This is a genomic window from Devosia indica (assembly GCF_003056405.1).
Lineage (GTDB): Bacteria > Pseudomonadota > Alphaproteobacteria > Rhizobiales > Devosiaceae > Devosia > Devosia indica.
Genome location: NZ_PYVZ01000002.1, coordinates 171,531 through 228,140 on the forward strand (window position 1 = coordinate 171,531; position 56,610 = coordinate 228,140).

The window sequence follows — 56,610 nt, forward strand, 5'->3', positions numbered from 1 at the left end:
GGATACGGTGGCGTTCCTGGGGCTTTAGTTTTCTTCCTCCCCGGTGGGCGGGATGTATTCAACTTCCTTGCCCACCAGGGTATCGCCTTCGATCTCAAGGCTGATCACGGCGCTGCCGCCGCTGGGGCAGCAATTGCCGTCGTCGGGGCGCCAAAGCCCGCTGCGGGCGACATAGCCTGACCAGGGATTGGAGAAATCGAAGGCGACGCCCTTCCAGATTTCCAGGTCCTCCGGGAGTTCCACGCCCACCAGCCAGTTGTCCATGTCGATGGGTGTCCAGGTGGTGCCGTCGTCTTCCAGCTTGAACAGGCGGTCGGTGTTGAAGGCGCCGGTGCCCTGGCTGTAACCGGGCAGGTGCAGCACATTCTCGTCATTGAGGCTGGGCATCTGGAAATAGCCGTCAAAGCCCTTGTCGAGCACCGCCCAGCCGTCGCCATCGTGCCGGAACAGCACGAAGCCGCCCATGACGCCATATTCGCTGATGCCGGCCTGGGTTTGCCAGGCAATCAGGGGGGCACCTTCGTCGTCCCCGTAATCGGCGCGGTTGAAATAGCCTGCCGTCAGCACCTTGCAGTCGTCGAGTTCGGTTTCGAGGCAGGTGTCGCCGATGGATTTGAGGGATATCTGAGCGATGGCAGGGGTCGCCAAGGCAAGGGAGACAGGCAGAAATATTGCTAGTCGCAGCAGCATGGGAACCCTCCATTGAGGGCACCATATTGCCCTCTTGCCCGGCTCCTGTCAGCCCTCGCGATAGATGTCGAAGGGTCCAATGGCCTGGGTGGTTGCCATGAGCTGGATCTTGTTGACATTGACGTGCTCGGGGAGCGAGGTGGCCCAGAAGATGGACTCGGCGATGTCCTCGGCAGTCATGGCCCTGGTGTTGGCATAGACATTGCCCGCCTTGTCCGCGTCGCCCTTGAAGCGGACCACGGAAAACTCGGTTTCGGTCAGCCCCGGCTCGATATCGGTGACGCGCACATTCTTGCCCTGCAGGTCCGAGCGGATGGCGAGCGCGAAGTGCTTCACGAAGGCCTTGGAGGCGGCATAGACCGAGCCGCCGGGATAGGCATATTCGCCGGCCACCGATCCCAGGGTCACCACATGGCCGCCGCCGCGCGCAATCAGGCCGGGCAGCAACAGGCGTACGGTATAGACCACACCCTTGATATTGGTGTCGATCATGGTCTCCCAGTCATTCAGATCCGTCTCGGCGGCCGGCTGCAGGCCCAGGGCCAGCCCGGCATTGGCAAGCACGATATTGATCGCATCGAAGGGTGCGGGAATGGCGGCAATGGCCGCTTCCATGGCGGCGCGGTCGCGCACATCGAGGGGAATGATGTGGCAGTTGTCATGGCCAAGCTCGTCGCGCAGGGCCAGCAGGCGGTCCTCGCGGCGGCCGGTTGCAATCACCTTGCCGCCGGCAGCGACATAGCGGCGGGCGGCCGCGGCGCCGAAACCGGAGGTGGCGCCGGTGATGAAGACAACAAAGCGGCTGGGATCGAGCAGCGAATACATGATGGGTCCTGGAGGGAAGTGGTCAACAGTTTGCGCGCAGGGTGGACCGCGCCTCCTGCCCGCGTCAACATTTCCAAAGTTTAATGCGTCTTACCCAGTGCTAACGTGAATTCGCCACCCATTGGGCGTATGGGAAAAGCATACTGAATCCAATTGGGCCATTCCGAGCCATGAAGCGTTTTGTCAATTTCCTGCTTGTTCTGATCCTCCTGGGCGGTGGTGCTGCGGCGGGCTGGTGGTATTTTCTGGCCCCGACACAGGCCAGCACCACGCCCGATACGGTGACGGTCGGGCGCGGCGATATCGAGACCACCGTGCTCGCCTCGGGTGTGCTGGAGGCGAGTGCGCTGGTCAGCGTGGGCGCGGAAGTCTCAGGCAGCATAAAGGCGGTGCATGTGGCACTGGGCGATGACGTGTTGAAGGGCGATCTGATCGCCGAGATTGACAGTCTCAACCAGGAAAACGCGGTGAAATCGGCTGAAGCGGCGCTGGCGGGCATTCAGGCGCAACGACGCAATCAGGAGGCCATTCTGGCCCAGGCAGAGACGGCGCTGACGCGGCAGCAGCAATTGAACGCCAACAGCCTGGTCTCGCAGACGGCGCTGGAAACAGCGCAGGCCGCCGTAGAACAGGCCAGGGCGCAGATTGACCAGCTTGACGCGCAGATTGCTCAGGCGGAACTGACGGTGGAGTCCGCCGAACTCGATCTGGCGCGCACCCAGATCGTGGCCCCGGCCGATGGCACCGTGGTCGCGTTGCTGGTCGAGGAAGGCCAGACGCTCAACGCCAATTCGACGACGCCGACGATTGCCAAGATCGCCAATCTGGACACCATGGTCATCAAGGCCGAGATATCGGAAGCCGACGTGATCAAGGTCAGCGCAGGCCAGAAGGTCTATTTCACCATTCTGGGCGAACCTGACCAACGCATCGAGGCGACATTGCGCGAGATCGAACCGGCGCCGACCTCGATTGCCGATGATACGTCCAGTTCGGGCAGTGCGGTCTATTACAATGGATTGTTCGAGGTGCCCAATCCCGATCATCGCCTGCGCATTTCGATGACGGCATCGGTGACCATCGTTCTGGCGGAGGCGCGTAATGTGCTGTCCCTACCTTCCAGCTTGGTCACCAGGCAGGGGCCGGACGGCGGCGCCATGGTGACGGTCTATGATCCGGCCAGTGAGGAGATGCGCCCGGTGCGCGTCGAGGTGGGACTCAACAACAACATCAATGCCGAAATCGTTTCTGGCCTCGAAGAAGGAGACCTGGTCGTCAACGCGACCGGGGCGCGCCTGAACTCCAGTTCGGGCGGCCCGGGTGGACCGGGTGGCTTTGGCGGGCCGATGATGATGCGGCGCGGAGGCTAGAGGGGCCATGAATCGCCCCCTCAGCAACACCGACAGGCTCGGCGCCAGGCCAGTCGACGCAGGAACGCCGATCATTGCAATTAAGGGTCTGGTCCGGCGCTTCCAGGCCGGCCCGGAAGCGGTGGCGGTGCTCAAGGGCGTGGACCTCGACATTCATCGTGGCGAAATGGTCGCCATCATCGGCCAGTCCGGTTCGGGCAAGTCGACATTGATGAACATCCTTGGTTGCCTGGATCGTGCGAGCGAAGGCTCCTACCATTTTGCCGGCAAGGATGTGAGCAAGCTCGATGCCGATGCGCTGGCCGCGCTCCGGCGAGAACATTTCGGCTTCATCTTCCAGCGCTACCAGCTTTTGCCCGATCTGGACGCTGTGGAAAATGTCGAGGTGCCTGCGGTTTATGCCGGTGTTGACGCTGCGGCGCGGCGCGAACGGGCCGTTGCCCTTCTGACCCGGCTGGGTCTGGGCGAGCGACTTGACCATCGTCCCAATGCGCTTTCGGGCGGACAGCAACAGCGTGTCAGCGTGGCGCGGGCGCTGATGAATGGTGGCGAAGTCATTCTGGCGGACGAGCCAACCGGCGCGCTCGACTCGCGCTCGGGCAAGGAATTGATGGCCCTGCTCAAGGAGCTGCATGCCGACGGGCACACCATCATCCTGGTTACGCACGACCCGCAGATTGCTGCGCAGGCCGAACGGGTGATCGAGATTGCCGATGGCGAGATCATTGCCGATCGCCATAATGTCGAGCCGCGCCGGGTGGAAAAGGCCGAGACAGAGATGAAGGCCGCGGCAAGCTGGCGGCGCGGGCTGGACCGCATGGGTGAAGCCCTGCGTATGGCCTTGCGGGCCATGGGCGCGCACAAGCTCAGGACGTTCCTGACCATGCTTGGCATCATCATCGGCATTGCCTCTGTGGTGGCCGTTGTCGCGCTGGGGCAGGGGAGCCAGCAGACTGTGTTGGAGAATATTTCCTCGATTGGCACCAACACCATCAATGTCTATCCCGGCTCCGGCTTTGGCGACATGCGCTCGGGGCGGGTGCGAACGCTGCGGCCGACCGATGCCGAGGCGCTGGCGGAACAGGCCTTTGCCGACAGCGTGACGCCACAGGTCAGCGCCAATGCCACCGCACTTTATCGCAACACCGCAACAAATGCCTCGGTGACGGGGGTTGGCGCGGATTATTTCCAAGTCAATGGCCGCAGCTTCACCGCCGGTTCCGGCTTTGGCGAGGACAGTGTCACGGCCATGGCCCAGGAAGCGGTGATCGACCAGAATGCGGTCGATTCCATCTTCACCAATGGCGAGGATCCGATCGGCGAAGTCATCATGCTGGGCAAGGTGCCGGTGCGGGTCATTGGTGTGGTGGAAGCCAGCTCGGGCTTCGGGCGCGGCGGGGACAATGCCAATGTCTATGTGCCCTACACCTCGGCCATGAGCCGCATTTTGGGCCAGAGCTATCTCAATTCCATCGCCGTGCGGATTGCCGACGATTACGATATGGCGCAGGCCGAGGCGGAAATCACCGAACTGCTGACGCGGCTGCATGGCGGGACACAGGATTTCTTCCTGCAGAACACCGACACGATCCGCGAGACCATCCAGTCGACTTCGGCGACCCTGTCCATTCTGATCTCCACCATCGCAGTGATTTCGCTGGTGGTGGGCGGGATCGGGGTGATGAACATCATGCTGGTCTCGGTTTCCGAGCGCACCAAGGAGATCGGCATCCGCATGGCCGTGGGCGCGCGCCGCAGCGACATCATGCGGCAATTCCTGATCGAGGCGATCCTGGTGTGCTTTGCTGGCGGCGCTGCAGGGGTGGCGCTGAGCTTTGCCCTGGGCCAGGGGCTGACTGCGATCGTTTCGGGCGCCCGGCTGGCCTACTCCACCGAGTCGATCATACTGGCGATCATCTCGGCCAGTGTGATCGGGGTGGTGTTCGGCTTCATGCCGGCCCGCTCGGCAGCGCGGCTCGACCCGGTCGAGGCGTTGGCGCGGGAGTAGGGCTTGGTACCTCGATATCGAGCCAATAGAGCATAGCTCTCATGGCCTTCTCGCCTCCAATCATGCCACTGGCATGCTCGGCCCTGCGGCACAGCTCGAAGCGTTGCGCCATTGCCACGCCCCGGCGATCAAAATCGAACAAATTCAATGCAAAGGCTGTTCGCTGGACGCTGCTGGCCCTAAACTCGCCACGAAATCTTCGCCTTTTGGGCGGAGGCGGAAGAGGGCGGGGAAGGATTAACGCAATCTTTCCGTCCATGCGGCAATCTTGGTTTCAGCCCGGTTTGGTTGAAGCGTAAAAGGGCGGGATAGACCACTGCAAAGCGCGCGTCTGGTAACGAGTATTGGCGCCTTGTGCATCGCCATGGCCCTGTCGGCCGCGGCGGCGATGCCTGCTGTGGGTTTCGAACTTTTTGGCATCACGTTCTTTGAAGACCAGTCCGAGACCGACGCCGAAGCGGTCCTCGTTGATCCTCAACCCTATTTTGTGACCTTCACCTCCAGCGAGGGCGGCGCTGTCGAAGCGGCGCTGCGCAATGCCTCGGCCTTGCTGGCTGACGAGGCGGAGCCGGCTTCTGGCGCGGCCGGGCTGATTGCCAAGGCGCGCGGTGACTATCGGCGCCTGCTGGCCGCGCTTTATGGCGAAGGCCATTATGGTGGCGCCGTCAGCATTCGCATTGGCGGCCGCGAAGCGTCCAGCCTGGCACCTGACACCAGCTTGCCGGACCCGGTCGATGTCACCATCGCAGTGACGGCCGGGCCTCAGTTCCGCTTTGGCGATGTGGTGATTGTCAATCAGGCCCCGCCGACACTGGACCCCTATGACCAGGTGGATATGCCAGCGCTGCGCGGCTTTGGCGTCGGCGAAGTGGCCCGTTCTGCTGTCATTCTCAGGGCCGAGCAATTGGCGCTGGAGGCCTGGCGGCAGCAGGGCTATGCCAAGGCCGAAATCGTGTCGCGCGACGTGGTTGCCGACCATGCCACCAATACGGTGGCGGCAACGATCACTGTCAATCCAGGCCGCCTGGCGGCCTTCGGCCCGGTGCGCGTCACCGGCACGACGAATATGAACCCCGAATTCGTGGCCCAGCAGACAGGTCTGGCCGTGGGCCAGGAATATGACCCGGACGACCTGGACCGCGCGCAGAAGCGCCTGGACCGGCTTGAAGTGTTCCGCGCGGCGCGGCTGGAAGCGGCCGAGAGCATCGGCAGTGACGGCCTGCTGCCCTATGACCTGATCGTGGAAGAATTGCCGGGTCGGCGGTTTGGCCTGGGCGCGACCTTCTCGACCGTCGACGGGTTGGGGCTCGAGGGCTATCACCTCTGGCGCAATCTGTTCGGGCAGGCCGAGAGGCTGCGGCTCGATGCGCGCGTGGCCAGCATTGCCTGGCCGCTCGACACCGCCCAGTTCGACTATTTCATCGGTGGCACCTTCACCAAGCCGGGCTTTTATCACCCCGATGTCGATCTGGTGGCCACGGTGTCTGCCGAGCGGACCATCTATCCGAAATATACGGAAACCTCGGCGGGCGGCAAAGTCGGGCTGAGCTGGTTCTTTTCCGACGAGCTGACCTTCGAGGGCGGCGCCAGCTTCGAAATCGCCCGGTTTGACGACAGTTTCGGCACCCGCGATTTCCAGACCGCGGGGCTCTATGCCGGCTTGGTCTATGATGGCCGAGACAGTAGCGTCGATCCCACCGAAGGCTGGTATGCCTCGGCCAATATAGAGCCCTTCTTCGATCTTCTGGGCGGCACGCCGGGCGGGCGGCTCCTTGTCGAAGGCCGCACCTATTTCGGCTTTGGCGAGAATGATCCCTTCGTGCTGGCCGGGCGGCTCAAGGCCGGAGCGGTGGTCGGCCCGGCACTCGTCGACATCCCGCCCGACAAGCTGTTCTTTGCCGGGGGCGGCGGATCGGTGCGCGGTTATGGCTTCAAGTCCATTGGCGTCGACGACGGGATGGGGAACATTACCGGTGGCCGCTACCTGCTAGAAGGCTCGCTCGAAGCGCGGGCCAAGGTCACCGACGATATTGGCGTGGTCGGCTTTGTCGATGGCGGCTATGTGGCGGCCGATACCTTCCCGGGCCTTGATGATCTGCGGATCGGGGCGGGCGTCGGCGTGCGCTATTACACGGGTCTGGGGCCCTTGCGGCTCGACGTGGCGGTGCCGCTCAATCGCAAGGCGGGCGATCCGGACTATGCGATCTATGCTGGCATCGGGCAGGCGTTCTGATGGCCAAGCTTTCCGCAACCAACCGCCGCCGCCTGATGATCGCTGCGCTGCTGCTGGCCCCGGCGGCCGTCCCGGTGGCGCTGGTGGCGCAGGACATGAACAATGAGGAGCAGAAGGATTTCCTGACCGGCTTTGTCGAAGGCCAGCTTTCGACGCCGGAGCGGCAAATCCGCCTGTCCAATATTGATGGCATCCTGGGTTCGGATGTCTCGATCCGCGAGATCACCATTTCCGATGCAGAAGGGGTCTGGCTGCGCGTCAACAATGCCAGCCTGAACTGGAACCAGGCGGCCTTGTTCGGCGGGCGGCTCGAGGTCAATTCGCTGCGCGCCGAGTCCATCGACTACATTCGCAATGCCATTCCGGTCGAAGGCGCGGTGGATCTGCCGCCGCCCGAGGCTGGTTCGCTGGAAATCCCGGAGTTTCCCGTCGCCATCCAGATCGGCGAATTGGCGGTGCCCAGCGTGACCTTCGGAGAAGGCGTGTTCGGACTGGGTTCCGAGATCGCGCTTAATGGGTCGATGACGCTGGAAGGCGGCAATCTGGATGCGGTGCTCGATATCGAGCGGCTCGACGGACCGGGCGGCACGCTTGATCTCGATGTGGTCTATCGGCGCGAGGGTGCGACCATCGATCTGGGCCTGTCGCTGGTCGAGCCGCCCAATGGCGTGCTGGCGAACCTGCTGAATATCCAGGATCGCCCGGCCATGACACTGACGCTGGACGGGGAGGGTCCGGTTGCCGATCTGACCACGCAGATGCAATTGCTCGCCAATGACCAGACCGCACTGGCCGGTACGGCCACCATTGCGCAGCAGGCCGATGGCTTTGCCATCAACGCCAATCTGGGCGGGCCACTTTCCACCCTGGTGGCGTTGCCTTACCGCGACTTTTTCGGTGCCGAGACCCGGCTGACGACCAGCGCGCTGGTCAAGAGCGCCGGCGGCATCGAGATTTCCAATCTGACGCTGAGTGGCGGGCAATTGGGGCTGACGGCCCGCGCCCGGACCATGGCGGACAATTTTGTCAGCCTGCTCGACCTGACCGCGACCATTGCCGACCCCGACGGGGACAAGGTGATCCTGCCGGTGCCCGGCAGTTCGACCCTTGTGCAGGGCGGACAGCTTCGGGTGGCCTTCGGCACCGAGGCCAGCGACCAGTGGCAGGCGCGGATCGATGTCGAGGGGCTGGAGACCGACGGTTTTGATGCGCAGACCTTCGGACTGGGCATAGGCGGGGTGGCGCGCAATCTCGACGATCCGGCCAGCCGCATGGTCACGTTCAATGGCGATGGCGCCTTGTCCGGTATTGACGCCGATCCGGGCGTCGAGGCGGCGCTGGGCACTTCGGTCGGGTTGGGCATTGCCGGGCTGTGGAATGCGGGCGAACCGATTGAGCTGGCCGAATTGCGGGTGGTGGGCCAGGCGCTGACCGCGGCCATGGCCGGTGAGATCGATGGCACCGATTTCGACGGACAGGTCCGGCTGGCGACGGACAGCATAGCGCCCTTTTCTGCGCTGGCCGGGCGCTCGCTTTCCGGCGGCCTTGAGCTGACGGCGGACGGACAGATTTTTCCGCTTACCGGTGGGTTTGACCTGGTGTTCGATGGCACGGGCACGGATTTGCGGATCGATGACGCCGCCGCCGACGCGCTGCTCGCGGGTCGGGTCGACCTGTCGGGCCGGTTGGCGCGTACTGAGGCCGGCATTTCGGCCGATGACTTCCTGATTGCCAATGATCAAGTGAAGTTCAGCGCCGATGGCGTTTATGCCAGTGACGCCGCCGATTTTAACATCGCGCTCGATTTGACCGATCTTGCGCTGATCTCCGAGGAGGCCAGCGGCGCGCTGGCGGTACGGGGCTCGGCACGACTGACCGCGCCGGAAGATCCGCTGGTATTGGTGCTGGACGGACAGGTGCCGAGCGGCACATTGGGCGACTATACCCTGCGCGACGCCAAGCTCGGTGTGGCCGCAACCCTGCTCGATGGCGCGATCAATGGTGACGTCACGGGCGCTGCCATGCTGGATGGCTATCGCGCCACGCTGGATACCAATTTCGAGACCGATGCGGAACTGCAGAGACTGTCGGGCATCGCATTCGAGATCGCAGGCACGCGGATTTCCGGCGATCTGACGCGCATGGTCGAGTCTGGTCTTGTCGATGGGCGGCTGGACGTTGCCGCCAATGATGTTTCGCTGGCCGCTGCACTGCTGCTGACCGATGCGTCGGGCGCGGTGAATGCCGCCATTGAACTGAGCCCGCAGGATGGCGAGCAGGGGGCCGGCGTGACGGCGAATATCGCCGGTCTGCGGATCAATGACATCTCTGTCGGCCGGGCCGATATTACCGCCGGCATTTCGGACCTGTTCGGTGTGCCGGTGGTCAATGGTACCGCCACGGCAGGCAATGTCGTCGCCGGTGGGGTTGTGGTCGATACGCTGAGTGCGCGCGCCAGACAGTCGGGTGACACCACGAGCTTTGATGCGCAGGCGAACCTTGCTACCGGCACCGCTCTTGATCTTGCCGGGGCGCTGAGCCCGGTGGATGGCGGATACCGCCTGGCGCTGGATCGCGCCAATCTGGAACAGGGGAGCCTGGCGGCGCGCCTTGCCAATCCGGCGGTGCTGATGGTGCAGGGCGAAAGCGTCTCGCTCGATGCGCTGCGCTTCAATGTCGGCTCGGGCAGCATCACGGCGACCGGTACGGCCGGGCAGGTGCTGGACATGGTGGTGGATATTGCCGAACTGCCGCTTTCAATCGCCAATGCCGTGGCGCCCGACCTGGGGCTGTCCGGCACGCTCAATGGGCGGGCCGTTGTGTCGGGGCCGGCCGATGATCCGCAGGTGTCCTTCGAGGTGCGCGGCGGCGGCATCGGCGCCAGCGCCATCGCGCCTTTCGGCATTGCGCCGCTGACCTTCAACGCTTCGGGCAGCTTTGCCGACCAGGTGGTGACGCTCGACGGTATCAGCGCCAATGGCAGCGGCGGGCTGGCCGTTTCCGGATCAGGCCGGGTGCCGCTGACCGGCAACGGCCTTTCCGTGGCGCTCAATGGCTCCGCGCCGCTCTCGCTGGCCAATCGCTTCGTGGCTGATCGCGGTGCGCGCGTGTCTGGAACGGTCAATTTCGACGCGCGAGTGGGCGGCAGTCTCACCAGCCCGCAAATCACCGGCAGCGCCTCCACGAGCGGGGCCGAATATGTCGATCCCGAGCTCAATCTGCGCCTTACCGGCATTGCCGGGCGGGTGGCGCTGTCGGGCACCAATGCCAATATCGAGAGCCTGACGGCCAATCTGGCGACCGGTGGCAATGTGTCTGCATCGGGCACGGTCGGCCTGACGCCAGCTCTGCCGGTCAATCTGGCAGTGCAGATCAATTCGGCCCGCTATGCCGATGGCGATCTGTTCGTCGCCACCCTGTCCGGCGGTCTCAACCTGACCGGCAATCTGACCGGCGCGCCCCTGCTGGCGGGCAATGTGCTGATCGAGCAGGCCAATATCACCGTGCCTGAGGGCCTGGGCGGCGGTGCGCAATTGATCGATGTCGAGCACAGGCGCGCCCCCGCCGATGTGCAGCAAACGCTGGATCGGGCCCGTATCAATGAGCGCACGGGCGCTGCGGCAGGCGGTGGCGGGCCGCAATTGCAGCTCGATATCAATGTCAATGCGCCCAATCAGATCTTCATCCGCGGTCGCGGTCTTGATGCGGAAGTCGGCGGCTCGGTGCGCCTGACCGGCTCGATCAGTAATGTCCAGCCTGTCGGCGCCTTCAATCTGCTGCGCGGCCGGCTGTCCATTCTTGGGCAGCGGGTCATCTTCGAAACCGGCACTGTGACCCTGGTGGGCGATCTCGACCCGCAACTCAATTTCGTGGCGCGCACCGAGGGCGATGGCATTACCGTCTTTGTGACCTTGTCGGGCCGCGCCTCGGCACCCGATATCAGTTTCAGCTCGAATCCGACCCTGCCACAGGACGAGGTGCTGAGCCGACTGATCTTCAACCGTTCGATGGGCGAACTTTCGCCGATCCAGTTGGCGCAATTGGCGGCGGCGGCGGCCGAACTGGTTGGTGGCGGCGGAGGCGGCGGGCTGGTCGAAAGCCTGCGCGGCGCCGCGGGCCTTGCCGATCTCGACGTGGTCACCGATGACGATGGCAATGTCGGGGTGCAGGCCGGTACCTATATCCAGGACAATGTCTATCTCGGCGCGACGGTCGGGGCGAATGGCCAATCCAAGGTGACGATCAATCTCGATGTGACCGAAGACCTGACCGTGAGAGGCTCGGCCGGCCAGGATGGCAATTCCACCCTCGGGGTGTTCTTCGAAAAGGACTATTGAGCGTCGATGGCCGTTAGCTTCTGGGATGAACGCTACGATACGGACGAGTATGTGTTCGGCGAAGCCCCCAATGCCTTTCTGGCGTCGCAGCGCGAGCGGCTGGCCGGTTACCGCAATGCGCTGGCCGTCGCCGATGGCGAGGGCCGCAACGGAGTCTGGCTGGCCGAGCAGGGCCTTGCGGTGACCTCGATTGATGCGTCGCCTGTCGGTCTTGAAAAGGCGCGACGCCTTGCCGGAAAGCGTGGCGTTTCCCTCACCACGGAACTGGCCGACATCGCAGACTATGCCTGGCCGGAGGGCCGGTTCGACGTCGTTGTGGGTATCTTCTTCCAGTTTGCGCCGCCGGCCATGCGCGACGCCATCTTTGCGGGGATGATCCGGACGCTGGCGCCCGGCGGCCTGTTGCTGGTCGAGGGCTATGGCCCCAGACAGATACAGTACAGGACAGGTGGTCCAGGCATTCTCGACCAGCTTTACACCGAAGAGCTGTTGGCCGATCGATTCTCCGCGCTCGATATCACCGAATTGCGCAGCTATGACGCCGAGCTGACCGAAGGCAATCGGCATAGCGGACTGTCGGCGCTGGTCGATCTGGTGGCGCGCAAGCCCAAATGAAAGGGGCGGCCCTTGAGCCGCCCTTTTCTTATTGCGCCGTCACGCCACCGGTCCGGGCGGCCTTTTCCTCGTCCCACCACCACAGCGTGGGGAAGCCTGAGGAAAACTCGGGCAGTTCCTCGGGGCGGCTGAAGCGGTCCCAGCGGGCCGAGCGCGTGGTGCGCAGCGTATAGCTGGGGATGACAAAGTGCTTGTTGAGCAGCACCCGGTCCAGCGCCTTGGTCGTGGCCTCCTGGGTCTCGCGATCGTCGGCCACGATGAGCTTTTCGATCAATGCATCGACAGCAGGGTCAGCTACACCGGCGTAGTTCTGAGCACCTTCCTGATCGGCAGTGGATGAGCCGAAGAAGAAGCGCTGCTCATTGCCCGGCGAGAAGGATTGGGCCCAACCCGAATAGATCATGTCATAGTCGAAGCTGCGGGCCCGGTTGATGAATTGCGGGCTGTCGACGGTCCGGATGCTGGCGTTGATGCCGATCTGGGCCAGATTGGTCACCAGGTTCTGTGCTACCGGCTCGATGGTGGGGCCATTGAGCAGGATTTCGAAGGTGAAGGGCTGGCCGTTCGGGTCCAGCATCTGCGTGCCCTCAAGCGTGTACCCCGCCTCGGTGAACAGGTTCAGCGCCGTGCGCAGGTTCTCGCGCAGCTTGGTCGGATCGCCGCTGACCGGATTGGTATAGGGCGTGGTGAAGACCTTTTCCGGGATCTGGTCACGCACGCTTTCGAGGATTTCCAGCTCCTCGCCCTCTGGCAGGCCGGAAGACTTGAACGGCAGGCCGAAGAAGAAGCTGTCGATGCGTTCATACTGGCCATAGAACAGCGTGTTGCTCAATTCCTCGAAATCGAAGGCGTAGTTGAGCGCTTCACGGACCAGCGGGTCAGCAAACTTGTCGCGCCGCAGGTTCATGATAAAGCCGACCAATATGCCCGAGCCGTTATAGTCCTGCGGGAACAATTCCCGGATAACGCGCCCGTCCTCGACAGCGGGAAAGTCATAGGCGGTGGCCCAGCGGCGGGCCTGGTTCTCGCTCCACCAGTCGAACTGGTCGCCCTTAAAGGCCTCAAACTGAACGGTCAGATCGAGAAAATACTCGATGCGGTACTCGTCGAAATTGTTCTGGCCGATTTGGGTGGGGTGATCGGCGCCCCAATAGTCCTCGACGCGCTCATAGGTGATGGAGCGGCCGGCATCGAAGCTGGCGAGGCGATAGGGGCCTGAACCCAGCGGCGGCTCAAGGGTGGATTCGGCAATCGAGCGGGTTTCGCCCTCGGCATTGGTGCCTTCCCACCAATGCTGCGGCAGCACCAGCAATTGCCCCAGGATCAGCGGCAATTCACGATTATCGGTCTGGTTGAAGGTGAAGGTGACTTCGCCGGGCGCGGTGACTTCGGCCGAGGTGATATTGGCATAGTATTGCGCTCGGTCCGGATTGACCTCGATCAGCTTTTCGAAGGTCCAGACCACGTCCTCGGCGGTGACCGGTTCGCCATCGTGCCATTTGGCGTCGGCATCCATGCGGAAGGTCACGGCCCCATAATCCGGGGCGATTTTCAGCGCCTCGGCCAGATGCACGTAATAGGTGTTGTTCTCGTCCAACGACGGGGTCATCAGCGTTTCGTAGAGCAGCCCGATGCCACCCGCCACTTCGCCCTTGGGCAGGATGGGGTTGAAGGTGTCGAACCCGCCCAGATCGCCCAGTCGCACGATGCCGCCCTTGGGCGCGTCGACATTGACATAGTCGAAATGGGGGTAGTCGAGCCCGTATTTGGCCTCGCCCTCCAGGGTGAAGGAATTGACCCAGGTGTCGGTCGGGGTTTGCGCCTGGGCCGCCGAAGTCAGGCCGGCGGATAGAAGGCCGATGGCAAGGAGCGAGGAGAGCTTGAAGGGCAGCGTCATGGCGTGGCTCCGATTGGGACAGTCGATCAAGAGGTTATTCGGTTGTATGGGGCGGCGGCAATCGATCATCCGTCACATTTGGCGGCGCGGCGAGATCGAAGGCGGCGGCGAGCAATTGGCGGGTATAGGCCTGCTGCGGGTCCGCAAAGATCGCGGCGGCCTCGCCCTGTTCGACGACCTGCCCATTGCGCATGACGATCAGCCTATGCGCCAGCGCCTTGACCACGCGCAGGTCGTGGCTGATGAACAGATAGCTCAACTGCCGACGCCGCTGGATATCGCGCAAGAGGTCGATGATCTGGGACTGGATGGAGACGTCCAGCGCGGAGGTCGGTTCGTCGAGCACCAGGAAATCGGGCTCAAGCACCAGGGCGCGGGCAATGGCGATGCGCTGGCGCTGGCCGCCGGAAAATTCATGCGGGTAGCGTGCGGCGGTGGCAACTTCGAGCCCGACTTCCTTGAGGGCCGCGGCAACCTTTAAGTCCCGTTCCTGGGCTGACAGCGCGGGCATGTGGACCTTGAGGCCCTCTCCGACGATTTCACCCACCGACATGCGCGGGCTGAGCGATCCGAACGGGTCCTGAAAGACGATCTGCATGTGCTTGCGCAAGGGCCGCAACGCGTTCCAGGACCGGGACTGGACCTCGTTGCCGAGCAGCACGATGCGGCCGGTCGAGGGGATCAGGCGCAAAAGCGCATAGCCTAGCGAGGATTTGCCCGAACCGCTTTCGCCGACCACGCCCAGGGTTTCGCCCTTGCGGATGCCCAGATCCACGCCGTCGACGGCGCGGATATGTCCGACCGTCCGGCGCAGCAGGCCGCGGCGAATGGGAAACCAGACCTTGAGGTCCTGCGTGGACACCACATTGGCACTTTGTGCCGGCAAGGGTGCAGGATCGCCGGCCGGTGCGGCAGCCAGCAATTGCCTTGTGTAGTGGTGTGCGGGCGCGGCGAAGATGGTCTGGGTGGCCCCCGTTTCCACCATTTCGCCCTTGGTCATCACACAGACCCGGTCCGCGATGTGCCGCACGATGGACAGGTCGTGGGTGATGAACAGCAGGGCCATGCCGTGGGCCTGTTGCAGGGATTTGAGCAGATCGAGCACCTGAGCCTGCACGGTCACGTCGAGCGCGGTGGTCGGCTCATCGGCGATCAGCAGTTTGGGTTCATTGGCCAGCGCCATGGCGATCATGGCGCGCTGGCGCTGTCCGCCCGAAAGCTGGTGCGGATAATCGTCGATCCGCCCCTGCGGGTCTGGGATGCCGACGGCGTCGAGCAGGTCCAGGGTGCGGGCGCGGGCCGCGTTGCGGCGCAGGCCCTGATGCACGGCGAGGACTTCGCCGATCTGCTTGCCAATGGTGTGCACCGGGTTGAGCGAGCTCATCGGCTCCTGGAAGATCATGCCCACCTGATTGCCGCGAATGGAGCGCAGCGTTGCCGTAGCGGCTCCAACAAGCTCGGTGCCGTCGAAATGAACCTGCCCGGTCACCGAAGCCGTTGGCGGTTGCAGGCCGAGCAGTGAGAGGGCGGTGATTGATTTCCCCGATCCGCTTTCGCCCACCAGCGCCAGGGTCTCGCCCGCCGTCAGCTCGAAGGACACTTTGTCGACCGCCACGTTGGCGCCGAAGTGAACACTGAGATCGCGGACGGAGAGGAGGGGCTCGCTCATCGGAACGTCTTTCGCGGATCGAAGGCGTCGCGGACGGCTTCGCCGATGAAGACCAGCAGGGTCATCATGATGGCCACGGTGAGGAAGCCGGTGAGGGCCAGCCAGGGGGCGTCGAGGCTGGATTTGCCTTCGGACAGCAAGCGCCCGAGCGATGGCGCGGTGACGGGCAGGCCGAAGCCGAGGAAATCCAATGACGTCAGGGTGGCGACAGACCCTGACAGGATGAAGGGCATGAAAGTGAGTGTGGCGACCATGGCGTTGGGCAGGAGATGCCGCCACATGATCCGCCGGTTGGAGACGCCGAGGGCGCGGGCGGCGTTGACATATTCGAAATTGCGGGCGCGCAGGAACTCGGCGCGGACAATGCCCACGAGGCTCACCCAGGAGAACAGCAGCAGGATGCCCAGCAGCACCCAGAAATTGGGGGCGATCACCGAGGAGATGATCAGCAGCAGATAGAGCGAAGGCACCGAGGTCCAGATTTCAATCAGGCGCTGGGCGATGAGATCAACCCAGCCGCCGAAATAGCCCTGCATGGCGCCGGCCACCACACCGATGACGGACGACAGGACTGTGAGCACCAGCCCGAACAGGATGGAGATGCGGAAGCCGTGGATGAGCCGCGCCAGAACATCGCGGCCGCCGCCGTCGGTGCCGAGCCAATGGTAATTGCCGGGTACGCAGAAGGAGTCCTCCACGCCTTCTGGATAGCGCTGGCAGATCTGCTCGCGCGTGAGCAGCCAGCTCGGCGGATTGGCGCCGGGAAAGGCGATGAAGCTGTCCACGGTGTTGTGGTTGAAGCGGATCGGCGGCCAGAGCATCCAGCCATTGGCCTCGATCTCGTCGATATTCACCTTGTGGCGGAAATTGGTGACGCCCAGAAAGCCGCCGAATTTGGATTCGGGATAGTCGACGAAGGCGGGGGTCAGCAATTCGCCCTTGTACATGACCAGGATCGGCCGGTCATTGGCGACGAATTCGGCGCCCAGGGTCAGCACGAAAAAGAACAGGAAGATCCAGAAGCTCCACCAGCCGCGCTTGTTGGCGCGAAAATTGGCCAGACGCCGCTGATTGAGCGGGGAAAGGCGTGGCGGCCTGATGATTTCGCTTGCCCCGCTCATACGTCGCGGCTCTCAAAGTCAAGGCGCGGATCGACCCACATATAGGTGAGGTCCGAAATCAGGCCGATGATGAGACCCATCAGGGAGAAGATGTAGAGCGTGGCAAAGACCACCGGATAGTCGCGATTGACCACCGAGAGGTAGCCCAGGAGCCCCAGGCCATCGAGCAGGAAGATGGTTTCGATCAGTAGCGAACCGCCAAAGAACACGCCGATGAAGGCGCCGGGAAAGCCGGCAATGATCAGCATCATGGCGTTGCGGAAGACGTGGCCGTAGAGCACCTGGTTTTCGGTCAGCCCCTTGGCCCTGGCCGTCACCACATATTGCTTGCCGATCTCATCGAGGAAGGAATTCTTGGTGAGCAGGGTCGCGGTGGCAAAGGCCCCAAGGCCCATGGCGAAGATGGGCAGGACCAGATGCCAGAAATAATCGAGCACCTGCTGCCACCAGGGAAAGTTTTCCCAGCCCGGCGAGGTCAGGCCACGCAGCGGGAAAAATTGCCAGAAACTGCCGCCTGCGAAAAAGACCACCAGGACGATGGCCACCAGAAAGCCCGGTACGGCGTAGCCGATGATGATGATGGTCGAGGTCCAGACATCAAAGCGCGAGCCGTCCCGCACCGCCTTGGCAATGCCCAGCGGAATGGAGACTCCATAGGCGATCAACGTCATCCACAGGCCCAGCGAGATCGAGACCGGCATTTTTTCCAGGATCAGGTCGATCACCGAGATGTCGCGATAGTAGCTCTCGCCGAAATCGAAGCGCAGATAATTGCCGAGCATGGAAAAGAAGCGCTCGAGCGGCGGCTTGTCGAAGCCGAACTGTCTTTCGATGCGCTCCACCAGTTCGGGCGGCAGGCCCTGGCTTCCGCGGTAGCTTGAATTGCCGCCCTGGACCTGTTGGCCGGCAAAATCGCCGCCTTCGCTGCCGGTGACGCGTTCGAGCGCGCCGGTGTTTTGCCCGGAGAGATTGGCCAGCGCCTGCTCGACGGGGCCGCCGGGGGCAAATTGGGTAATGAGGAAGCTGACGGCCATGATGCCGAAAACGGTGGGGATCATCAGCAAGAGGCGGCGGATGATATAGGCGCCCATTCCTGCTCCGGCGATCCCGTTTCACTCGTGTTTCCGGCGGTCTTGTCCAGCGCAAATCACTGGTTGACCGGATTTTTCACAATGCAACATTTCGATGACCGCTTGGCAAGCCGGATGGCACCAACATTGCGTGATCTGCGCGAAAGTCCTTGCGGGGATGGATCTGACTGTTCACGATCAAGTCTCTCAAGGAGCGTATCGCGTGAAATTTGCCCCCATCATCCAGGTGAAAGATCAGTCCATGGCCCGCGTGCTGATCGTGGCGCTCAAGGCGCATGGCTTCCACCCGCTTGAGCCGCGTGAAGGCGGCTTGCCTGGCGTGCCGAACCTTTTCGGCCCGGAAGGGTTCATTGTGGAGGTGCCCGAAGACGAGGTGGCCGACGCCGCCATGCTGGCGCAGGATCTGCTCAAGGATATGGTGGATCGCTCGGCATGACTGGCGCGCTGCCCTGAAAACGGCCACATTGGTGTGAGACGCGTCCGATGCGGGTCGGGCAATTGAACAGGGTGGAGGCTTTGGGTATAAGCCGCCACAAGTGTTAATGTGCATTAAGCCTTTGCGGCAGGAGTGATCAATGCAGGATTGGAAGCGCGGCGCTTCATCCGTAATCGGCCTTGCGGCCCTCGCCTTTCTGGCGGCGGCGTGTTCCCCGTCCAGCCGGACCAATACCGCCAATCTCAATGTTGTGGGTTCGCCCCAGCAATTGCAGCCCGTGCAGAACTCGACGGTGCAGCAATCGACCTTGCCGGCGATTGGCGCAACCGGCACGCCGGCCCCTGGCCTTTCGGGCCAGCCGGTGCTGGGTGGCCAAACGACCACGACGGCCAGCGCAACAACGGCGGGCACGGCAACGGGCACCAATAGCTCGATCGTTTCTGTCGGCACGCCGTTGACCACCGGGGTCTCGACCGGTCCGGAAGGTGCCTGGAATGTGGTTGCCGCCGGCCAGACCTGCCGTCTCAATCTGCCGCTCACCGCCAAGACGGGCACCAACTACTACCGTGCCTCGGCGCCCGGCTGCACCGTGCCGCAGATTGCTTCGGTGACCGGCTGGCAGCAGGTGGGCAGCCAGCTCCAGCTTTACGATGAGAACGGCAATATCGCCGCTTTCCTCGCCCCCTCCGGTGGTCGCTATATTGGCACGATGGGCGGTGGCCAGGCCGTCTCGATGGCCCGCTAGGATTTTTTGTGAGGCCGGCCCGCAAGGGCCGGCTTTTTCTCTCACGCTTATTCAAGCCCTGTCCGCCCTTGGGTCCGGCCCGAGGAAGGCTCCGGATTACTTCATGTCTTCCAGCACCATTGCAACCCGGCCCCCCGTCCGTGCCGCCTATGACGAGCTGGTGACGCGCGGCACGCTGACGTCCGATCCGGCACAGATCGATGCTGTCCGGGAGCTCGACCGGGTGCTGGCCGATCTGGTTGCCCACAAACCCAAGCGCCTGTTCGGCTTTTTCGAAAAGGCGCCGGTGGCGGTGCGCGGGCTCTATCTCCATGGCGAGGTGGGGCGCGGCAAGACCATGCTGATGGACCTGTTTTTTGCCGCCGTGCCGTTCCGGGAGAAGCGGCGCGTGCATTTCCATGAATTCATGGACGAGGTGCATGCCGGGATTGCCACCTTCCGCAAGTCGGTGCGCGGCAAGGACGAGGATGCCGATCCGGTCGAGGCGGTGGTCAAGCCCATCCTCAAGGGCGGGCTGCGGCTGTTGTGCCTGGATGAATTCCACGTGCACGATATCGCCAATGCCATGCTGCTCGACCGGCTGTTTTCAAAGCTGTTTGCCGGTGGGGTGACACTGGTGGCGACGTCCAATGTGGTGCCCGACGGGCTCTACAAGGACGGGCTCAATCGCCAGCTCTTCCTGCCCTTCATCGCGCTTTTGAAGGAAAAGACCGTTGTGGCCGGCCTGCCGAGCGAACAGGACTATCGCCGGCTGAAATTTGCCGGCCAGCAGGTCTATGCCTTCGGCACGGGGCCGGCTGTGCGCGAGGCAATGGACCAGATGTGGTTGCGCATCACCGGCGGCGAGCCGGGCGAACCGGGCGTGGTGGAGAGCATCGGGCGGCAAATTCCGGTGCCGCTGACCGCCATGGGCGCGGCGCGTTTCGGCTTTTCAGATCTCTGCGAGAAGCCGCTGGGTACGCGCGACTTCGTGCGCATTGCCCATCAGTTCGATTCCATCGTGCTCGACGATGTTCCCCAGATGGACCGCACCAGATCCGATGCGGCCAAGCGCTTCATTCTGCTCATCGACTCGCTCTACGACCGCGGCGTGAAACTGGCGGCCAGCTTTGCCGTGCCGCTCGACGAGCTGGGCGCCGACGACAAAACCGCGTTTGAGTTCCAGCGCACCCTGTCTCGGCTGACCGAGATGCAATCGGAGGATTATCTGGCCAAGGGCTTGCGCGACGCTGCGCCGGCGGAGCAGCAGACCGCTGCAGCGGGGCGCGTCTAGGCGGAAATCGGCGGCCCATATGGTCACGGGCCGCCGGGCAGGCTTATCAGTCGGTAAAATTGAACTCGGTCAACTCGCAGACATTGTTGTCCGCCGAAATCGCCTGGTCACCGTCTTCGAACACGGCCATGAAGTCGTATTTGCAGTACCCGCTGCCATCATCGATGTTGACAATGACGCTGCTGCCGGCCAGCAGAACATCATCACCAAGGATGTCTTCCTGCCAGTTGGCTTCGCCGGTATTGGAGGCATAGAATTCGTAGATATCGTAGGACGACACGTTGTTGATCTGCACGCGCCGATCCAGGGCCGCAGCGTCAGCGACGCCGACCAAGGCCAAAGCGAGCGCAAAGCCCGCCACTATTTTTTTCATGATTACCCTCAAGGGCGATATCCGCCCGGCAATATGCATTATTGATCGGCCGGGTGCGCCGCAAGACACCGCGCAAAATATACTTGGGAGTATAGGCGCAAAGCCTAGAGCATCGGTGATGCGCGCCTTTGCCTATCCGGCACTACCCCTTCGCCCATCAGCATGAGCTAAAACCCAATTACGACGAAGGGTTCACTTGCCCGCATGTCCCGACAGGGTTAAGACGTGCGCCAATTCAACGCAGTCTGGGATGAGGATTTATGGCGCGCAAAAAGATTGCCCTTATCGGTGCAGGTCAGATTGGCGGGACGCTGGCCCTGCTGTCGGCGCAGAAGGAACTCGGCGACGTCGTGCTGTTCGACGTGGTCGACGGCGTCGGCCCCGGCAAGGCGCTCGATATCGCCCAGTCGGCGGTGACCCAGTCCTTCGACGTCAAGATGAAGGGCACGTCCGAATACAAGGACATTGAAGGCGCCGATGTGGTGATCGTCACCGCCGGCGTGCCGCGCAAGCCCGGCATGAGCCGTGACGACCTGCTCGAAATCAACCTCAAGGTGATGGAGCAGGTGGGCGCGGGCATTTCCAAATATGCCCCCGACGCGCTGGTCATCTGCATCACCAACCCGCTCGACGCCATGGTCTGGGCGCTGCAGAAGTTCTCCGGCCTGCCCGCCAACAAGGTGATCGGCATGGCCGGCGTGCTCGACAGCTCGCGCTTCTGCCACTTCATCGCCGATGAGCTGGGCGTCTCCATCGAAGACGTCAATGCCTTCGTGTTGGGCGGCCATGGCGACACCATGGTGCCGCTGCCCCGCTATTCCACCGTTGCCGGCATTCCGCTCACTGACATCGTCAAGATGGGCTGGATGAGCAAGGAAAAGCTCGACGAGATCATCCAGCGCACCCGTGATGGCGGCGCCGAGATCGTGGGCCTGCTCAAGACCGGTTCGGCCTTCTATGCGCCGGCCGCTTCCGCCATTGCCATGGCCGAGAGCTATCTCAAGGACAAGAAGCGCGTGCTGCCCTGTGCGGTGCAGCTCAATGGCGAGTATGGCGTCAAGGGCACCTATGTGGGTGTGCCGGTCGTCATCGGCGCCGGTGGCGCGGAAAAGGTCGTCGAGATCGCGCTCAATTCTGCCGAACAGAAGGCCTTCGACAAATCCGTCGGTGCGGTGGAAGGCCTGATCGAGGCCTGTCAAAAGATCGCGCCGAAGCTGGCGTAACACTGCAAGCCGCTGGCCCCGCCAGCGGCTTTTGGCTTTCCGGCTCCAGAAATGCCGGAACATTGTCTGCCCACCCAAGGGGAAAAGAATGAATATCCATGAACATCAGGCCAAGGCGCTGCTGAAGGAATATGGCGCGCCGGTTGCTTCGGGCGTTGCCATCTTCTCGGCGGACGAAGCCGAGGCGGCTGCCAAGTCGCTGCCCGGTCCGCTCTATGTGGTCAAGAGCCAGATCCATGCCGGCGGTCGCGGCAAGGGCAAGTTCAAGGAACTCGGGCCCGATGCCAAGGGGGGCGTACGCCTGGCCAAGTCGGTCGAGGACGTGATTGCCAATGCCCGCGAAATGCTTGGCAATACGCTGGTGACCAAGCAGACCGGCCCGGCCGGCAAGCAGGTCAACCGCCTCTATATCGAGGATGGCGCCGATATCGCCCGCGAGCTCTACTGCTCGTTGCTGGTCGATCGTGCAACGTCCCGGGTTTCCTTCGTCGTCTCCACTGAAGGCGGCATGGACATCGAGGCTGTGGCCGAGCATACGCCCGAGAAGATCATCACTGTCGCCATTGACCCGGTTGCCGGCGTTACCGCTGATGACGTCGCCAAGATCAATGCAGCGCTTGAACTTGACGGCGCGGCGGCCGAAGACGGCAAGACCCTGTTCCCGATCCTCTACAAGGCGTTCACCGAAAAGGACATGAGCCTGCTCGAAGTGAACCCGCTGATCGTGATGACTGATGGCCATCTGCGCGTGCTCGACGCCAAGGTCAGCTTCGACAGCAATGCCGGGTTCCGTCACGAAGAGCTCAAGCCGCTGCGCGACCTGACCGAAGAGGACGCCAAGGAAATCGAAGCGTCCAAATATGACCTTGCCTATGTGGCGCTCGACGGCAATATCGGCTGCATGGTCAACGGCGCGGGCCTGGCCATGTCCACCATGGACATCATCAAGCTCTACGGCGCCGAGCCGGCCAACTTCCTTGATGTTGGTGGCGGTGCTTCCAAGGAGAAGGTGACCGCGGCCTTCAAGATCATCACTGCCGATCCGGCCGTGAAGGGCATTCTGGTCAACATCTTCGGCGGCATCATGCGCTGCGACGTCATCGCCGAAGGCGTGATCGCCGCGGTCAAGGAAGTCGGCCTCAAGGTGCCGCTGGTGGTTCGCCTCGAAGGCACCCGCGTCAAGGAAGGCAAGGAAATCCTCGACAATTCCGGCCTCGACGTCATCTCTGCCGATGACCTGGACGATGCCGCCCAGAAGATCGTCAAGGCGGTGCAGGGCTAAGCCGATGCGCGTGAGCCTCGCACTCGTTCTGGCACTGGGCCTGGCAGCTCAGCCGGCTCTGGCCCAGAAGACCAAGTCGTCCCCGGCTGCAGAAGCCGTGGCGGCGCTGGAGATGTGCGAGGCCTTCGCCAGGGGTGACGTGCTTGCCCTCGAGACGGCCAAGGGTGCCGGCTGGGACGCCTATGAGGATGAAGCGGAAAGCCCCTTCATCCGCTCCTATTCGGCCGGGCGCGAGGTTCCGGGCATCGGCTGGGGCGACATGTTCGCGCTGGTCGAGAGCTATCCGAACCGCACGCTGGGCTATTGCCGCATCGATATTGCCGAGCCCCGGGGGCAGGGCGAAGGCGCCATCGAGGCGCTGGCCGCGCTGGATGGCTACGAGGGTGAGGTGACCAGCGAAAATGGCGGCACCTATGCAAGCCTGATTGGCACTGGCGCCCTCGACAGCCTGCTCATCACCCATTGGGACGCTGTGGGCTTTGTTATCCAGCTCACGATCCTCACGCCGAACACCGCCACGAGCGAATAGTAAACCGCCCCGGATTTGCGGGCATGAATTGGCGCCTGGCGCCGAAAGACGGAAGAGAAACAGATGTCCATTCTCGTCAACAAAGACACCAAGGTTCTTGTGCAGGGCCTGACCGGCAAGACCGGTACCTTCCACACCGAGCAGGCCCTGGCCTATTTCGGCACCAAGATGGTGGGGGGCACCCATCCCAAGAAGGGCGGCGAAGTCTGGTCCTCGGGTGTCGACGGCACCGAATTGCCGATCTTTGCCTCGGTTGCCGAGGGCAAGGACAAGACCGGCGCCAATGCCTCGGTGATCTATGTGCCGCCGGCTGGTGCCGCCGCGGCCATCGAGGAGGCAATCGACGCCGAGATCGAGCTGATCGTGTGCATCACTGAAGGCGTGCCGGTCATGGACATGGTGCGCGTCAAGGCAAAGCTGGAAAAGTCCAAGTCGCGCCTGATCGGGCCGAACTGCCCCGGCGTCCTGACCCCGGAAGAATGCAAGATCGGCATCATGCCGGGCTCGATCTTCTCCAAGGGTTCGGTGGGCATTGTTTCGCGCTCGGGCACGCTTACTTATGAAGCGGTGTTCCAGACCACCAATGAAGGCCTTGGCCAGACCACAGCCGTTGGTATCGGCGGCGACCCGGTCAAAGGCACTGAATTCATCGACGTGCTCGAGATGTTCCTGGCCGACGAAGCCACCAAGTCGATCATCATGATTGGCGAAATCGGCGGTTCGGCCGAAGAGGAAGCGGCCCAGTTCCTGATCGACGAGGCCAAGAAGGGCCGTAAGAAGCCGATGGCCGGTTTCATTGCGGGCCGCACCGCCCCTCCGGGCCGCACCATGGGCCATGCGGGCGCCGTGATTTCCGGCGGCAAGGGTGGCGCGGAAGAAAAGATCGCGGCCATGGAAGCGGCCGGTATCAAGGTTTCGGCCTCGCCGGCGCGCATCGGCGCAACGCTGGCGGATGTGCTGAAAGGCTAGGTCTGCACCCCAACATGCCTCCCCCTGATGGGGGAGGTCAGGGGGGTATCGTACCATGTGCGACCAATGTCGGTCGCGCTTCGGTCACGGTTCGGTGCTAGTCCGGACCACGATGTGTTTGTTACACAGATGAGTGAGCCGTGGCGCCTTGTGGGGCGCCGCCAGACTTAACAAGATACAAAGGAAACGCGGTCAATATTCGGCCCACTTTATGGATGACCGCATTTGACACCGGACTGGATACTCCAGGCCGGTTCGTTGAGAAGGATGGCAGGGCGCAAGGCCTTGCGACAAAAGCGATGACACGACAGGAAAAGAACGACACGTTCTTGCTGACCTCGTTCCTCTATGGGGGGAACGCCGACTACATCGAACAACTCTATTCCCGCTTCAAAACCGATCCTTCCAGCGTCGATCCGACCTGGTCGAGCTTCTTTTCCAGGCTCGACGACAGCCAGGCCGAAGCTCAGAAGAATGCGGATGGTCCGAGCTGGGGCCGCAAGGATTGGCCGCCCGCCGAAAGTGGCGAGTTGGTCAGCGCGCTTGACGGCGACTGGGGCCAGGCCGCGCTCAAGGTCGAAAAGGCCGTGACAAAGAAGGCCGCTGCCGAAGGCAAGCCGGCGCCGAGCGCTACCGATGTGTTGCAGGCGACGCGCGATTCGATCCGCGCCATCATGATGATCCGGGCCTATCGCATGCGCGGGCACCTGCACGCCGATCTCGACCCGCTCAAGCTCAAGACCGACGAGCCGGCCCCCGAGCTTGATCCCAAGAGCTACGGCTTCACCGATGCCGACAATGATCGCAAGATCTTCATCGACAACTATCTGGGCCTGGAATACGCCACCATCCCCGAGATGCTGGCGATCCTCAAGCGGACCTATTGCGGCACGTTGGGCATCGAGTTCATGCATATCTCGGATCCCGAAGCCAAGCAGTGGATTCAGGAGCGCATCGAGGGGCCGGACAAGGAAATCACCTTTACCCCCGAGGGCAAGAAGGCGATTCTGAGCAAGCTGGTCGAGGCCGAAGGCTTCGAAAAGTTTCTCGACGTCAAATATACAGGCACCAAACGCTTTGGCCTGGATGGCGGTGAGTCCACCATTCCGGCGCTTGAGCAGATCATCAAGCGCGGCGGCGCGCTGGGCATCAAGGACATCGTGCTGGGCATGGCCCACCGCGGACGTCTCAATGTGCTGACCCAGGTGATGCAGAAGCCGCACCGCGCGCTGTTCCACGAGTTCAAGGGTGGCGCGTTCTACCCCGATGACGTCGAGGGGTCGGGCGATGTGAAGTACCATCTGGGCGCTTCCTCGGACCGCGACTTCGATGGCAACCGGGTGCACCTGTCGCTCACCGCCAATCCCTCCCATCTGGAAATCGTTGATCCGGTGGTGCTGGGCAAGTCCCGCGCCAAGCAGGACCAGCATATTGCGCCTGACGGCAAGCTGGTGAACATCGCCACCGACGGCAAGCCGGACCGCTCCATGGTGCTGCCGCTGCTGATCCATGGCGACGCGGCCTTTGCCGGCCAGGGCGTGATTGCTGAATGCCTTGGGCTTTCGGGCCTCAAGGGGCACCGTACCGGTGGCTCGATCCACTTCGTGATCAACAACCAGATCGGCTTCACCACGAGCCCGATGTTCTCACGCTCCTCGCCGTACCCGACAGATGTCGCCAAGATGATCGAGGCGCCGGTGTTGCATGTGAATGGCGATGATCCTGAAGCCGTTGTGTTCGCGGCCAAGGTGGCTGTCGAATATCGCCAGAAATTCGGCCGTCCTGTCGTCATCGACATGTTCTGCTATCGCCGCTTCGGCCACAATGAAGGCGATGAGCCCAGCTTCACCCAGCCGACCATGTATGCCAAGATCCGTGGTCACAAGACCACGCTTGAGCTCTATGCGGAAAAGCTGATCGGCGAAGGCCTGGTGACCGAGGCGGAAGTCGAAAAGCTCAAGGCCGACTGGAAAGCCAATCTCGAGAACGAGTTCGAGTCCGGACAGGACTACCGCCCGAACAAGGCGGACTGGCTCGATGGGCAGTGGAAGAGCTTCAAGCCGGCTGAAGATGAAGGCCCGCGCCGCGGACAGACTGGTGTTGATATCGACAAGCTGGTCGATATCGGCACCAAGCTGGCCCAGGTGCCGGATGATTTCAACGTCCACAAGACGGTGAAGCGCTTCATGGACAACCGGCTCAAGGCGATTGAAAGCGGCGAGGGTATCGATTGGGCGACAGCCGAGGCGCTGGCCTTTGGCACGCTGGTGACCGAAGGCCATCCGGTGCGTCTGTCCGGCCAGGATGTTGAACGCGGCACGTTCAGTCAGCGCCATTCGGTGCTCAACGACCAAGAGGTCGAGAACAAGACCTATACCCCGATCAACAATCTGGATCCCGATCAGGCCCGCTACGAAGTCATCAACTCGATGCTGTCCGAGGAAGCCGTGCTGGGCTTTGAATATGGCTACTCGCTGGCCGAGCCCAAGGCGCTGACCCTGTGGGAAGCCCAGTTCGGCGATTTCGTGAATGGTGCGCAGGTCGTCATCGACCAGTTCATTTCTTCGGGCGAGCGCAAGTGGTTCCGCATGTCCGGTCTCGTCATGCTGCTGCCCCATGGCTATGAAGGCCAGGGCCCCGAGCACTCCTCGGCGCGCCCTGAGCGCTTCCTGCAGCTATGTGCCGAAGACAACATGCAGGTTGCCAACTGCACGACGCCGGCGAACTACTTCCACGTGCTGCGCCGGCAGCTCAAGCGTGACTTCCGCAAGCCGCTGATCCTGATGACGCCCAAGAGCCTGTTGCGCCACAAGCGTGCGGTGTCGGGTCTGGCGGAGATGGGTCAGGATTCATGCTTCCATCGCCTGCTCTGGGATGATGCGGAGGCGCCCGGCGCACCCAAGACCACGATCAGGCTGACCAGCGACGACAAGATCCGCCGCGTGGTGCTATGCACTGGCAAGGTCTATTACGACCTGCTGGAAGACCGCGAGAAGAAGGGCATCAACGATGTCTATCTGCTGCGAGTCGAACAGCTCTATCCGTTCCCGGCCAAGGCCGTGCTCGATGAACTGGGCCGCTTCCCCAATGCGGATGTGGTCTGGTGCCAGGAAGAGCCGCGCAATATGGGGGCCTGGGCATTCATCCAGCCCTATGTTGAGTGGGTGTTCGACCAGATGGGCCGCGGCGGCGAGCGCGTGCGCTATGTCGGCCGTCCGGCCGCTGCGTCCCCGGCAACGGGCCTGATGCGGACGCATCTGGCTCAACTTCAGGCATTCCTCGACGACGCGTTCGCGCAGTAACCCGATCAAGAAGGACAATTCTCAATGTCGACAGAAATCCGCGTCCCGACCCTGGGTGAAAGCGTTACCGAAGCCACCATCGGCCAGTGGTTCAAGAAAGTGGGCGACGCCATCGCCGCCGACGAGCCCATCGTCGAGCTGGAAACCGACAAGGTGACCATCGAGGTGCCGGCGCCCGCCGCCGGTGTGCTCGAAGCCATTGCTGCCCAGCCCGGGGAAACCGTCGATGTCGGGGCCCTGCTCGGCGCCATCGCGGCGGGTTCGGGCGCTGCTGCCTCGGCCCCTGCGGACGAAGCCAAGACTGAAGCACCGGCCAATAATGCGGCTGGTCCGGAAGTGATCAAGGAAGAGCCGGCGCCGCAGCCGACCACGGCCACTGACCGCGCGCCGGCGCCGTCGGCCCAGAAGATGATCAACGAAAAGGGCCTGAACGCCGACAATATCGCGGGCTCGGGCAAGGCCGGCCAGGTGCTCAAGGAAGATGTGCTGTCTGCCCTTGCCAAGCCTGCTGCGGCCCCGGCCGAGGCCAAGCCGGCCGCCGAGACCAAGGCGCCTGCCGCCCCGCGTGCGCCGGTGGCTGCGGACGATGCCGAGCGCGAAGAGCGGGTCAAGATGACGCGCCTGCGCCAGACCATTGCGCGGCGCCTCAAGGACGCGCAGAACACCGCCGCCATGCTGACCACCTTCAACGAGGTGGACATGAAGCCGGTGATGGATCTGCGCAGTTCCTACAAGGAGCTGTTCGAGAAGAAGCATGGCGTCAAGCTCGGCTTCATGGGCTTTTTCACCAAGGCCGTGGTGCATGCGCTCAAGGAAATCCCGGCGGTCAATGCCGAGATCGATGGCGATGACCTGATCTACAAGCAATATGCCCATATCGGCGTGGCCGTGGGCACCGACAAGGGTCTGGTCGTGCCGGTGGTGCGCAATGCCGACCAGATGAGCATTGCCGAGATCGAAAAGGAAATCGGCAATCTGGGCAAGAAGGCCCGCGACGGCCAGCTTTCCATGGCCGACATGCAGGGCGGCACCTTCACCATCTCCAATGGTGGTGTCTATGGCTCGCTGATGTCGACACCGATCCTCAATGCCCCGCAGTCGGGCATTCTGGGCATGCACAAGATCCAGGAACGCCCCGTGGTCGTCGGCGGTCAGGTCGTTGTCCGCCCGATGATGTATCTGGCCCTGAGCTACGATCACCGCATTGTCGATGGCAAGGAAGCAGTGACGTTCCTCGTCCGCGTCAAGGAAAGCCTGGAAGCCCCTGAGCGCCTGGTGCTTGATCTCTAAGACTTGCCACATTTGTGCGTTTGAAAGGCCCGCTTCGGCGGGCCTTTTTCGTGTTCACCCAATGGTGTGTGGAGCACGGGCGCACAGTAAGGTTCTGTTAGCATTTGGCCCCGATATGCAGAGGGGCGTGGACGCGCGAACAAGGCGTTCTGGAGACGTGGCATTGAGAACAGGACTGATGGTTTGGGCGGCGATGGCTCTGATGGCTGCGCCCGGTTTCGCGCAGGAACAGGCTGCGGCCGATACTGAGCTGGTCGGCGAACTCATGGCCTTCCATGGCTCAAAGGCCATTGTCGATGTCATGACAACCCATTGCTATGAAACCACCGGGCTGGACAGCGCCTATGAAGATGCCGCGGCCAATTGGTACCTTCGGAACATCGGCTATCTCGATCTTGCCGATCGCGTGATCGAGCGGCTGGGTGGCGGCAGCGAGGGCCAGCAGCAGGCGGCCGAAACCTATGGCGGCAGCCAGATCATGTCGGCCTACAACCAGGCTTCGGACAAGGACAAATTCTGCCGCGCCTTTCTTGAGCAGATCGAGAGCGAAGCGCTCGATATCGATGCGCAGCTTCCTGAAATCCTGAAACGCGCCCAGGACATTTCTGCGTCCTGATCCGGTTCAACTAAGCTGTTGCGGTTCAATTGATTTATGTGATCCACGCTGCGTTGCTGGCCGTAGTGACGGCAACACAAGGAGCGTGGCATGAGCGTTGAACTGACCCTTCTGATCTGGAGCGCCGCGCTGGCCTTTGCCTATCTCACGGTCCAGGCTTCGGCTTATCGGCTGGATTACGGGATCATTCATGCCGGCACGCAGCGGGACAATGAACGCCCGCCAAACAAGTGGGCGGCGCGGGGCAATCGTTGCCTGCGCAATTTTCTCGAGACCTATGGCATTTTCATTGCTCTTGCGGTCGCGACCGAAATCTCCGGCCGGTCCGACAACCTCACACAATGGGGCGCACAGATCTGGTTCTGGGCGCGTTGGGCTTATCTGCCAGCCTATTTCATCGATGTGCCATTGATGCGCTCGTCGTTCTGGATGGTCTCGCTGATCGGGTTGCTCATGCTGTTCGTGGGTGTTGCCGTCTAGGACGTGTGCCCTTGCCTATCGGGCAGGGGTCAATCTCATGGTCCGCGTTGCCCGGGGGCGCCTGCTGGTGTAACCGTTAGCCCGTAATCGTGCGGCGGTGGCGACATATGGACTTCCCCTGGTTCGAATTCCTGGGCTTGATGCTGGCCTTCGGCATCAATGCGGTCATTCCCGGTGCCGATTTCGCCATGGTGCTGCGCCAGGCCGTGGTGCATGGGCGGCGCGAAGCCCTGTTCACCTCCGCCGGCATTGCCACCTCGATCCTGGTGCATGGCAGCTACACGCTGCTCGGCGTCGGCGTGATCGTGGGGCAGTCTTTGCTGCTGTTCAACATCCTCAAATGGGCCGGCGCGGCCTATCTCGTCTGGCTGGCGATTTCGGCGCTGCGCAGTCCGCCGCCGCAGCCGCACGAAATGTCCGAACAGGGCGCCGCGCGCAAGGGCGACATGGCCGCGTTTGCGCTGGGTTTCCTGACCAATCTGCTCAATCCCAAGGCCGTACTGTTCTTTCTGGCGCTGTTCACCACGCTGGTATCGGTACACACGGGCGGGCAGACCAAGGTGATCTATGTGGGCAGCATGGCCCTCATGCTTTTTGCCTGGTTCGCCCTGGTCTCGGTTTTCTTTACGACCCCCAGGGTGCGGCAGGCGTTTTTCCGTTTCGGCCGGTGGTTTAATCGGGTAACCGGCATTACATTCCTGGCGCTGGCTGTGCGGGTTGCCCTCGCTCAGCAGCGCTGACCAACATCTGAGGCTTTAGGACAATGGCAGACCAATTCGACCTTACCATCATCGGCTCGGGCCCGGGCGGCTATGTCTGCGCGATCCGCGCAGCGCAGCTCGGCATGAAGGTGGCCGTGGTGGAAAAATGGGCGACCCTTGGCGGCACCTGCCTCAATATCGGCTGCATCCCCTCCAAGGCGTTGCTGCATGCCTCGGAAATGTTTGAAGAGGCCGGCCACGGCTTCAAGGCGCTGGGCATCGATATTCCAGCGCCCCAGCTCAATCTCGAGCAGATGCTGAACCACAAGAGCGAAACGGTCGCTTCCAATGTCGGCGGCGTCGATTACCTGTTCAAGAAGAACAAGATCACCGTATTCCGCGGCATCGGCTCCATTCCGGCCGCGGGCAAGGTGCTGGTGACCCCGCAGACCGGTTCGCAGACCGAGATCGTCACCAAGAACATCGTTATTGCTACCGGCTCGGTCTCGGCCAATCTGCCGGGCATCGAGATTGACGAAAAGCAGATCGTCACCTCGACCGGTGCGCTGAACCTGGAAAAAGTGCCCAACAAGCTGGTCGTGATCGGCGCCGGCGTGATCGGGCTGGAGCTGGGGTCGGTCTGGATGCGCCTGGGCGCCCAGGTCACCGTGGTCGAATATCTCGATCGCATCCTGCCCGGCATGGACAGCGAAGTGGCCCGCCAGTTCCAGCGCATGCTGCAAAAGCAGGGCATGGAATTCAAGCTCTCGAGCAAGGTCGCCGGCGTCGAAAAGCAGGAAGACGGCTCACTCAAACTCAAGGTTGAAGCGGCCAAGGGCGGCGAGGCCGAAGAGATCGATGCCGATGTCGCGCTGGTGGCCATTGGCCGCAAGCCGCAGACCGAAGGGCTAGGCCTGGACCTGGCCGGCGTGGCGCTGGACGAGCGCGGCCGGGTGCGCGTCGACGGGCATTACAAGAGCTCGGTCGATGGCATCTATGCCATTGGCGATGTGATTGCCGGCCCGATGCTGGCGCACAAGGCCGAGGACGAAGGCATTGCCGTTGCCGAAATCCTCAGCGGCCAGGCTGGCCATGTGAACTATGCCGCCATTCCGGCCGTGGTTTACACCAATCCCGAAGTCGCCTCCGTCGGCAAGACCGAGGACGAACTCAAGGCCGATGGCGTTGAATACAAGATCGGCAAATTCCCCTTCACCGCCAATGGCCGCGCCAAGGCCATGCTGGCCACGCAGGGCTTCGTCAAGATCCTGGCCGATGTCGAGACCGACCGCGTGCTGGGCGCCCATATCGTGGGCAAGAATGCCGGCGAGATGATCCACGAGCTGGTGACGCTGATGGAATTTTCAGGTGCATCGGAAGATCTGGCACGCACGACGCACGCGCACCCGACCCTGAGCGAGGCCGTTCGCGAGGCGGCGCTGTCGCTTGGCGACGGCGCAATTCATATCTGAACGACATCAGTCGCTGTTTGGATTCACACAAGCCCCGGGCAAACGCCTGGGGCTTCTTTTTGTCTGGGGTGGGCGCGCCTGCGCCTGCCAGGCCACCGCCCGCGCTGGCTCATCGCGTGTTGACTCACCATTTCAGCTTCCATACCAGTTCGGGCAAGGTCGGCCGTCCATCCAATGTCGGGCGTGCGCCGGCTTCAGTATCGGACGAGCCGATGGCGGCCGGTTCGCTAGGTGATGAGATGACTGAACAGAAGCTTTTTGCGCAACCGGACGCCAGCGAATGGACCGAGCTGGCGCCCGGCAATACGCGCCGGGTCTTGATCCATACGCGCGAGTTGATGCAGGTCGAGTTCGGCTTCGACAGGGGCGCGGTCGGCGCGCCGCACAGCCACCCGCATATCCAGGTCAGCTATGTCGCTGAAGGCCGCTTCGAGGTGACCATTGACGGGGTGACCGAAGTGGTAGGGCAGGGCGGCAGCTTCATCGTCCCGTCGGGGCTGGTGCACAGCGTGGTGGCCCTGGAAAAGGGCAGGCTGATCGATGTCTTTACGCCGATGCGGGCGGACTTCGTTTAGCCGATCTCCTTGAGCATCGCTGCATAGGCGTCCTCATGCCGCCCGGTCCAATTGGCCATGCCCGGTTTGGTCAGGCGGCCGCGGCGGGGCGGGATGAAGCTATAGATGCTGCGGGCCGGGGCTTCGTGCCATTGCAGGTTGAAGGCCGCACACTTGGGGAAGAACTCGATATCGGAATAGGGCAAGTGATCGTGCATCCACCAGGCGAGAGCTTCCCATTCGCCTGTCCGCTCATAATAGGGAATGAAGCGGTTGACGATCACGCAGGCGGTGGCGCCGATATGGCCGTTGCCGTCGTGCCGGTCCCAGATGTGGCCGGCAAAGTTCTTCTCATTGGCGGCGCAATTGAGCCTGTTGGCATTGCCGAACCCGTTGACCTGGGGCGAGCGATAGGCCGAGCGCACCGAGATGCGGCCGAACTGGCGCTGAAGCGGTTCGAGAAGGTCCTCACACAGCCGTTTGCCGGCGGCTATGGCGAGGTCCGGGTCGTCGGGAAGGTTCTGAAAACCGTTGATGGCGGCAATCTCGGAATAGAGAAAATCGCGCATGAAGAAGCTCTCGCTCAAACGCGTTCGGCCGAATTCTTCGAGGGCGCGGACGGTGCGGGGCTGGCGCATGGGGCTTGCTTTGGGCAGGGGCGACGGGCACATGCTGATGCCCTAAGCTCGCCAGGGCAACCCGGTTTCGACGCATCGGAGAACATGCGCCATGCTGACTATCGCCTTTTACATCGCCATCACCGTGGAGGCGATGACCGCCGCCCTTGCGGCCGGACGGCGCAATATGGACTGGTTCGGGGTGTGCCTGATCGCCTGCGTTACTGCCCTGGGTGGCGGCACCATGCGCGACATCCTGCTCGATCACTATCCGCTGGTCTGGGTGAACAACCCCTATGTGCTGCTGCTGGTCTGCGGTGCGGCGTTGCTGACCATTCCCCTGGCACGGCTGGTGGACCGGCTGAAGTGGCCGTTCCTCCTGCTCGATGCGCTGGGCCTGGTGGTGTTCACCGTGATCGGCTGCAATATCGGCATTGAGGCCGGGGTGCATCCCATCATCGTCATCGTGGCGGGCATGGTGACGGGTACGGCGGGCGGCATTCTGCGCGATGTGCTGTGCAACGACGTTCCGCTGATCTTCCAGGGCGAGCTTTATGCTACCGTTTCGATGATCACCGGGGTGATCTATTTTCTTGGCCTGACCATGAGCATGCCGGGCGACCTGATGGTGTTGATTGCCATTGCCGTCGGCTTCACACTGCGTGTTCTGGCATTGGTGCTGAAATGGGAAATGCCCAAATTCGTCTTTGATCGGAACATGCGAAAATGAAACCGGCGCGCATTGTGCTGTCCCGCAGGGCGGGGTTCGATCTGCAGGCCGTGTCATACGCGCTCAACGGCTTGCCGGCCCAATCGGTGGCGCGCCCCGGCCCCTGGGGCAATCCCTTCACCATCGCCGCGGTGATGGCCGAAACGGGGCTGGACAAGAATGCCGCTCAGGCGGAGGCCGTGGCCCGCCGCGCGCGCTGGATGGCAGGGGAGATCGAGGCGGATCGGCCGCGCCCCTCAGATGCCGAAATCCGCACCGCCCTTGGCGGCAAGAACTTGGCCTGCTGGTGCCGGGCAGGTTCACCCTGCCACGTCGAAACGCTGCTGGTGCTGGCCAATGATTGAGGCTTCCGGCGACGCGCCGAATGTGGCATGAACTTCCATACAAGAATGGAGTTTTGACTTGCGACAGACGTGGCGGTGGTTCGGCCCCAAGGACCTGACCAGTATTGACGATATTACCCAGGCCGGCGCCGCCGGTGTCGTGAGTGCCCTGCATCACGTGCCCAATGGCGTGGTCTGGACGCCTGAGGAAATCGCCAGGCGCCACCGAGAGATCGCTACGCGCAAGGATGGCTCGGCTTCGGGTCTGACCTGGGATGTGGTGGAAAGCCTGCCGGTCACCGAAGACATCAAGAAGCAGAAGGGCGATTGGCGGGAGCATATCGCCAACTACAAGATCTCGATGAAGCACCTCGCCGACAGCGGCATCGAAACCATCTGCTACAATTTCATGCCGGTGCTCGACTGGACCCGCACCGACCTGCGCTGGACGGTGCCGAATGGCGGCTCCTGCATGCGTTTCGACATCAACGACTTCGCGGCATTCGATATCCACATTCTGCAACGCCCCGGCGCTCCGGCCGATTTCACCAATGCCATAGCCGACGAGGCGGGACGGCGCTTTGCGACGATGAGCGAGGACGAGAAGAAGCAGCTGGGGCGCAATGTCACCATGGGCCTGCCCGGCTCGACAGAGTCCATGTCGCTTGAGGACGTGCAGGCGCATCTGGATGAATATGGCGCCATCAGCCGCGAGCAATTGCGGGTGCACTTCATCGATTTCCTTGAGGAGGTGGTGCCCGTAGCTGAGGATCTGGGCCTACGGCTCTGCTGCCACCCTGACGATCCGCCATTCGCGCTGCTCGGATTACCGCGCATCATGTCGACCGAGGATGACTACAGATACATTCTCGATGCGGTCGACAGCCCCGCCAATGGCATGACGCTGTGCTCCGGTTCGCTCGGTGCGCGGCCGGACAACGACTTGCCCGGCATGATGGAGCGTTTTGGCCCCAAGGTGCACTTCCTGCACCTGCGCAACGTCAAGCGCGACAATGACGATATTGTCGGCTCGTTCTTCGAAGCCGAGCATCTGGGCGGGGACACCGACATGGTGGCGCTGATCGCCGCCATTCTCACCGAGGAACGGCGCCGCAAGGCCGAAGGCCGTGCTGATTGGGAGATTCCGATGCGGCCCGATCACGGCCAGGACATCCTGGACGATCTCGGCCGCCGCTCGCAGCCGGGCTACCCGACGATCGGACGCATGAAGGGCCTGGCCGAACTGCGCGGCGTGATGACCGCGCTCGATCATGCGCAATGGGGACTGGCGCGCGCCTAGCGTCAGTCCTCCAGCAGATAGCCGCCTGCGCGTGCGGGCAGAATGTCGCTGCCCACGATCTTGGCTACAGAAGACCCGGGCACGACATATTTGGCGCTTGCACGGGAGAGGATGAAACCGTCCGTGCCGGCCCGCAGCGGCGTGCGCGCGAGGAAGGCTTCCGGCCCATCCATGGCGATGATATCGGCGACGACGTCACCCTTGTTCACCCGGTCCGCGAGCTTCACGCGATAGGCCAGAAGGCCGGGGCGGTCGGCGCGCAGCACTTCGGTGGCTTCGAACGGGGTCGGGCCCGGTGCGGGGCTGGCGGGTGCGGGGCTTGTGTCGATTAAGCCGCGACCGGCAAAGAAGTCGAACAGCCCCTGGGCGTCTTCGCGGCCGAGATCATCATGCGTATCGGCCTGGCCGCGATATTCCAGCGTCGCTGTTTCGGCGCCCATCGGGATTGGGAAGTCCGAATTGGCGCGCTGGGCCTTGCGATAGAGGTTGGGCAAGACCTCATCGAACGAGCCGCCACCGCTGTCTTCGGCGGTCAGCGTCGCCGCCACCTGCATGCGGTCGGCCAGATCCTGCAGGCCGGGCATCAGGTCGGGCGAGGTGAAGATGTGTTTCAGGCTCTCATCGTCGCAATGCAGGTCCAGCATGATATCGGCATCATGGGCAGCTTTCAGGATCAGCAAGCGCAAGTGCTGGGCGGCGGTCGTTGGTTTCTGCCGGTCGATCCAGGCGCCGACGGCCTGACGGATGGTCCGCAGGTTTGCTTTCGCATCATCGGTGAACTTGCCGGCGACGGCCTCGGCGATCAGCGGATAGAGATCGGGCCAGCGGCGGTTGAAATTGACGCCGGTTTCCAGGTCGTAACGGCCGATATGGCGGCGCAGCACGCGGGTGGCCAGGCCCAGCGGATTGACCGAGGGAAAGACCACGAAGCGCGCCTTGAGCGTGCCGGCGGCGTCGGCATCGCGCAGCATGGGCAGCAGATGGTGCAGCGCCATCGTCCCAGGCTGTTCGTCGGCGTGCAGGGCGGCCTGCAGATAGATCTTGGTTTCGGCGGCCTCGGGTCCGGCGGTGTACCAATAGAGCGTGGTCGAATGGCCGGGCGCATCGCCGGCCAGCACGGTCGAGTGCTGCTGAAATGTCATTGTTTTAGCGGAACCATTTTGGGGCAAAATGCAGGCCCGGCTGGGCCGGCAGATGGCGCATCAGGCGCTGATAGACCAGGCCGAACAGGAAGAACACCACCAGCGAGACCACGAGGAAGTAGAGCGCGGCCACCGAGAAATGCAGGAATGCATTGAAATCGCGCTCGAACAGGGTCTTGGCGGTAATCATCAGGTCAGCCTGCGGCCCGACCACGGGCAGGGCAAAATAGACGATGGCCGTGGCGTGAAACAGGAACACCACCTCATTGGTATAGGCCGGCCAGGCCAGCCGGATGAGATTGGGCCAGACCACCCGGCGGAATTGCTGGGACCGGCTCATGCCATAGGCCCTGGCGGCCTCGACAGCGCCACGCGGCACGGCGCGCAGCGCGCCGTAGAAGATCTCGGCGGTATAGGCGGCAGTGTTGAGCACCAGCACCAGCGGCCCCATAAACAGGGGATGCAGCACGAAGCCGGAAATGCCGAGCGGCCGCCACACGGTCAGGTTGAGCGAAAGCGCCAGCGAATAGAACATGAAAAACTGGATGAACAGCGGCGAGCCGCGAAAGGCGTAGATATAGCCGCGCGACAGGGCGTTGATCAGCGGGTTGGACGAGGCCTTGCCCAGCGCCAGGAACACCGCCATGACAAAGCCGAGCGGGATCGAGGCCATGGCGAAGTAGATGTTGAACACCACTGCCGGGGCCATGACGGCCAGATCGTTGAAGAACGCATCCATCAGGCCGGCACCTCGGAGAGGATGCCGCGCCCGGTGCGGCGCATCAGATATTCGAAGGCGCGCTCGGACAGCCAGGTGACCAGGATATAGAAGACGAACAGCACCAGATAATAGCGCCAGCGCCAGTCGTCATGCACAAGGCCCACCGTGGGCAGGAAATTTGGCGCGCCGAGCCGGTCGGCCCAGAGCACGATATCGGCGATCTGCAGCAGCGAGAGTAGTGAGGTCGCCTTGACGATCAGCATCCACACATTGGAGAGCCCTGGCAGGGCATAGACCCACATCTGGCGGATATGCACGCGCCAGAGCACTTGGGCAGCGCTCATGCCATAGGCCCGCGCGGCTTCGAGCTGACCGGCCGGAACGGCGCGCATGGCGCCATGAATGACATTGGTGGCAAAGGCGCCATAGACCAGCCCCAGCGAGACGCTGGCGAGCAGGAGGTACTCGGTGGTGCCGAGGAACCAGTTGGCCTCGCGGCAGGGCGGCCAGGGGGCCGTCTGGGCGGCAATGGCTTCGGGCGAGCAGACCTGGGTGGACACCAGCCATTCCACGCCCTGCTCGAAGGCCAGGGGGAAGAAGAGAAAGAACAGCACGTCAGGCACGCCGCGCACGATGGACGAATAGGTCGAGCCGACGAGGCGCAGCACGAAGAAGCGCGAATTTTTCAGTGTGGCGCCGGTCAGGCCGAACACCACGGCCAGGGCGCCGCCGAGCAGGGCGGCATAGATCGTGAACTGGAAGCTGGCGTACCAGGTCAGATGCTTGCCATTGGTGATGTAGCTGAGCCAGAAGGCGAGGTCTTCGGTCATGCCGCTCTTTCGCGGTTGGTTGCCTCCCCCGGACGGGCCGGGAGAGGCGCGATGCGCGTTTTACTCGGCGAAGAACGGACCCATGCCGTCGAACCACTGGGCAATCAGGGCGTCCACGGTGCCATCGGCCTTGAGCGAGGCCAGGGCCTCGTCAACAGTTGCCTTGAGTTCAGCGTCTTCCTTGCGCACGCCGGCACCCACGCCGCCGCCGATCATCACGTCTTCACCCACGAATTCCAGCGCGCCGTTCGAGGCGGTTACGACGGGCTCAAGATAGGCGCCGTCGGCCAGGATGGTGTCGAGATTGCCGGCGGCCAGGTCGGCCATGGCCTGGTCAGCGGTCGAGAAGGTGACGATGGTGTTGGCGCCGCCCAGGTTCTCCTCGGCATAGCCGGCCTGGATGGTGCCACCCTGCACGCCGACGCGCGCGCCGGACAGGGCCGAAAAGTCCAGACCGGCGCCGGCAGCGGCGACGAACTTGGACGGATCGGGCGGGAAGTAGTTGGCGGAAAAATCGATGGTTTCAAGGCGTTCATCGGTGATCGACATGCCGGCCATGATCAGGTCGTAGTTGCCGGCCAACAGGTTCGGGATGATGGAATCCCAGTCATTGATGATCCACTCGCAGCTCAGCTCTGCGGTTTCGCAGATGGCATTGCCCAGATCGATCTCGAAGCCGGCGGGTTCGCCGGCGTCGTTGAGGAAGTTCCAGGGCGCATAGGCGCCTTCAGTGGCGATGCGGACAGTGTCCTGGGCGAAGGCGGGGGTGGCGAGGGCCAGAACGGCGGCCGCTGCCAGCATAGTCTTTTTCATTCTCGTTCTCCGTTTGCTTGTTCGTGTTGTCATTGCGCCCGGTTTTCCGGGTCGTTTTCCATGCAGGTCAGTCGTGGCTGGCCGCATTGAGAAATTGTTTGAGACGGGCCGATTTGGTCGCGCCGAACACCTCGTCGGGCGCACCTTCCTCCTCGATCAGTCCCTGATGCAGAAAGATCACCCGGTCGGATACCGAGCGGGCAAAATCCATATCATGGGTCACCAGCACCATGGTCCGGCCCTCGTCGGCCAGTAACTTGATGACGCGCAGCACCTCCACTTCAAGCTCGGGGTCGAGCGCGGAGGTGGGTTCGTCAAACAGCATGACGCGCGGATTGATGCAGAGGGCGCGGGCAATGGCGGCGCGCTGCTGCTGGCCGCCGGAGAGCTGGGCGGGATAGGCATCGGCCTTGGCGCCAATGCCGACCTTGTCCAGCATGGCGCGGGCTTCCGCTTCCACCTCTGGCCGGGCGCGCTTTTGCACCACCAGCGGCGCTTCCATGACGTTTTCCAGAATGGTCATGTGCGCCCAGAGGTTGAACGACTGGAACACCATGCCCAGCTCTGAGCGGATGCGGCGGATCTGGTGTTCGTCGCCAATGCTGCGGCCCTGGCCATTGCCCTTGAGCACAATGGCTTCGCCGTCAATCAATACATCCCCGCTATCGGGGATCTCGAGCATGTTGATACAGCGCAGCAGCGTGGATTTGCCTGATCCGGAAGACCCGATAAGGGAGACGACCTGCCCCTCGCGCGCGGTAAAGGAAATGCCCTTGAGCACTTCCAGGGCGCCGAAGGACTTGTGAAGTTCGCGCAGTTCGACGACCGGCGATGGCTCCGCTTTTGCGGGCGCTGCCTGCTTCATGCTCACCATTGGCCCGTTCCCGGGCGCTTCCTGACTGGCGACTGCCTTATTATTCGATTGGCAATCTTGACCGTCTGGTAGAAAACCAGAAGCCAGTGAGATAGCAAGCGAAAAAGCGGGTTTTGCCCGCACCGTGCAAGGTAGGGTGGGCATGTTCTTTGTTGTCTCGAAGCTGTTCTGGCTGGTGGCGCAGCCCATCAGCATCGTGCTTTTGCTGATGCTGATGGCCGGTGTTCTGATTGCATTCGGACGCCGCTGGTTTGCCCTGACCGCCTTGTCCCTGGCCGTGTTGCTGCTTGGCCTTACCAGCCTGACCAATATCGGCGGGATCATGATCCGACCGCTGGAAGACCGGTTTGCGGTGCCGGCAATGCCTGAGCGCGTCGATGCCATCGTGATGCTCGGTGGTGCGACCGTCTCCAGCGTCAGCGGGGTCCGGCAGACCGTGGCGATGAATGATGCCGGGGAGCGGTTGTCCACCACGCTATGGCTGGCGCAGCGCTTTCCGCAAGCGCGCATCGTCCTGTCCGGTGGCGGCGGTGTGCTGGGCGGGCTGGGTGAGAGCGAGGCGGAAACGGCGCGCCGCTTCTTTGTGGCGCTGGGGATCGAGAGCGATCGTCTGGTGCTAGAGCCGGAGTCCCGCAACACGGCCGAGAATGCGCGGTTCACCCGGGAGTTGCTCGCCGAAGGCGGCAATACTGTCGCGCTGGTCACATCGGCCTTTCACATGCCGCGATCGGTCGGCCTGTTTCGCGCCCAGGGAGTGCGGGTGCTGCCTTGGCCCACGGATTACCGCAGCACCGGCACAGAGCAGTTCGGTCTTGATCTGGCCGATCTGGGCGGCAATCTCACCATTGCATCGACTGCCATGCGCGAGTGGATCGGGCTGACCGTCTATTGGGCGACGGGCCAGATCGAGAGCTGGTTTCCAGAACCCTGAAACAGAAGCGGCGCCCCAAGGGACGCCGCTTTTTCTGTCAATATCGCCTGAAAGTCCTATGTGCCCCTGCGGAACAGCCCGACCACGAGAGAAATCACGAGGAAGGCGAGGAACAGGAAGAACAGGATCTGCGCGATACCAGCCGAGGCGCCGGCAATGCCACCAAAGCCCAGCACGCCGGCGATCAGCGCGATTACCAGAAAAACCAGTGCATAATACAGCATGGGAAACTCCATGTTTTGATACTTGCACAAACAACGCCGCCGCTCACCGCAAGTTCCGCACGCAAAGAAAAAGGCCGGGACGAGCCGGCCTTTTCCGCAATCGTATGTAGCTGGATCAGGCCGCGGCGCGCGAGCCTTCATCGAAGAACAGCGCCTGGCTGATCAGGGCTTTCACCATGTCGGGATTGAACGGCTTGGTGACCAGGAATGTCGGTTCGGGCCGCTCCCCGGTCAGCAGCCGCTCGGGGAAAGCAGTGATGAAGATCACCGGCACCGAGTGATTGTTGAGAATGTCGTTGACCGCATCGATGCCCGAGCTGCCGTCGGCAAGCTGGATGTCGGCCAGGATCATGCGGGGCTGGGTCTGCGCAAACAGGCTCAGGGCTTCCTTGTGGGTGCGGGCAATGCTGACCACCTTGTGGCCGAGGCTCTGAACCATCTGCTCGATATCCATGGCGATCAGCGGTTCATCTTCGATGATCATGATCTCGGTGGCCACCTGGCGGGAAATGTCGGTGGACGCCTGGTCGAGCAGGTCGGCGAATTCATCCTCGCTGGTCGAGAGGATCTCGGCGGCCTGGGCATGGTTGAAGCCTTCAACCGCAACCAGCAGGAATGCCTGGCGGGGCAGGGGCGCCAGATTGGCCAAATTGGCGGCGGCGCGCTGTTCCCAGGCAAAATTCGAAGCCGGCTCCGGCACTTTCACCGCAGAGGATGAAAACAGTGCCGAGAACAGCTTGTAGAGCGCAATGCGGTCATTGCTGGCTTCGGGAAACAGGGAGATATCGGCGATCAGCGCTTCGAGCGTGGCGGCGACATAGGCGTCGCCTGAGGTCTGCGAACCGGTGACGGCGCGAGAAAAACGCCGCAGGTAGGGCAGATGCGGTGCGATCCGCGTGGACAAGGACATAGACGAAAACTCCCGGGTGACGCTTGTTGTACTGTACCTCACGATGGCCCAAAACGTGTGTTGCCGAGAAAAGTTCCGGCAGTTTGGAACTTTTGCACCTCTCCGGGCATTTGGGCCACGGTACAGCGCGATAAATCAAGACTGAACGGTCAAATTCGGAATGAAGAAGGATAATCTGGTGACGCAGCAACGTGTGCGCATGCAGGCGGAGCGGGCGGACGATGGGCTCGGTCCGACCTCGGATATCGGGTCGCGTCTGCGCGCCCTTTATGGAGCGGTTCAGGACGAAGGCGTCCCCGACCAGCTTCTCGACCTGCTCGAAAAGCTCGACAGCGCCGAACAGGCACAGAGCGACAAGTCGTCCAATCGCGGTGGGGAGTAACGGCATGAATGCCGAGGGAACTTCCTTCAAGCGCGAGATGCTTGCGACCCTGCCCAGTCTGCGCGCCTTTGCGGTGTCGCTGACCGGCAAGCATGACAAGGCCGATGACCTGGTGCAGGACACCGTGATGAAGGCCTGGGCCAAGCAGTCCAGCTTCGAGATGGGCACCAATATCAAGGCCTGGCTATTCACGATCCTGCGCAACGAGTTCTACAGCCAGATGCGCAAGCGCGGGCGCGAGGTGCAGGACACCGACGGCGCCTTTACCGAGCGTCTTTCCGTGCATCCTTCGCAATATGGCTCAATGGATCTCGAAGACTTCAAGGCAGCGCTTTCCGAGCTGCCGGATGACCAGCGTGAAGCCATCATCCTGATCGGCGCTTCGGGCTTTTCCTATGAAGAGGCGGCCTCGATCTGCGAATGCGCCGTTGGCACCATGAAAAGCCGGGTCAGCCGTGCCCGTACGCGTCTGACCGAGCTGCTCAAGGTGAGTGGCGAGTCCGATTATGGTCCCGATGCCGTCTCTGCGCAGGTGACGTCAGGCAATCACGGCTTCTGAGCGAGGCGGACCTTTATGGCTTCGGCCAGGTCCGCATCGGGCAATGGCTTGAGCAAGATAGGGGTGTCGGGCAGGCCCGGCACACCCTGTGCGCGCAGGTCATCGGCGCTGATGCCGATAACGGCCACTCCGCTGTGCGCCAATTGTTGGGCAAACGCGATCAGTTCGGGCTTGTCGGTTTCGATCTCGACAATGGCGAGCGCTGCGGATGTCCAGTCAGGCATGTGCCGGTTGGCTTCGTCAGGGCTGCGCGCCAGAACGACATGAGAGGCCCCCATGGCCTGCAGGGCGCTTTGTATTCCCAATGCGATGATGAATTCGGTCTCGAGGACGAGAACCGTTCGGCCGTTCAGCATGGGTGTGCTTTCTGTTGGTGTGTGCCCCCGGCCTCTGATCGGCTCATCTGGCGCCCCTGTCATTTAACTATGACATGTCGGGAACGCTCCTTGCCGACATAGCGTTTGATATCTCGACTTCCAAAAGCGTCAGGAAATCAATTGAGTTTGGTCCTTCCATCTTCCGGGCGACGCGTGTCCTGCGAGCAATGCCCGTTGCGCACGCTGCCAACGTTTCGCGAGTTTTCGGCCGGTGAGCTGAAATTCGTTTCCAGTTTCAAAACCGGCGAAATGACCGCCGAATCCGGAGCCGTCTTCCTGACCGAGGGTGCACATAGCGCGCAATTATTTACCGTGCTGTCGGGCTGGGCGTTCCGCTTCAAGATGCTCGATGACGGGCGGCGGCAGATCCTGAACTATGTGCTGCCCGGCGATCTGGTCGGCTTGCAGGGCTCGGTGATCGGGGAAATGGAACATTCGGTCGAAGCGCTTTCGCCCCTGGTGCTGTGCGTGTTTCAGCGGGATCGGCTCGATGAGTTGTTTGCCAACCACCCTGGCCTTGCCTTTGACGTCACCTGGCTGGCAGCACGCGAGGAGCGGATGCTGGACGATCATCTGCTCAGCCTGGGGCGGCGCACGGCGCTCGAGCGGGCGGCCTATCTCCTGGCGTTCCTGCATGAACGGGCCAAAGCGGTTGGCCTGGGCAAGGGGCAGGGACCGCTTTCGATCCCGCTGACCCAGCAGCATGTTGCCGACACGCTGGGCCTGTCCATCGTTCACACCAACAAGACATTGCGCAAGCTGACGAACAAGGGTCTGATCCGCTGGCTGGGGCGGAGTTGCGAGGTACTCGATGCGGCCGAGCTGGCGCGCCTGGCCGGGTGGGAAGGTCTGGGTGAACCGGTCCGTCCCCTGATTTAGCCATGTCGGCCTCATTGCTGCCATCGCTGGAAAGCATTGCTCGGGCACAGCGGCCGCACCCGGCGCAGGAGCAGGAGATGAGCGTCTTGGTTGACGGGCTCAAAAGTGTCGAGGGACCGCATCTTGTCCGGCGGGGTACGCGACGCCTGGCGGTGTGGGTTTCGCTCGGCCTGGTGTGCCTGGCCGCGGTAGCGGCGCTGATGCTGATGCAGGGCATCGACCGGCAGCTCAATGACATCAACAAGACCCATGCGGTGCGCAATGCCGCGCGCGAGCTGACCCATGCACTGAGCCAGGCCGAGGCCAGCCAGCGCGGTTTTTTGCTGACGGCCGACCCGCAGTTTCTCCAGCCCTATCGAGAAGCGGTCTCAAGCCTGGATCGTCGCGTCGCGGCCCTGATGGAAATGACGACGGATGATCGTGGACAAAGCGACCGCGTGGCCAGCATCACCGGCGACATTTCAAGCAAGATGGCGGAAATGAACCGCACGGTGGAGCTGGTTTCGACGCGGCGCAGTGAAGAGGCCCAGACCCTGACAGAGACCGGCATGGGCGCGCGGCTGATGGCCGAGGTCAGCGCGACGTTGGAAGAGTTCATCGCCGAGGAAGATGCCAAGCTGGCTGATCGCAACCAGCAGATCGATCAGACCCGCACGGGCCTGGTCGCGGCGTTGATTGCCGCGCTCGCTGCGGCGGCGATCCTGGCCTATGCCCTGTTGATGCGCACGCAGAAGCAGGTCAGCGCATTGGCCCAGCGCCATCGCGGGCTGTTGAGCCAGAACGAAGCCTTGGAAGAAGAAGTGGCCGAGCGCACGCGGGATATCGAGGAGGCGCGCGCTCATGCCGAGCGCGAACGCCAGCGGGTGGAAGCCCTGTTGCAGGACACCAATCATCGCATCGGCAATTCGCTGGCCACGGTCTCTTCGCTTCTGGCCTTGCAGGTCATGCGCACCCAGTCGGACGATGTTCGCGCGGCGCTCGAAGCGGCGCGGCTGCGCGTCCATGCGGTGGCCTCGGCCCATCGTCGCCTGCGCCTGGGGGATGACCTTGAAACCGCCAGCGCTGACGAATTCCTCGCCGCGGTTCTCGAGGACCTTGCCGAAACCCAGACCGATGGCGGCCGCATCGCGGTGTGTGGCGACCTGTCGCCCATTGAAGTGAGTGCGCGCGATGCCACGACACTCGGCATCCTGGTCGGTGAGCTGGTGACCAATGCGCTCAAATATGCCTTTCCGGACGCGCGCAGTGGCACCATAACTGTCACCTTGGCGCGCGATGAAGAAGATGTGCCGATGCTTCGTGTCAAGGATGACGGTGTGGGCATGCCGGAGGGTGACGATGCAACCGAATCAGGGCTGGGCTCGGTGATCGTCAAGCAGCTCTCGGGGCAGTTCGGCGGTGAGCCGCACTACGCGCCGGTGGAAGGTGGCGGACTCGAAGTGACAATCAGGCTTCCCGAACTGGGCCGCGCCAGGACGACAAAAAGGATGACGCTCTTTGAAAATCCGGGCCATTTTGAACAAGGACGGCGGGACCCTGCGCACCCTGGATCTTGACGAACTCTGCGCTATGGCGACGGATCTGTTCGCGCGCGAGGGACATGAACTCGACTGCACGATCGTGGCGGGCAAGGATGTCGAAAAGGCCCTCAAGGCCGCTGCCAATGACCCGTCCGTCGAGGCGGTGATAGCCGGTGGCGGTGATGGCACGATTTCGGCGGCGGCGGGCATTGCCTTCAAGAGCAACAAGCCTCTTGGCGTGTTGCCGGCCGGCACGATGAACCTGTTTGCGCGCGCCTTGGGCATGCCCCTGGAGCTGGATCGTGCCTTGACTGCCATTGCGCGCGGGCAAGTCGACCGGATCGACATCGCCACGGCCAATGGCCGGCCTTTTGTACATCAGTTCGGGGTGGGCATTCATGCGCGCCTGGTGCGCATCCGCAATGGCATGGTCTATCGCAGCCGTGTCGGCAAGATGCTGGCCAGCCTGCGCGCCATTCTGGCGGCAGCGGTCAACCCGCCGCGCTTTGAGGTCGAGTTGCATACAGAGAAGGGCGACAGGACCGTGACCGCGACGGGCGTGGCGATCTCCAACAATCCGCTTGACGACAGTCCCGTGCCGGTGGCCACAACGCTCAACTCAGGGCGGCTCGGGGTCTATGTGGCACGCAGTGTTTCCACCCGGGAATTGCTCAACCTGGCGCTCGATGTGATGAGCGGACGCTGGCGCGCCAATCCAGCCGTCAGCGAAACCGAAGTGCGCGATCTGATCCTGCGATTTCCCAAGCGCAAGCGGGGCACCCATGCCGTGGTCGACGGGGAACTGATCGATCTGGAAAATGCCGTGGATCTACAATTGCATCCACTGGCCCTGCCGGTGATCCGGCCGCCCGCAGACATGCGCACCAATGGCCGCTGACACTCGCGCGTCAGGCCTCGCCCCCGTCATCGTTGTCACGCAACAGGGCAATGGCGGCTATGGCTGCGGCAGGCAGCCCGAGGCGCAACAGCATGGGTGATTTGGTCAGCAGTGGCAGGGCGGTGAGCGCGGCGGTGGTGAGGAACGTACTGGTTTCCTTGGCCCTGCGGCGTTCCGCCAGTTCCCGCTGCCGGTGGCTGCGGCCGATCAGCGAGCCCAGATAAACTGCAAGAGCAAGAACCAGAAACGTTCCTGCCAGAATGAGGGCGGCGATGATCGGCCCGACAATGTCGGCCAGTGCCATAAAGCCGGCCGCGATCAGGAAGCCGACGGCAATGGTGCAGAACAGCGCAATCAGCCCCCAGACCAGGGCGGCGGCCTTGGCCTTGGATGCAAGGCCTTCAACCTCCAGCCCCAGCAGGGAAGCGAGCGGCGAAATCAGACCCATAATTAGTGCCGGGTGAGCAGGGCGAAGACGAAGCCGATCCCGGCTGCCGCGGCTACGGCCGTCAATGGCTTTTCGCGGATGGTATCCTTGAGCTGCTTTTCGGCCTGGGTCACCTGGTCCTGTGCGTCGTCCAGCAAGTGCTGGCCGCGGGCCTGCAACTGCTTGACCTCATTGGTCGCCACTGCGCGCGCCTCCCCGACCTTCTCGCCGGAGAGCTTTCCCAGCGTGTCGGAAATCGCCCTGATGTCGGCCTGAAGCTGGGCGACCTGCGCCTCCAGTTCCTGCTCGCGGGTCTCGGTCTTGGCCTTGGCGGCAGCACCACCATTGCCGGCCTTGCGGCGGGAAGGGGCCATATCGGAAGTCGTAGCCATTGGACGCTCCTTGTTGTGTTGTCGGAACAACGCCAGGGACCGGCAGGAGTTCCGCGCGGATTGGGTGAAAAAAGAAGTCCCGACAAGCCCTTGGCCTGTCGGGACAAAAGGTGCGGATCAAAAGGGGGGCGACCATCGATCCGCAAGGGCACAATCCATTTTCAAGGAAACCAGAGGGACCTGGCGTGCCCGTTTGGGTTTATGCGGGGGCTAGATGCGACCCATCAGAACCAGGATCAGCACCACGACCAGAACGACGCCGAGAATACCCGAGGGAAAGTAGCCGAAGCCACGTGAATATCCCCAGGTCGGCAGCGCGCCGATCAGCAAGAGAATAAGAATGATCAGAAGTATCGTACCCATTGAACCCTCCGGGATCTGTTGTTGGCTGGTGCGCCGTTTCGACCCTAGAGAAGGGCGACCAGCAGGGCGGTGGCGGTCGCCAGGATGAGGGAGGCGGGAAGAAGAGCTAGAGCCACTTCGGCGAAGCGCGACTGGTGGTCGTAGAGATCGTCGCTCCAGGTGGCTGCGGTGACCCGGCTGTTGCCATCATGGGTTCTGAACTGGGACTGGTTCATCGTCGTCATCTCCTGCGATCCGGTTTGCCGGACCTTTCCTGGCGGGGCCGCTCGGCCCGCGTGCCAAAAGAACGAGGTGATGACGATTTTGGTTCCGTTGCCGGGTTACTCGACGCGCAGCACGTCCACCGATTGCTTGGTCTCATGCGAGCCATGGGTGCGCAGAACGCCAACAATGGGCGAGATGTCGGAATAGTCGCGCCCATGGCCGATCGAGATATGGTCGGGTCCGGCAATCATGGCATTGGTGGGATCGAACTCGACCCAGCCCAGATGCTGGCCGCACCAGGCCCGCACCCAGGCATGCATGGCGTCGGCCCCTTCAAGGCGCGCCTGCCCTTCCGGCGGATTGGTGCGCAGGAAGCCCGAAACATAGCCGGCTGGAATGCCAAGGCCGCGCAGGCCCGCAATCATCACATGGGCGAAATCCTGGCAGACGCCCTTGCGCAGCTCGAAGGCCTCGGCCGGGCGGGTTTCGACATCGGTCGCCTTGGGGTCATATTTGAAGTCCCTGTGGATCGCCATGCACAGTGCGGTGGCAACGCCCAGCGTTGTGGGCGCGTCCGCCGCCACGGCGCGCGCATAGTCGGTGATCGCCGGAACCATCTGGACACGGGACGAGGCGGCCAGGAAGTGCTGCGGGCTGGTGGACGCCACCGACCAATATTGCCCGATCTCGCGGCAGAGTTGCGCCAGTGGCGGAGACAGGTCTGCGGGCGGCGAGAATTCCTCGATCTGTACACGTGCGGTTAGGCGGATGGTCAGCTTGTCATGCGGTTCGGTCATCGTGATGGCGGTCACCGAATTGCCGAAAAAGTCGAGAAAGCCGCTCTGTCGCGCCGGCGCCGGTTCAATGGCCAGCGAGGACGCAATCACACGCTGCAGGCCCGGCACATTGGCCGGCGCCACGCGAATGTGGTGGCGGCCGCCATGCACGGGGGCGTCATAGTCGTATTCGAGAGCCAGGCGGATATCGTAGAGCATCTGTCCCGCCCTCAGGTGAAATAAGCCGCGGCGATCAGGCTGGATAGCATGCCCACATCGTCCGCCAGCCGGTCGAGCCGCACCGGTGTCATGTCGCTGGCTTCGGCGATGACCAGATCGGTGTGGATCTCCAGCGCCAGCTTGGCGGCAGGGGATAGTTGTTCATCGTCAATGCCGCCGGGCAGGGCTTCGATCTGGTCGCGCAATTCGGCGAGCTGGAACAGAACCGAGCGCGGATTGAGGGGATCGAGCACCAGCAGGTCGACAGCGCTCAGCGCTCCGGCCGTGACTGAATAGCGGCGCCGATGCGACATTACGCTGTCGCCGATTTCGAGCAGCATTTCGACCGAACCGTCCGGGGCGTCGGGGGCCGATAGCCAGGCTGTGACGCGCGCCATCTGGATAGCCCGTTCCAGCCGCCGCCCCAGTTCAAGAAAGCGCCAACCGGCAAAGCGATACATGTTCTCGTGCACCAGGCCCGAGAAGCCGGCCAGCTTGCGCAGCAGTACCGTCATGGCGCGGGTGGCGTCATCGCCCGTGTCGATGCGCGCGGCAAAGCGCTGGGCGGTCTTTTGCAGGTCGGTCAGGGCCAGCCAGCCATCAGGCGAGAAGCGGTCGCGGATCTGTCCGGCGCTGTGCACCGCGCTGTCGATGGAGGCCAGCAGTCCCTGCGGCATGGCCTCGGCGGCATCGACATCGAGCGTTTCGAGCAGCGCTGCGCAATGGGTCAGGATTGGCAGGTCCGGCTTGGAGAGTTCCGCCAACCGGGCATTATAGGCGCGCAGAATGCGCACGCTCGCTTCGCAGCGTTCCGCATAGCGGCCCAGCCAGATCAGGTTGTCGGCCGCGCGGCTGGGCAAATTGCCGGGGGCGTTGCGCACCAGCTTTTCGCCCTCGCGCGGCAGCAGAGAGACTTGCTCGACCGGCTTGCTCGACAGCACCCAGACGTCGGCCGCCTGGCCGCCGCGTTGCATGGCCAGGGCCGTCGTATCGGTGGTGGAACCGACACGGGCAAAGCCGCCGGGCATGATGGTCCAGCCTTCCTCGGTGCGGGCGGCATAGACGCGCAGGGTAATGGGCCGCGGCTCGAGCTTGCCATCGACATAGACCGGCGCCGTGGAGAGACGCACCGGCTCCTGCCCGACATAGGCGCCGCCATCATTGGCGATGCGGGATTTGAGCTCAGCCTTTTGCTCGGCGGTCATGCTGGCGCCAAGGGCGGTGCCGCGCAGATCGTCGAACGGCAATTGCGTGGAGAAGGCGGGTCCGATCATGAGTTGATCGAAATTATCGAGCACGAATTCGCGCTCGGCGCCCTGGCCGCACCACCAGGTGGCAATTTCGGGCAGTTCGAGCCCCGTGCCCAGCAAATGCTTGCACAGGCGCGGCATGAAGGCGGCCAATGCCCGCGTTTCCATGATGCCGGTGCCCAGCGCATTGATCATCGAGATCGAGCCGGCGCGCAGTGCCTCGACCATGCCGGGGGTGCCGATATGGCTGTCATAGCGCAGTTCGAGCGGATCAGCGAAGCTGGCGTCGAGCCGCCGCCAGAGCACGCTGACCGGCTTGAGGCCGGCCACAGTCCGCACCATGACCTTCCCGTCCTCGACCACCAGATCCTCGCCCTCAAGCAGCATCAGCCCCAGATAGCGGGCGATATAGGCATGTTCGAAATAGGTTTCGTTGAGCTGGCCGGGGGTGAGAATGCCGACGCGCCCGCCATCGCGCTGGGCCTGGTTGAACAGCGCATCGCGGAAGCCGCGGAAAAAGCCGGCCAGCCGGTTGATATTGAGCGAGGCGTAGATTTCGGACAGGGCGCGGGTGGTGGCCACGCGGTTTTCCAGGGCAAAGCCGGCACCCGATGGTGCTTGGGTCCGATCGCCCAGCACCCACCAGGACCCGTCCGGCCCACGCCCCAGTTCGAAAGCGCAGAAATGCAGATAGTGCCCGCTGACCGGCCGTATGCCGACCAGGGGGCGCAGGAATTCGCTGTTCTGGGCGATCAGCTCGGGCGGCAGCAGGCCTTCCTGCACCAGAGTGTTGTTGCCATAGATATCGGCGACAATGGCTTCGAGCAGTTCGGCGCGCTGGGTCAGCCCGCTCGAAATCTGTACCCAGTCGGCTTCGTCGATCAGCAGCGGGATATGGGCCAGGGGCCAGGCGCGCTCCTTGCCCTCGGCCCCGTCATATTTGCGGTAGAACACCCCGGCATCGCGCAGATACTGGTCGGCGCGCTCGACCCGGGCGGCCAGTTCGGACGGCCCCAGCGCATCGAAGGCCGCCATGAGTTTATCCCAGCCGGGCCGTATGGCGCCGGACGGGTCGATCATCTCGTCCGGCACGCCGGGCAGCAGGCGGTAATCAGCAATGATGCTGGGGCCGGCCGGGGGCTTGCCGCGGGTCTGCTGATTCCGCGAACTCATGGCATTACGTGAACCGCGCCGGCCGCCTGAGGTCAAGCGTCAGCGGAAACTCATCCGCAGGCTTTTCGGGGGTGAGGCGATATCCACCCGGGGTGTGGTTATGCGGCACGAAGCGTGCCAGCCGCCGGGCCTCGGCTTCATTGCCGTTGACCGGGAAGGTTTCGTAGTTGCGTCCGCCCGGATGGGCGACGTGGTAGGTGCAGCCGCCGATCGGCCGTCCGGTCCAGTTGTCATAGATGTCAAACACCAGCGGCGCGTGCACCGGTATGGCCGGATGCATGCCCGAAGCCGGCTGCCAGGCCTTGAAGCGCACCCCCGTTACGGCTCCGCCAGCAGCGCCTGCCGGTTGCAGTGGCATTGGACGCTGGTTGCAGGTCACCGTGTAGCGGCCCGGATTGTCGCATTCGAGACGCACCTGCAGCCGCTCCAGTGATGAATCGACAAAGCGCACCGTACCGCCGATCGCGCCCTGTTCTCCCATCACATGCCAGGGCTCCAGCGCCTGGCGCAGTTCGAGCCTGACCCCATCCACCTCTACCTCGCCGCAGAAGGGGAAGCGGAACTCGAGCTGGGCGGCGAACCATTCGGGCTCGAAGCCAAAGCCATGCTGGCGCAAATCCTCGAGCACGCCGAGGAAATCCTGCCAGACAAAACTTCCAAGCATGAAGCGGTCGTGCAGGCTGGTACCCCAGCGTGTGAAGTCACCCGAAAGCGGCTTATCCCAATAGCGGGCAATCAGGGCCCGGATCAGCAATTGCTGGGCGAGCGACATGCGCGCATTGGGTGGCATTTCGAAGCCGCGAAACTCCACCAGTCCCAGCCGCCCGGTCGGGCCATCGGGAGAATAGAGCTTGTCGATGCAGATCTCGGCCCGGTGCGTATTGCCGGTAACATCGACCAGCAGATTGCGGAACAGGCGGTCGGTCAGCCAGGGCAGGGGCGGGGTGCCTTCGCCCGGCGCCGGCACCTGGGCCATGGCGATTTCGAGCTCGTACAGGCTGTCGTGCCGTGCCTCATCCAGGCGGGGTGCCTGGCTGGTCGGGCCGATGAACATGCCCGAGAATAGATAGCTCATCGAGGGGTGGCGCTGCCAATGCAGCACCAGCGATTTCAGGAGGTCCGGCCGGCGCAGGAACGGGCTGTCATGCGGCGTGGCTCCGCCGACCACGACATGATTGCCCCCGCCGGTGCCGACATGCTTGCCATCGATCATGAACTTGTCGGCGCCCAGGCGGCACTGGCGCGCCTCCTCGTAGACGGCCTCCGTGGTGGCCACGCAATCATCCCAGCTGGAGGCGGGGTGGATATTGACCTCGATGACGCCTGGATCAGGCGCCACGCGAATGACGTTGAGTCGCGGGTCCTGCGGCGGGGCATAGCCTTCAACATGGATCGGCTGGCCGATCTGCTTGGCTGCGGCTTCAGCGGCAGCGATCAGTTCGAGAAAGTCCTCCAGTGCCTCCACCGGGGGCAGGAAGACGCAGAGGCGGTGCTCGCGCACTTCGGCGGTGACGGCGGTGCGCACCTCGCCCTCGATCTCGCTGATGACCTGTTCGGTGATGTCCTGCTGCTCGGTCGCGGCGGTGAAGCCGGCGGCGGCCTGGGCGCGCGGATCGGTTTCAAGCCCGGTCTTCTTGCGCGCCAGGATTTCTTCGGGATCGGGCAACGGCCCGCGCGGCGCGCCAGGATCCATGGGTACCACATGCGGAAAGTCCGTGGCCTTCAAATGCTTGAGCGAACTCAAGGGCAGGCGATAGCCGGCCGGGCTGTCGCCGGGCGCCAGGAACAGCTTGCCGCGCCGCGTCTTCCATTTTTCGGTCAGCCAGGGGCTTGAGGCCCTGGCGTTCCAGCGCTGCACGGGCAGCACATAGCCGGTGGGGTTGGTCAGTCCGCGCTCGAATACCTTGGCAATACGCGAGCGCGCCTCAGGATCGGCCAGTTCGGAATTAGCGGGGTCGACATTGGCCGGCAGATTGGCTTCCTTGAGCAGCCATTCGCCGGGGTCTTCATAGGCTTCGTCGATGGTCTCGCCGGTCAGTCCGAGATTGCGCGCAAAAGCATCGAGGAATTTCCGCGCATCCTCGTGCGTGGCGCTGGTCCTGATGCCTTCCTGGGCAATCAGCTTGTCGTCCTGCCAGACCGGCTTGCCGTCGACGCGCCAATAGAGCGAGAAGGTCCAGCGCGGCAGGGTTTCGCCGGGATACCACTTGCCCTGGCCATGGTGCAGCATGCCATTGGGGGCAAAGCGCTGGCGCAGGCGGCGGATCAGCGCATCGGCCAGGCGCCGCTTGGTGGGACCGACTGCGCCGGCATTCCACTCATCGGCTTCGAAATCATCGATGGACACAAAGGTCGGCTCGCCCCCCATGGTGAGGCGCACATCCTGCTCGATGAGTTTTTCGTCGACCTTTTTGCCCAGGGCATTGAGCCGCTCCCAGCTCTCGTCGGAGAACGGCTTGGTGATGCGCGGATGTTCGGCAATCCGGGTCACCCGCATGTCGAAGGCGAAGTCGACTTCGGCAAAAGAGGCAAAGCCGGAAATCGGCGCGGCATTGCGATAATGCGGGGTTGCCGCCAGTGGCACATGGCTTTCGCCGGTCAGCAGGCCAGAGGTGGGATCAAGGCCAATCCAGCCCGCGCCGGGCAGATAGACTTCCGCCCAGGCATGCAGATCGGTGAAATCGTGGTCGGTGCCCGCCGGGCCATCGAGCGAGACGATATCGGGCTTGAGCTGGATCAGATAGCCCGAGACAAAGCGCGCAGCGAGGCCGAGATGGCGCAGGATGTTGACCAGCAGCCAGCTCGAATCCCGGCACGACCCCTTGCCATTGCCAAGCGTCTCCTCGGGCGTCCATACGCCGGGCTCGAGGCGGACGATATAGTTCACCACGCTTTGCAGATGGGCGTTGAGCTCGGTGACGAAAGTGACGGTGTTTTTCGGGCTCTTGTCGAGCCCATCGAGGAATTTCTGCAGCAGCGGCCCGGCCGGCTCGGGCTTCATGTAGATCGTCAGGTCGTCGCGCAAATCCTCGGGATATTGGAACGGCCAGGTCTCGCCGCTCTCTTCGACGAAAAAGTCGAACGGATTATAGACCGTCATGTCGGCCACCAGGTCGACCTCGATCTTGAGCTCGGTCACCGGCTCGGGAAACACGAAGCGCGTCAGGAAGTTGCCATAGGGATCCTGCTGCACATTGACGAAGTGCAGGCTGGGGCTGACCCGAAGCGAATGGCTGAGCACCTTGGTCTTGGAATGCGGCGCCGGCTGCAGGCGAATGACCTGCGGCTGCAGGGTGACCGGACGGTCATATTTGTAGTGGGTCAGATGGTAGATGGCGGCTTTGATCGACATGCAGCTTCTGTCGCTCGCTTTAAGGCCACTGATTTTGGCTTCCCGGAAAGGAGCTTATCGGGGATCGCGACGCGTGGATAGGCGGATTGACGATGGTCACAGTACACGAGCGTGGATCACTCCCACCCCTGAACCTTTCCCACAAGGTGCGGCAGACGGTGAGCAGTGATGCTGCGGTCCTTTGCATCCCTCCCCCTTGAGGGGGAGGGACAGAGGTGGGGTGACAACCCCTGATCGAGCGCGCCTCACTCCAATCCGTCGATCACCTGACGCTGTCTGAGCATTTCAAGAAATATGCGGTAATCGCGGTCGAATTGCGCCCGCGCTTCGGCCCTGGGCGCGCGGGCGGTGCCGCCCTGTTGCATGGCCAGGCACGCCTGGTCGAGGCTGGGATAGAGCCCGGCGGCATTGGCGGCGACCATGGCCATGCCGAGCAGGGTCGCATCCGGCGTCGAGGGCTCGACCACGGTGCAGCCCGTCGCGTCGGCATAGAGCTCCATCAGCAGCGGATTGCGGGTGTGGCCGCCGGTGATGTGCAGCGTGTCGATGGCATAGCCCTTGGTGTTGAGGGTATCGAGAATATGCCGCACACCGAGCGCAATGGAGACACAGGTGCGCCAATAGAGCCGGCAGAGGCTGTCAAAGTCGCTGTCCAGCGTCAGGCCGGAAATCACGCCCAATGCCGATGGGTCGCCCAGAGGCGAGCGATTGCCATGGAAATCAGGCAGCACATGCAGGCGGCTGGCCAGGTTGAGGCCTTCGCTCTGGCGCAGTTCCATCACCCGGTTGCAAATGGCCAGGTGCTTGTCGCGGGTCGGCTCGCCCCCGGCGCTGTGCCAGAGAATGATGTGGTCGAGCAGCGCGCCGGTGGCCGACTGGCCCCCTTCGTTGAGCCAGACACCGGGCAGCACGGCGCCGAAGTAGGGCCCCCAGACGCCGGAGGTCGGCCGGTCTTCGGCAGAAAGCGCCATGACGCAGCTTGATGTTCCGGCGATCAGGGCCAGATGCCTGTCGATGGTGTCGACATCGGCGGTAAAGGCGCCCAATACCCCCAGGGCCCCGGCATGGGCGTCGATCAGCCCGGCGCCGACCCGGCAGGCCGTGGTCAGGCCAAGCTGGTTCGCGGCCTCGGCCGTCAACGGACCGAGATCGGCGCCAACGGGGCTGGCCTTTTGCGGCAGGGCGGCCTTTTCGAGCAGGTCTTCGAGACCAACCCTGGCCAGAAAGTCATGCCGCCAGCTTTGCACATCATGGCCCAGATAGGTCCACTTGCAGGTCAGGGTCGATTGCGAGCGGGCCAGCGAGCCGGTGGCCTTCCAGGAA

Annotated in this window: 53 protein-coding genes (2 of these 53 running past the window's edge); 29 read left to right on the plus strand and 24 right to left on the minus strand. The window is 62.9% G+C overall.

Annotation, left to right across the window (positions count from 1 at the left end; all coding sequences use genetic code 11):
- Nucleotides 1-28, plus strand: the final stretch of a protein-coding gene (locus tag DDE76_RS02670) for an Ldh family oxidoreductase (RefSeq protein ID WP_281261850.1). It extends 1,004 nt beyond the left edge of the window; only the last 28 of its 1,032 coding nucleotides appear in the window; its start codon lies off the left edge, out of view; it ends in the stop codon at nt 26-28.
- Here the strand turns inward: DDE76_RS02670 and DDE76_RS02675 are convergent.
- Both DDE76_RS02675 and DDE76_RS02680 read right to left on the minus strand, forming a co-directional pair.
- A complete protein-coding gene (locus tag DDE76_RS02675) occupies nt 25-690 on the minus strand; it encodes a hypothetical protein (RefSeq protein ID WP_104893495.1) in 666 nt (221 codons plus the stop codon). The two genes, DDE76_RS02670 and DDE76_RS02675, sit on opposite strands and share 4 nt — an antisense overlap.
- Before the next feature lie 48 nt (nt 691-738).
- Nucleotides 739-1,515, minus strand: a complete 777-nt coding sequence (locus DDE76_RS02680) for an SDR family NAD(P)-dependent oxidoreductase (RefSeq protein WP_104893496.1) — start codon at nt 1,513-1,515, stop codon at nt 739-741.
- A 170-nt stretch (nt 1,516-1,685) separates the two neighbouring features.
- On the opposite strand from DDE76_RS02680, the gene DDE76_RS02685 reads away from it, so the two are divergent.
- From DDE76_RS02685 to DDE76_RS02705, 5 genes are all read left to right on the plus strand, one after another.
- Nucleotides 1,686-2,885, plus strand: coding sequence for an efflux RND transporter periplasmic adaptor subunit (locus DDE76_RS02685; RefSeq protein ID WP_104893497.1), 1,200 nt, complete (start codon nt 1,686-1,688; stop codon nt 2,883-2,885).
- Between the two features lie 7 nt (nt 2,886-2,892).
- Nucleotides 2,893-4,893, plus strand: coding sequence for a MacB family efflux pump subunit (locus DDE76_RS02690; RefSeq protein WP_104893498.1), 2,001 nt, complete (start codon nt 2,893-2,895; stop codon nt 4,891-4,893).
- Between the two features lie 364 nt (nt 4,894-5,257).
- On the plus strand, nt 5,258-7,126 hold the full coding sequence (locus DDE76_RS02695; protein ID WP_104893499.1) for an autotransporter assembly complex protein TamA: 1,869 nt from the start codon (nt 5,258-5,260) through the stop codon (nt 7,124-7,126).
- Nucleotides 7,126-11,463 (plus strand): translocation/assembly module TamB domain-containing protein, encoded by a 4,338-nt coding sequence (locus tag DDE76_RS02700; RefSeq protein ID WP_104893500.1) that lies wholly within the window; start codon nt 7,126-7,128, stop codon nt 11,461-11,463. Before DDE76_RS02695 ends, DDE76_RS02700 begins: the two co-directional genes overlap by 1 nt.
- Nucleotides 11,464-11,469: 6 nt before the next feature.
- Nucleotides 11,470-12,078 carry a class I SAM-dependent methyltransferase gene (locus DDE76_RS02705; RefSeq protein WP_104893501.1) on the plus strand — a complete coding sequence of 203 codons (609 nt, stop codon included), beginning with the start codon at nt 11,470-11,472 and terminating at the stop codon, nt 12,076-12,078.
- 28 nt (nt 12,079-12,106) lie between these two features.
- On the opposite strand, the gene DDE76_RS02710 is transcribed toward DDE76_RS02705, so the two are convergent.
- From DDE76_RS02710 to DDE76_RS02725, 4 genes are read right to left on the minus strand one after another with little or no spacing between them, the layout of a single operon-like run.
- Complete coding sequence (locus tag DDE76_RS02710) at nt 12,107-13,975, minus strand: extracellular solute-binding protein (RefSeq protein WP_104893502.1); 1,869 nt, start codon at nt 13,973-13,975, stop codon at nt 12,107-12,109.
- 34 nt (nt 13,976-14,009) lie between these two features.
- Entirely contained in the window at nt 14,010-15,644 is a 1,635-nt protein-coding gene (locus DDE76_RS02715) for an ABC transporter ATP-binding protein (protein WP_104893503.1), read from the minus strand.
- A complete protein-coding gene (locus DDE76_RS02720) occupies nt 15,641-16,765 on the minus strand; it encodes an ABC transporter permease (RefSeq protein WP_104893504.1) in 1,125 nt (374 codons plus the stop codon). Before DDE76_RS02720 ends, DDE76_RS02715 begins: the two co-directional genes overlap by 4 nt.
- A complete protein-coding gene (locus DDE76_RS02725; RefSeq protein ID WP_104893505.1) occupies nt 16,762-17,856 on the minus strand; it encodes a microcin C ABC transporter permease YejB in 1,095 nt (364 codons plus the stop codon). The genes DDE76_RS02720 and DDE76_RS02725 overlap by 4 nt, the downstream gene beginning before the upstream one ends.
- A 202-nt stretch (nt 17,857-18,058) precedes the next feature.
- Between DDE76_RS02725 and DDE76_RS02730 the strand changes: the two genes are divergently transcribed.
- The 3 genes from DDE76_RS02730 (at nt 18,059) to zapE (ending at nt 20,310) form a co-directional block, all read left to right on the plus strand.
- Entirely contained in the window at nt 18,059-18,292 is a 234-nt protein-coding gene (locus DDE76_RS02730) for a hypothetical protein (RefSeq protein ID WP_104893506.1), read from the plus strand.
- A 139-nt stretch (nt 18,293-18,431) separates the two neighbouring features.
- Nucleotides 18,432-19,037, plus strand: coding sequence for an AprI/Inh family metalloprotease inhibitor (locus DDE76_RS02735; protein ID WP_104893507.1), 606 nt, complete (start codon nt 18,432-18,434; stop codon nt 19,035-19,037).
- Between the two features lie 103 nt (nt 19,038-19,140).
- Nucleotides 19,141-20,310, plus strand: coding sequence for a cell division protein ZapE (zapE, locus tag DDE76_RS02740; RefSeq protein ID WP_104893508.1), 1,170 nt, complete (start codon nt 19,141-19,143; stop codon nt 20,308-20,310).
- A 46-nt stretch (nt 20,311-20,356) separates the two neighbouring features.
- On the opposite strand, the gene DDE76_RS02745 is transcribed toward zapE, so the two are convergent.
- Nucleotides 20,357-20,683 carry a hypothetical protein gene (locus DDE76_RS02745; RefSeq protein ID WP_104893509.1) on the minus strand — a complete coding sequence of 109 codons (327 nt, stop codon included), beginning with the start codon at nt 20,681-20,683 and terminating at the stop codon, nt 20,357-20,359.
- 260 nt (nt 20,684-20,943) lie between these two features.
- Here DDE76_RS02745 and mdh point away from each other — a divergent pair, with 260 nt between their 5' ends.
- From mdh to DDE76_RS02800, 11 genes are all read left to right on the plus strand, one after another.
- Nucleotides 20,944-21,906 (plus strand): malate dehydrogenase, encoded by a 963-nt coding sequence (gene mdh / locus DDE76_RS02750; protein WP_104893510.1) that lies wholly within the window; start codon nt 20,944-20,946, stop codon nt 21,904-21,906.
- 88 nt (nt 21,907-21,994) lie between these two features.
- Nucleotides 21,995-23,188, plus strand: coding sequence for an ADP-forming succinate--CoA ligase subunit beta (sucC, locus tag DDE76_RS02755; protein ID WP_104893511.1), 1,194 nt, complete (start codon nt 21,995-21,997; stop codon nt 23,186-23,188).
- A gap of 10 nt (nt 23,189-23,198) precedes the next feature.
- The gene (locus tag DDE76_RS02760) at nt 23,199-23,717 is read left to right on the plus strand and encodes a hypothetical protein (protein WP_157955633.1); all 519 of its coding nucleotides are present in this window, start codon (nt 23,199-23,201) and stop codon (nt 23,715-23,717) included.
- 63 nt (nt 23,718-23,780) lie between these two features.
- Nucleotides 23,781-24,686, plus strand: a complete 906-nt coding sequence (gene sucD, locus DDE76_RS02765) for a succinate--CoA ligase subunit alpha (protein ID WP_104893513.1) — start codon at nt 23,781-23,783, stop codon at nt 24,684-24,686.
- A gap of 299 nt (nt 24,687-24,985) precedes the next feature.
- Nucleotides 24,986-27,988, plus strand: coding sequence for a 2-oxoglutarate dehydrogenase E1 component (locus DDE76_RS02770; protein ID WP_104894935.1), 3,003 nt, complete (start codon nt 24,986-24,988; stop codon nt 27,986-27,988).
- Nucleotides 27,989-28,012: 24 nt separating this feature from the next.
- Nucleotides 28,013-29,278 carry a 2-oxoglutarate dehydrogenase complex dihydrolipoyllysine-residue succinyltransferase gene (odhB, locus tag DDE76_RS02775; protein WP_104893514.1) on the plus strand — a complete coding sequence of 422 codons (1,266 nt, stop codon included), beginning with the start codon at nt 28,013-28,015 and terminating at the stop codon, nt 29,276-29,278.
- Nucleotides 29,279-29,480: 202 nt separating this feature from the next.
- A complete protein-coding gene (locus tag DDE76_RS02780) occupies nt 29,481-29,894 on the plus strand; it encodes a hypothetical protein (protein ID WP_157955634.1) in 414 nt (137 codons plus the stop codon).
- Between the two features lie 90 nt (nt 29,895-29,984).
- Entirely contained in the window at nt 29,985-30,374 is a 390-nt protein-coding gene (locus DDE76_RS02785) for an MAPEG family protein (protein WP_104893516.1), read from the plus strand.
- Nucleotides 30,375-30,481: 107 nt separating this feature from the next.
- Nucleotides 30,482-31,114, plus strand: coding sequence for a LysE family translocator (locus DDE76_RS02790; protein WP_104893517.1), 633 nt, complete (start codon nt 30,482-30,484; stop codon nt 31,112-31,114).
- Nucleotides 31,115-31,137: 23 nt separating this feature from the next.
- On the plus strand, nt 31,138-32,547 hold the full coding sequence (gene lpdA / locus DDE76_RS02795; protein ID WP_104893518.1) for a dihydrolipoyl dehydrogenase: 1,410 nt from the start codon (nt 31,138-31,140) through the stop codon (nt 32,545-32,547).
- A gap of 239 nt (nt 32,548-32,786) precedes the next feature.
- Entirely contained in the window at nt 32,787-33,122 is a 336-nt protein-coding gene (locus DDE76_RS02800) for a cupin domain-containing protein (protein WP_104894936.1), read from the plus strand.
- On the opposite strand, the gene DDE76_RS02805 is transcribed toward DDE76_RS02800, so the two are convergent.
- Entirely contained in the window at nt 33,119-33,739 is a 621-nt protein-coding gene (locus tag DDE76_RS02805) for a peptidase M15 (protein WP_104893519.1), read from the minus strand. The genes DDE76_RS02800 and DDE76_RS02805 overlap by 4 nt on opposite strands.
- A 91-nt stretch (nt 33,740-33,830) precedes the next feature.
- Here DDE76_RS02805 and DDE76_RS02810 point away from each other — a divergent pair, with 91 nt between their 5' ends.
- From DDE76_RS02810 to uxuA, 3 genes are read left to right on the plus strand one after another with little or no spacing between them, the layout of a single operon-like run.
- Nucleotides 33,831-34,448 (plus strand): trimeric intracellular cation channel family protein, encoded by a 618-nt coding sequence (locus DDE76_RS02810; RefSeq protein ID WP_104893520.1) that lies wholly within the window; start codon nt 33,831-33,833, stop codon nt 34,446-34,448.
- On the plus strand, nt 34,445-34,792 hold the full coding sequence (locus DDE76_RS02815; protein ID WP_104893521.1) for a DUF4326 domain-containing protein: 348 nt from the start codon (nt 34,445-34,447) through the stop codon (nt 34,790-34,792). Before DDE76_RS02810 ends, DDE76_RS02815 begins: the two co-directional genes overlap by 4 nt.
- A gap of 58 nt (nt 34,793-34,850) precedes the next feature.
- The gene (gene uxuA / locus DDE76_RS02820) at nt 34,851-36,071 is read left to right on the plus strand and encodes a mannonate dehydratase (protein ID WP_104893522.1); all 1,221 of its coding nucleotides are present in this window, start codon (nt 34,851-34,853) and stop codon (nt 36,069-36,071) included.
- 2 nt (nt 36,072-36,073) lie between these two features.
- On the opposite strand, the gene DDE76_RS02825 is transcribed toward uxuA, so the two are convergent.
- From DDE76_RS02825 to DDE76_RS02845, 5 genes are all read right to left on the minus strand, one after another.
- Nucleotides 36,074-37,213, minus strand: coding sequence for a succinylglutamate desuccinylase/aspartoacylase family protein (locus tag DDE76_RS02825; protein WP_104893523.1), 1,140 nt, complete (start codon nt 37,211-37,213; stop codon nt 36,074-36,076).
- Nucleotides 37,214-37,217: 4 nt separating this feature from the next.
- Entirely contained in the window at nt 37,218-37,952 is a 735-nt protein-coding gene (locus tag DDE76_RS02830; protein ID WP_104893524.1) for an ABC transporter permease subunit, read from the minus strand.
- Nucleotides 37,952-38,764: an ABC transporter permease subunit gene (locus DDE76_RS02835; protein WP_104893525.1), complete on the minus strand. Its 813-nt coding sequence runs from the start codon at nt 38,762-38,764 to the stop codon at nt 37,952-37,954. The genes DDE76_RS02830 and DDE76_RS02835 overlap by 1 nt, the downstream gene beginning before the upstream one ends.
- Before the next feature lie 60 nt (nt 38,765-38,824).
- Complete coding sequence (locus DDE76_RS02840) at nt 38,825-39,577, minus strand: transporter substrate-binding domain-containing protein (protein ID WP_104893526.1); 753 nt, start codon at nt 39,575-39,577, stop codon at nt 38,825-38,827.
- Between the two features lie 67 nt (nt 39,578-39,644).
- Nucleotides 39,645-40,442, minus strand: coding sequence for an ABC transporter ATP-binding protein (locus DDE76_RS02845; RefSeq protein WP_104893527.1), 798 nt, complete (start codon nt 40,440-40,442; stop codon nt 39,645-39,647).
- A gap of 151 nt (nt 40,443-40,593) precedes the next feature.
- Between DDE76_RS02845 and DDE76_RS02850 the strand changes: the two genes are divergently transcribed.
- The gene (locus tag DDE76_RS02850; protein WP_104893528.1) at nt 40,594-41,382 is read left to right on the plus strand and encodes a YdcF family protein; all 789 of its coding nucleotides are present in this window, start codon (nt 40,594-40,596) and stop codon (nt 41,380-41,382) included.
- A gap of 56 nt (nt 41,383-41,438) precedes the next feature.
- On the opposite strand, the gene DDE76_RS02855 is transcribed toward DDE76_RS02850, so the two are convergent.
- Together DDE76_RS02855 and DDE76_RS02860 are read right to left on the minus strand one after the other, a co-directional pair.
- Nucleotides 41,439-41,606 carry a DUF1328 domain-containing protein gene (locus DDE76_RS02855; RefSeq protein WP_104894937.1) on the minus strand — a complete coding sequence of 56 codons (168 nt, stop codon included), beginning with the start codon at nt 41,604-41,606 and terminating at the stop codon, nt 41,439-41,441.
- Nucleotides 41,607-41,721: 115 nt separating this feature from the next.
- Nucleotides 41,722-42,516, minus strand: coding sequence for a response regulator (locus DDE76_RS02860; RefSeq protein WP_104893529.1), 795 nt, complete (start codon nt 42,514-42,516; stop codon nt 41,722-41,724).
- Between the two features lie 178 nt (nt 42,517-42,694).
- On the opposite strand from DDE76_RS02860, the gene DDE76_RS02865 reads away from it, so the two are divergent.
- Both DDE76_RS02865 and DDE76_RS02870 read left to right on the plus strand, forming a co-directional pair.
- Entirely contained in the window at nt 42,695-42,898 is a 204-nt protein-coding gene (locus tag DDE76_RS02865; RefSeq protein WP_425430613.1) for a NepR family anti-sigma factor, read from the plus strand.
- Between the two features lie 4 nt (nt 42,899-42,902).
- Nucleotides 42,903-43,457 (plus strand): RNA polymerase sigma factor, encoded by a 555-nt coding sequence (locus DDE76_RS02870; protein ID WP_104893531.1) that lies wholly within the window; start codon nt 42,903-42,905, stop codon nt 43,455-43,457.
- Here the strand turns inward: DDE76_RS02870 and DDE76_RS02875 are convergent.
- On the minus strand, nt 43,445-43,813 hold the full coding sequence (locus DDE76_RS02875) for a response regulator (protein WP_104893532.1): 369 nt from the start codon (nt 43,811-43,813) through the stop codon (nt 43,445-43,447). The two genes, DDE76_RS02870 and DDE76_RS02875, sit on opposite strands and share 13 nt — an antisense overlap.
- 141 nt (nt 43,814-43,954) lie before the next feature.
- On the opposite strand from DDE76_RS02875, the gene DDE76_RS02880 reads away from it, so the two are divergent.
- The 3 genes from DDE76_RS02880 to DDE76_RS02890 all read left to right on the plus strand — a co-directional run bounded on the left by DDE76_RS02880 (nt 43,955) and on the right by DDE76_RS02890 (nt 47,131).
- The gene (locus DDE76_RS02880) at nt 43,955-44,713 is read left to right on the plus strand and encodes a Crp/Fnr family transcriptional regulator (RefSeq protein ID WP_245891777.1); all 759 of its coding nucleotides are present in this window, start codon (nt 43,955-43,957) and stop codon (nt 44,711-44,713) included.
- Nucleotides 44,714-44,790: 77 nt separating this feature from the next.
- The gene (locus DDE76_RS02885; RefSeq protein WP_158672409.1) at nt 44,791-46,269 is read left to right on the plus strand and encodes a sensor histidine kinase; all 1,479 of its coding nucleotides are present in this window, start codon (nt 44,791-44,793) and stop codon (nt 46,267-46,269) included.
- On the plus strand, nt 46,229-47,131 hold the full coding sequence (locus DDE76_RS02890; RefSeq protein WP_157955635.1) for a diacylglycerol/lipid kinase family protein: 903 nt from the start codon (nt 46,229-46,231) through the stop codon (nt 47,129-47,131). The genes DDE76_RS02885 and DDE76_RS02890 overlap by 41 nt, the downstream gene beginning before the upstream one ends.
- Before the next feature lie 10 nt (nt 47,132-47,141).
- Here DDE76_RS02890 and DDE76_RS02895 read toward each other — a convergent pair whose 3' ends face one another.
- The 8 genes from DDE76_RS02895 to DDE76_RS02925 form a co-directional block, all read right to left on the minus strand.
- A complete protein-coding gene (locus tag DDE76_RS02895; RefSeq protein WP_104893535.1) occupies nt 47,142-47,579 on the minus strand; it encodes a hypothetical protein in 438 nt (145 codons plus the stop codon).
- A gap of 2 nt (nt 47,580-47,581) precedes the next feature.
- Nucleotides 47,582-47,950: an ElaB/YgaM/YqjD family protein gene (locus DDE76_RS02900; RefSeq protein WP_104893536.1), complete on the minus strand. Its 369-nt coding sequence runs from the start codon at nt 47,948-47,950 to the stop codon at nt 47,582-47,584.
- Between the two features lie 210 nt (nt 47,951-48,160).
- Entirely contained in the window at nt 48,161-48,313 is a 153-nt protein-coding gene (locus DDE76_RS02905) for a DUF3309 family protein (protein WP_104893537.1), read from the minus strand.
- A gap of 44 nt (nt 48,314-48,357) precedes the next feature.
- Complete coding sequence (locus DDE76_RS19475; RefSeq protein ID WP_157290443.1) at nt 48,358-48,528, minus strand: hypothetical protein; 171 nt, start codon at nt 48,526-48,528, stop codon at nt 48,358-48,360.
- Between the two features lie 105 nt (nt 48,529-48,633).
- Nucleotides 48,634-49,512: a transglutaminase family protein gene (locus DDE76_RS02910; protein ID WP_104893538.1), complete on the minus strand. Its 879-nt coding sequence runs from the start codon at nt 49,510-49,512 to the stop codon at nt 48,634-48,636.
- Nucleotides 49,513-49,523: 11 nt separating this feature from the next.
- The gene (locus DDE76_RS02915; protein ID WP_104893539.1) at nt 49,524-51,935 is read right to left on the minus strand and encodes a circularly permuted type 2 ATP-grasp protein; all 2,412 of its coding nucleotides are present in this window, start codon (nt 51,933-51,935) and stop codon (nt 49,524-49,526) included.
- Nucleotides 51,936-51,939: 4 nt separating this feature from the next.
- Nucleotides 51,940-55,287 carry a transglutaminase family protein gene (locus tag DDE76_RS02920; protein WP_104893540.1) on the minus strand — a complete coding sequence of 1,116 codons (3,348 nt, stop codon included), beginning with the start codon at nt 55,285-55,287 and terminating at the stop codon, nt 51,940-51,942.
- Between the two features lie 245 nt (nt 55,288-55,532).
- Nucleotides 55,533-56,610, minus strand: partial view of an FGGY-family carbohydrate kinase gene (locus DDE76_RS02925; protein ID WP_104893541.1) — the 3' portion only. The gene runs 509 nt beyond the window's last position; the window shows 1,078 of its 1,587 coding nt (coding positions 510-1,587); the start codon falls outside the window, past its right edge; the stop codon is at nt 55,533-55,535.

What these genes read in the sequence shown, in the direction of transcription:
- sucD (WP_104893513.1), top strand. Translation starts at nt 23,781, where the DNA reads ATGTCCATTCTCGTCAACAAAGACACCAAGGTTCTTGTGCAGGGCCTG.
- DDE76_RS19475 (WP_157290443.1), bottom strand. Translation starts at nt 48,528, where the DNA reads ATGAACCAGTCCCAGTTCAGAACCCATGATGGCAACAGCCGGGTCACC.
- DDE76_RS02905 (WP_104893537.1), bottom strand. Translation starts at nt 48,313, where the DNA reads ATGGGTACGATACTTCTGATCATTCTTATTCTCTTGCTGATCGGCGCG.
- odhB (WP_104893514.1), top strand. Translation starts at nt 28,013, where the DNA reads ATGTCGACAGAAATCCGCGTCCCGACCCTGGGTGAAAGCGTTACCGAA.
- DDE76_RS02915 (WP_104893539.1), bottom strand. Translation starts at nt 51,935, where the DNA reads ATGAGTTCGCGGAATCAGCAGACCCGCGGCAAGCCCCCGGCCGGCCCC.
- DDE76_RS02705 (WP_104893501.1), top strand. Translation starts at nt 11,470, where the DNA reads ATGGCCGTTAGCTTCTGGGATGAACGCTACGATACGGACGAGTATGTG.
- DDE76_RS02800 (WP_104894936.1), top strand. Translation starts at nt 32,787, where the DNA reads ATGACTGAACAGAAGCTTTTTGCGCAACCGGACGCCAGCGAATGGACC.
- DDE76_RS02770 (WP_104894935.1), top strand. Translation starts at nt 24,986, where the DNA reads ATGACACGACAGGAAAAGAACGACACGTTCTTGCTGACCTCGTTCCTC.
- DDE76_RS02710 (WP_104893502.1), bottom strand. Translation starts at nt 13,975, where the DNA reads ATGACGCTGCCCTTCAAGCTCTCCTCGCTCCTTGCCATCGGCCTTCTA.
- DDE76_RS02870 (WP_104893531.1), top strand. Translation starts at nt 42,903, where the DNA reads ATGAATGCCGAGGGAACTTCCTTCAAGCGCGAGATGCTTGCGACCCTG.
- DDE76_RS02675 (WP_104893495.1), bottom strand. Translation starts at nt 690, where the DNA reads ATGCTGCTGCGACTAGCAATATTTCTGCCTGTCTCCCTTGCCTTGGCG.
- lpdA (WP_104893518.1), top strand. Translation starts at nt 31,138, where the DNA reads ATGGCAGACCAATTCGACCTTACCATCATCGGCTCGGGCCCGGGCGGC.
- zapE (WP_104893508.1), top strand. Translation starts at nt 19,141, where the DNA reads ATGTCTTCCAGCACCATTGCAACCCGGCCCCCCGTCCGTGCCGCCTAT.
- DDE76_RS02875 (WP_104893532.1), bottom strand. Translation starts at nt 43,813, where the DNA reads ATGCTGAACGGCCGAACGGTTCTCGTCCTCGAGACCGAATTCATCATC.
- DDE76_RS02690 (WP_104893498.1), top strand. Translation starts at nt 2,893, where the DNA reads ATGAATCGCCCCCTCAGCAACACCGACAGGCTCGGCGCCAGGCCAGTC.
- DDE76_RS02900 (WP_104893536.1), bottom strand. Translation starts at nt 47,950, where the DNA reads ATGGCTACGACTTCCGATATGGCCCCTTCCCGCCGCAAGGCCGGCAAT.
- DDE76_RS02840 (WP_104893526.1), bottom strand. Translation starts at nt 39,577, where the DNA reads ATGAAAAAGACTATGCTGGCAGCGGCCGCCGTTCTGGCCCTCGCCACC.
- DDE76_RS02830 (WP_104893524.1), bottom strand. Translation starts at nt 37,952, where the DNA reads ATGGATGCGTTCTTCAACGATCTGGCCGTCATGGCCCCGGCAGTGGTG.
- mdh (WP_104893510.1), top strand. Translation starts at nt 20,944, where the DNA reads ATGGCGCGCAAAAAGATTGCCCTTATCGGTGCAGGTCAGATTGGCGGG.
- DDE76_RS02815 (WP_104893521.1), top strand. Translation starts at nt 34,445, where the DNA reads ATGAAACCGGCGCGCATTGTGCTGTCCCGCAGGGCGGGGTTCGATCTG.
- DDE76_RS02845 (WP_104893527.1), bottom strand. Translation starts at nt 40,442, where the DNA reads ATGAAGCAGGCAGCGCCCGCAAAAGCGGAGCCATCGCCGGTCGTCGAA.
- DDE76_RS02700 (WP_104893500.1), top strand. Translation starts at nt 7,126, where the DNA reads ATGGCCAAGCTTTCCGCAACCAACCGCCGCCGCCTGATGATCGCTGCG.
- DDE76_RS02835 (WP_104893525.1), bottom strand. Translation starts at nt 38,764, where the DNA reads ATGACCGAAGACCTCGCCTTCTGGCTCAGCTACATCACCAATGGCAAG.
- sucC (WP_104893511.1), top strand. Translation starts at nt 21,995, where the DNA reads ATGAATATCCATGAACATCAGGCCAAGGCGCTGCTGAAGGAATATGGC.
- DDE76_RS02745 (WP_104893509.1), bottom strand. Translation starts at nt 20,683, where the DNA reads ATGAAAAAAATAGTGGCGGGCTTTGCGCTCGCTTTGGCCTTGGTCGGC.
- DDE76_RS02825 (WP_104893523.1), bottom strand. Translation starts at nt 37,213, where the DNA reads ATGACATTTCAGCAGCACTCGACCGTGCTGGCCGGCGATGCGCCCGGC.
- DDE76_RS02685 (WP_104893497.1), top strand. Translation starts at nt 1,686, where the DNA reads ATGAAGCGTTTTGTCAATTTCCTGCTTGTTCTGATCCTCCTGGGCGGT.
- DDE76_RS02810 (WP_104893520.1), top strand. Translation starts at nt 33,831, where the DNA reads ATGCTGACTATCGCCTTTTACATCGCCATCACCGTGGAGGCGATGACC.
- DDE76_RS02855 (WP_104894937.1), bottom strand. Translation starts at nt 41,606, where the DNA reads ATGCTGTATTATGCACTGGTTTTTCTGGTAATCGCGCTGATCGCCGGC.
- DDE76_RS02910 (WP_104893538.1), bottom strand. Translation starts at nt 49,512, where the DNA reads ATGCTCTACGATATCCGCCTGGCTCTCGAATACGACTATGACGCCCCC.
- DDE76_RS02895 (WP_104893535.1), bottom strand. Translation starts at nt 47,579, where the DNA reads ATGGGTCTGATTTCGCCGCTCGCTTCCCTGCTGGGGCTGGAGGTTGAA.
- DDE76_RS02805 (WP_104893519.1), bottom strand. Translation starts at nt 33,739, where the DNA reads ATGCGCCAGCCCCGCACCGTCCGCGCCCTCGAAGAATTCGGCCGAACG.
- DDE76_RS02860 (WP_104893529.1), bottom strand. Translation starts at nt 42,516, where the DNA reads ATGTCCTTGTCCACGCGGATCGCACCGCATCTGCCCTACCTGCGGCGT.
- DDE76_RS02790 (WP_104893517.1), top strand. Translation starts at nt 30,482, where the DNA reads ATGGACTTCCCCTGGTTCGAATTCCTGGGCTTGATGCTGGCCTTCGGC.
- DDE76_RS02695 (WP_104893499.1), top strand. Translation starts at nt 5,258, where the DNA reads ATGGCCCTGTCGGCCGCGGCGGCGATGCCTGCTGTGGGTTTCGAACTT.
- DDE76_RS02680 (WP_104893496.1), bottom strand. Translation starts at nt 1,515, where the DNA reads ATGTATTCGCTGCTCGATCCCAGCCGCTTTGTTGTCTTCATCACCGGC.
- DDE76_RS02725 (WP_104893505.1), bottom strand. Translation starts at nt 17,856, where the DNA reads ATGGGCGCCTATATCATCCGCCGCCTCTTGCTGATGATCCCCACCGTT.
- DDE76_RS02715 (WP_104893503.1), bottom strand. Translation starts at nt 15,644, where the DNA reads ATGAGCGAGCCCCTCCTCTCCGTCCGCGATCTCAGTGTTCACTTCGGC.
- DDE76_RS02780 (WP_157955634.1), top strand. Translation starts at nt 29,481, where the DNA reads ATGGCTGCGCCCGGTTTCGCGCAGGAACAGGCTGCGGCCGATACTGAG.
- DDE76_RS02850 (WP_104893528.1), top strand. Translation starts at nt 40,594, where the DNA reads ATGTTCTTTGTTGTCTCGAAGCTGTTCTGGCTGGTGGCGCAGCCCATC.
- DDE76_RS02885 (WP_158672409.1), top strand. Translation starts at nt 44,791, where the DNA reads ATGAGCGTCTTGGTTGACGGGCTCAAAAGTGTCGAGGGACCGCATCTT.
- DDE76_RS02920 (WP_104893540.1), bottom strand. Translation starts at nt 55,287, where the DNA reads ATGTCGATCAAAGCCGCCATCTACCATCTGACCCACTACAAATATGAC.
- DDE76_RS02735 (WP_104893507.1), top strand. Translation starts at nt 18,432, where the DNA reads ATGCAGGATTGGAAGCGCGGCGCTTCATCCGTAATCGGCCTTGCGGCC.
- DDE76_RS02720 (WP_104893504.1), bottom strand. Translation starts at nt 16,765, where the DNA reads ATGAGCGGGGCAAGCGAAATCATCAGGCCGCCACGCCTTTCCCCGCTC.
- DDE76_RS02785 (WP_104893516.1), top strand. Translation starts at nt 29,985, where the DNA reads ATGAGCGTTGAACTGACCCTTCTGATCTGGAGCGCCGCGCTGGCCTTT.